Consider the following 57,671-nt stretch of genomic DNA (forward strand, 5'->3'; position numbering starts at 1 on the left):
CGAAGCCAAATCGCCATCTACCAGCTGCGACATAAAGTAGCGTTCGCCTTCCCGCCAGTCGATCAGCAGGTCTTTAACTAAAAAGCTGGCGACAATCATTCTCAGGCGATTATGCATCCAGCCCAGCTTATTCAGCTGGCACATGGCAGCGTCAACAATGGGATAACCGGTTTTCCCCTGTTGCCAGGCGGTAAAATGCGCCGGATTATTTTGCCACCTGACGCCGCGCGTCCAGGCAATAAAGGGCTGGTAGCGGCACAGTGAAGGATAAGCGACCAGCAGATGGCGGTAAAACTCACGCCAGATAAGCTCGTTCAGCCAGACAAATTCCCTGCCGCCATCAAGGGCCTGCGGATGCTCCGTCAGCAGCCGGTGCAAACACTGGCGCGGAGAAAGCACGCCGGTGGCCAGATAGACTGACAGGCGACTGGTGCCATCCACCGCCGGAATATCCCGGTTTTCGGTATAATCGGTAACCGTACGCTGGCAGAAATGCCGCAAGCGCGCAAGCGCGGCGGCCTCACCGCTGGGGAAAAGGTTTTCATCAACGCTCTCAAAAGGATAGTTAAATGGCGTGAGCACGGGCATATCCCGCAGCGGCGCACCTGCCCGTGCGGCCGGAGCGGAAACGCACTCCGGCAGGCCAGCGTGCAGACGCTTTACAAAGGTACGACTGAAGGGGGTGAACACCTTATACATATCGCGATTGCCAGTCAGCACGCTACCGGGAGGCAGCAGCAGGCTGTCATCAAACCCCTGTGAAACCACATCAATATCAGACAGTTCACGCTCCGCAGCTGCATCGCGGTCGCGTTCGTTGACCTCATACTGATAATTGTAAAACATGCGCCTGACCTGATGCTGCTGACAAAAGGATTTCAGAACGTCAATCGAGGCGGTAAAGTCATCGCATTCGACTGAGTGAAGCGGGATGCCCTTTTCTGCCAGCGACCGCTGCACGTCCTGGAGGCTGCTAAAAATAAATGCCGCCTGTCTGGGGGACATTGCGTGCGCTTTCCACTGGGCGGGTGTAGCAATAAACAGCACCAAAACCCTGGCATCAGCATTGCGGCAGGCCGCATTTAGGGCGTAGTTATCGTGAATACGCAGATCGTTACGCATCCAGAACAGATGGGTGACCATGAATCTTCCTGATAAGTTTAGCGGCCGTAACGCAGTCGAAGCGCTTCCGGATAGGGTTCAAAGTAGCGCTGCTGCGCGAGATAAGGGTCGGGGAACTCAGACATGTAATGCTTTAACAGCGTGATAGGTGCCAGCAGCGGCTGAAGCCCCTGCCGGTAATGGTCAATCAGTGAGGCCAGCTCCTGACGCTGTCTTGAACTCAGCTGTGGCCGAAAGTAACCCTGAACATGCATCAGAACGTTAGTGTGGTTGCCGCGGGTGGCCGAATGTTTCAGCAAATCCATCAGCCGCTGGCGATACTCATGGGCATACTCCTCCAGTGAACTCCAGCTTTCAATGGCCGCAACAAAGCGTCCAAGTTCACGATATTCCGCCTGAGAATGAGCCAGCAGCGACAGCTTGTAACGGCTGTGAAAAGCGATAAGTTTGCCGCGGGTCAGGCCACTTTGCCACAGCGCATTAAACTCATGCAGGGTATAGACGCGTTCGACAAAATTCTCACGCAGCGGCGCATCCTGTAGCCGCCCATCCTCTTCAACCGGCAGCCAGGGGATCTGACGCATCAGCTCACGCGTAAAGACGCCAACACCTTCTTTACGATTATTATTGCTGTCCGGCTGATAAACCCGAACGCGTTCCATGCCGCAGGTGGGCGATTTTGCACAGACGATGTAGCCGCATAAATGCTGGAGATTAGCGACTCGCTGTTCCGAATAGTGCTGCATTTTTTCCGTTACCGGCTCGCCACGGCCGTTACTGAATGCCAGCGCCGTTTTACTCTCCGCGGTATCGATCAGCCGCAGCGCCGGGCGGGGAGCAGGCAGACCGATAGCCATTTCCGGGCAGGCCGGTTCGTAGTGAATATAGGGAGCGAGTTCATCCGTAGCGAAGGTGCATCGCTTGTGTCCGCCGTCAAAACGGACTTTATCGCCCAGCAAACAGGCACTGATGCCAACAGGAATTTTCTCGCTCATAGTTGTACAACCTCTAACTTCTTGTAGAAGTTTAAGTGTAGCCCAGTTGTAACAGTAAAGGCGAGAATATTAAGAAATACTGAATGAAAGTAAAAAAACCCGCCGAAGCGGGTGAGATTAATGGAATTCGTAGCCAGCTGCCTCCGACTGGGCCAGCCAGACCGGCTGGCTGCTGGTTTTACACCAGACGCGGTGGAGATAGCTGTAAAACTTTGATCGATCATGACGAAATACCATAAACGGCAGCGCGATAAACCCAATGATAACCACCGCGATACGGCGCAGGATTATTCGATGTAAAGAGTAAGCGTGATAGAGCAGCATAAGCCCTCCCGACAGGCCAGCAAGATAAGAGAAGATTTGCCGAAAATAATACGCGTTATAGTGTAATTTTTCATCTCATCTGACCACTTTCAGCGATAAATCCTCTCTTTTATCCTCTCTGAACCGTAATAAAGTTACATTAAGGTTAATTAACTAGACTTAATTAACCTTAATGTAACTTAAATGCCTTAATCCACTATTTTCGGCAGCATGACGTGCCGCGTCTGCCTTTACGGGCATCTGTGCACCCCCGGGAATAATTTGGTAGATTGAGAGCTATAGCTAAGCCGCAGAATGTTGGCATACGAATGTATTTATTGAGCGAGACAGCGTGACCCCGATCCTGATTATTGAAGATGAAAAAGAGATCCGCCGCTTCTTACGCCTCGCGCTGGAGGGTGAAGACCTGCGCGTTTACGATGCCGATACGCTCCAGCGTGGCCTGATTGAAGCGGCCACCCGCAAACCCGACCTGGTTATTCTCGACCTTGGCTTACCTGACGGTGATGGCGGAGAGTTTATTCGTGAGTTTCGCCAGTGGAGCGCCTCCCCGATCGTGGTGCTCTCTGCCCGCAGTAATGAACAGGACAAAATCGAAGCGCTGGATGCGGGTGCTAATGATTTCCTGACTAAACCCTTTGGAGTGGGCGAGCTGATGGCAAGGGTGCGGGTCGCACTGCGCTATCGCGCAGATCCGAGTCCGTCTGCACTCAGCCCGGAAGTGAGCTTTGGCGATGTCACGGTCAATATCGCCGATCGCCGGGTTACGCGGAACCAGCAGGATTTACACCTGACGCCGACTGAGTTTCGCCTGCTGGTGAGCCTGCTCAATCACGCCGGTAAAGTGATGACGCAGCGTCAGCTGCTGAATCAGGTATGGGGTCCGAATGCCGTGGAGCACAGTCATTATCTGCGCATCTATATGGGGCATTTACGCCAGAAGCTGGAAGCCGACCCGGCCAGGCCGCGCTATCTGATCACCGAAACCGGCATAGGCTACCGTTTTATGCCCTGAACGAAAAAAAGGCGCTTTGATTAGCGCCTTTTTTGCGGTTCCACCCTGAATAATCAGGCGTTTTTTAGTACTTCACTGACAATCTCTACCGCTTCTTTTTCAATCTTCTCGCGATGCCCGGCACCGAGGAAGCTTTCACAGTAGATTTTGTACGCATCTTCCGTACCGGAAGGACGCGCAGCGAACCAGCCGTTCTCCGTCATCACTTTCAGACCACCAATTGACGCACCGTTGCCCGGCGCTGCCGTCAGGCGGGCGGTGATCGGGTCACCGGCCAGCGTATCGGCACTGACCATTTCAGGAGAAAGCTTCGACAGCGCCGCTTTTTGCGCCGACGTGGCGGGTGCCTGCAGGCGGTTGTAGCTGGGTGCGCCAAACCGCTGTGCCAGCTCATCGTAATGCTGCTGCGGGTTTTTACCGGTTACCGCGGTAATTTCTGCCGCCAGCAGGCACATGATGATGCCGTCTTTATCCGTTGACCACGGCGTACCGTCAAAGCGCAGGAAGGAGGCCCCTGCACTCTCTTCGCCGCCGAAGCCAAAGCTGCCGTCAAACAGTCCGTCGACGAACCATTTGAAGCCGACCGGCACTTCTACCAGCCTGCGGCCAATATCATTGACCACGCGGTCGATCATCGCGCTGGAGACCAGCGTTTTGCCGACGGCCACATCGCTACCCCACTGAGGACGATGCTGAAACAGGTAATTAATAGCAACGGCCAGATAGTGGTTCGGATTCATCAGCCCGGCAGGGGTCACAATGCCGTGGCGGTCATAATCAGGATCGTTAGCAAACGCCAGATCGAACTTATCCCGCAGCGCCAGCAGGCCCGCCATCGCGCTTTCAGACGAGCAGTCCATGCGGATCACGCCATCTTTATCGAGATGCATAAAGCGGAAAGTCTGATCCACTGAATCATTCACGATGGTCAGATCCAGCTTGTAGAATTCGGCAATACGCTGCCAGTAGGCGATACCGGAGCCACCCAGCGGGTCGACGCCAATCTTCAGACCCGCTTTCTGAATGGCCGGAATATCAATGATCTGTGCCAGACCCTCGATATAGGGCTGAATAAGGTCTTTTTCCTGCAGGTGGCCACTGGCCCAGGCTTCATCCAGCGCGATACGCTTCACGCCTTTCAGTCCGTCCTGGATCAGCGCATTGGCGCGGTCTTCAACCACTTTGGTGACGTTAGTATCAGCCGGGCCGCCGTTCGGTGGATTGTATTTAATACCGCCATCTTCCGGGGGGTTGTGTGACGGGGTGATCACGATACCGTCAGCCTGCGCGCCACCCGCTTTATTGTGTTCAAGGATGGCGTTAGAGATTGCAGGGGTTGGCGTATAGCCATTATCCAGCTGCACGATAACATCCACACCGTTAGCCGCCAGCACCTCCAGTACGGAAATGATTGCGGGTTCAGACAGCGCGTGGGTATCTTTACCTACGTAGCAGGGACCGGTGATGCCATTCTTTGTACGCTCTTCAGCAATCGCCTGCGCAATCGCCAGAATATGCGTTTCATTGAAGCTCTGACGCCCTGCACTGCCGCGATGGCCTGAGGTACCAAATTTCACCGCATGTTCCGCATTGCCCGGGTTGGGTTGCAGGACATAATACTGTGAAGTCAATTGTGCAACGTTAATCAAATCGCTCTGCTGGGCCGGCTGCCCGGCGCGGGGGTCATTAGCCATGGGCGCTTCTCCCTGATTATCAGGTTGTCAGTTAGAGGGTGCCGCAAACTTTGTCAATCAGCTCCGCCGGGAACTGCATCGACTGCATGATGTGTTCGATCATGCTGCGTTTACGACCTGTGTTAGTGTTGGTGATCACCCAATACGGCGTGCCCGGAATATGCTGTGGCTTGGTATGGGTGCCGTTCTGTACCAGGGTTTGTTGATTACCCGCAAAGTAGACGCGTGTACGACCAAGTAATGACTCGGTGCCGGTAGCAAATGCTTTGGGATCAAGAGTGTACAGTGTCGAAAGAATCAGCATAAAACGGTTCACCGCTTTTTTCTGTTCCGCATACTCATCGGACAACAGCAGCTCACGTACGGCACGGACGCGATCCTGGGGACGCGACTGTACTTCCGCAGGCGCAGCAGTTTTCGCCATCGCTGGCGGTGTTGCAGCGCCCTTTGGCAGCGGCTGACCGGCTGAGAATTTAAGCATACGCCGTAAAATGTCAGAGGCACTTTCACCGATATGCTGGGTGTGGCTGGCGATATAACGGTACAGCTCTTCGTCGACTTCGATAGTTTTCATCATGATCCAGTACGATTATTGCTTATAAGAGCCGCCCGGTGCCGTGTCACAGGATTTGATTACGCAGCACGGTTCACAGACCAGCTCTAACATGTGGATTATAAAGTTAAATCCTGCCAGGGTGTAGCGCCAGACCCCAATACAGGCAAAAGTCAGACTATGCCGCAAAAAGGTCGCCTGGAAGCCGTTTATCGTTTCGGCAGAAAAATGTGGATCCATGATACCCTAACCCCTCGTTTCAACTGTAAGAACTTTGCTATGAAATTGAATGTCCGCTTGCAAACCGAACAATCCGCTGTCGCGAATCTCCCCACTGTGCTGATCCACGGCCTGTTTGGCAGCCTGGATAACCTTGGCGTACTGGCCAGAGAGCTGAAGGAGACGCGCCCGGTGATCCAGCTTGACGTTCGCAATCATGGCCTTTCTCCGCGATCGGATGAGATGAGCTATCCGGCGATGGCGCAGGATGTGCTGGAGACGCTTGATGAGCTGGGGATCGCACGTTTTGACCTGGTAGGCCATTCGATGGGTGGAAAAATTGCCATGGCCCTTACGGCGGCTGCGCCAGAACGCACGGGCAAGCTGGTGGTGATTGATATTGCGCCCGTCGCCTACCCTGAGCGCCATCATGACGCCATTTTTGCCGCGCTGAACGCGGTGACAGCAGCGGGCGTCACCTCCCGTGGCGACGCCGCCGCGCTGATGCGTCGGACAATAGAGGAAGAGGGAGTGATTCAGTTTCTGCTGAAATCCTTTCATGAAGGGCGCTGGCGCTTTAACGTCAGGGCGCTGGAAGCCCACTACTCAGCGATTATCGACTGGCAGTCTCTCCCCGCCTGGCCGCATCCGGCGCTTTTTATCCGCGGCGAACGCTCAGCTTATCTTGACGACAGGTGGCGTGATGCCCTGCTGGCGCAGTTCCCCCAGGCACGTGCACATGTGATTGCCGGTGCCGGACACTGGGTGCATGCAGAGAAACCTGACGCTGTTCTGCGCGCAATTAGCCGTTTTTATGCGCGTTGAAAACAAAAGCCCCCTCAGATTGTTAAATCGTTGTCGTCTCGACTTTCACTGGGGTATGATGGCGCGCTAAAATTTTGTCGCGGGTGAAAATCCCTTTGGCAACATGGCTCAATCCATCAGAACTCCAGCCTTCAGTACCACGATTCTATGGCAAAAGAAAACACGGACCGCACCACGATCGATCTCTTTGCAGACGAACGCCGTCCGGGACGACCTAAAACTAATCCGCTGACGCGTGATGAGCAGCTGCGCATCAACAAACGCAATCAGCTTAAGCGTGATAAAGTGCGCGGGCTTAAGCGCGTCGAGCTGAAAATCAATAGCGATGCGGTTGATGCCCTTAATCACCTCGCTGACCAGCGTAATATGAGCCGCAGCGAGCTGATTGAAGAGATGGTGATGGCGCAGTTAGCCAGCCAGAACTCCTGAAGCGGTGGATATCTCGCGGTCAGGTACAGCTGAGGGCACAGCACAATGCGACAAAAGCAGGAGGATTACTCGTTTATCCCCCTGTGGCTGTCTGCTATCATTGCCGTTATCTTTTTTAAGTTAGCCATCTCATATCATTAAGTTTCAAGAGGTTATTAAACTCATGGCAATCGTAGGCATTTTCTTTGGCAGCGATACGGGCAACACCGAAAATCTTGCAAAAGTGATTCAAAAGCAGCTTGGCACTGACGTTGCTGAAGTTCACGATATCGCGAAAAGCAGCAAAGAAGATCTTGAAGCCTTTGATATTTTGCTGCTGGGTATTCCCACCTGGTACTACGGTGAAGCGCAGTGCGACTGGGACGACTTCTTTCCAACTCTGGAAGAGATCGATTTCAACGGCAAGCTGGTGGCGCTGTTTGGCTGTGGCGATCAGGAAGACTATGCCGAGTATTTCTGCGATGCTATGGGCACCATCCGCGACATCATTGAGCCTAAAGGCGCAGTGATTGTCGGTCACTGGCCAACGGCGGGTTATCACTTTGAGGCCTCAAAAGGGCTGGCGGACGATAACCATTTCCTCGGTCTGGCCATTGATGAAGACCGTCAGCCTGAGTTGACCCAGCAGCGTACCGAACAATGGGTTAAACAGATTTTTGACGAGCTGCAGCTGAAAGAAATTCTTGAAGCCTGAGTAAGTGCAGCGGCCTGATATGGGCGTTGTCTCGTATCAGGCCAGTGGTTTTACCTGTAGAAGTAATAGGAACATCTTTATAAATTTCATCTGCAAATCTGTAAAATATCGCCATCGGTCACCCCACTTATTCAGCGTTCCTCGCCCAACAAGCGATAAGAGTGCTGAGCAAAATGTTAATCCCGTTTTTATTGGGCGTTTGCTTTCCTGGACGTATCGGGTTCTCAACTTTACATCCCACAGCGGTTGCGCATCCCACTCGTGGTTTCCATTTTGAAGTATCAGTTCTATAATGAGACGCACCTAGCTTTCTGCGTCGACCGATGTTTAAGGCTTTTCAGCCACTTAGTGACTAGCAAAGTAACAGGACAATATCCGCATGACTGACAACAATACCGCATTAAAGAAGGCCGGCCTGAAAGTCACGCTTCCCCGACTGAAAATTCTGGAAGTGCTTCAGGTACCAGAGAGCCATCACGTCAGTGCGGAAGATTTATATAAACGCCTGATTGATATGGGCGAAGAGATTGGGCTGGCAACGGTCTACCGGGTACTCAACCAGTTTGATGATGCCGGGATTGTAACGCGACATAACTTCGAGGGCGGCAAGTCCGTATTCGAACTGACTCAGCAGCAGCATCATGACCACCTGATCTGTCTGGACTGCGGAAAAGTGATTGAATTCAGCGATGAGTCAATTGAGACTCGTCAGCGCGACATCGCTACCCGCCATGGTATAAAACTCAGTAACCACAGTCTTTATCTTTATGGCCACTGCACCACCGGTGACTGCCGTGAAGATGAGTCTTTGCACGACGACTAATTAATAAAAAAAACCGGTGAAATCACCGGTTTTTTTGGTTTGCATCTGCAATTCAGTTTTTTATATTACTTCCACATCTTGCACCCCAGGTATTCAGCCGTAGGTACGTTTTGCACCTTGATAGCTGCGCCATCCTTGTCAGCTGGCTCAGCGGTAGTCATTTTGTTCGAAAGCGGCCTGCCATCAACTGTGCATCTCTGATGTCCTGGCCGGCCGCATGGCTACCTGCCGTGATGTCAATAAGCGTGTTACCGACTATGTCACTGCCTGTTAAAAACCGCCGAGTCCTTTAGCAGATATGGACCTAAAATCACACCGTCGTACCTTAAAATCTCAGCGTCGTGCCTCTCAGATACGCTTTCCACCTTGATAACTGCGCCATTCCTGTCAGCTGAAACAACGGTAATCATTTTGTTCGAAAGCGCGTCATAGAGCGACTTGCCTACCGTCAACTGTGCATCTCTGGTGTCCTGGGCGGCCGCACGGCTGCCTGGCGTGGTGTCAATAATCGTGTTCTGGACTGTGCCACTACCTAATTTATAGGTTCTTACTGTAACGCCATTCACAACAGGGTCGTTTTGTGCCCAATCTTCAAAGCCGGTTTGCGGCTGCCGATACTCCAGAATCATAAAACTGCCGTCGTTACGAGGAATGCGAAGCCCTTTGATACCCTGAGTTTTATCGTTCTGCCAGACTGGCGATAGATTATATAAATCTGAGAATTTACTTATTAAAGGAACCTGAGCTTCATCGAGCCAGCCGAGCAAATACTGATAATTAACCGGGTAAAGGTGACCGCCGCCGCCGCCCATCGTATCGGTAATATCAGTGGAGTTTTTGGTCATTTCATCGCATTTATTGTCAACCTGCACAACCTTATTACTGACAGTACATTTTTGCAGTGATTTGATATGATTAAATCCAAGGTTATGACCAAACTCATGTGACCACATCCAGTACTTATGTCCCGAAGCATTAGATAAAATCCAGTTTCCAGGCATGGCGGCCAGTCCGGAATAATTACACTTCTTATTTGCAGTCAGCTCGGTGAAAACGTAATCGTACTGGTCGAGATTGATTCCTTTCTCTTTAGCTTTATTATTGATCAGTGCACGGATAGGTTGTAAATTACAATGATTTGGCTTTGGGCCCAAATTAATATTATCAAAGACCTCACCGGTCAGATTGAGTTTGTTTTCCGAAGCCAGATTAACAAACTGCCTCAGCGAGGTGAAATTTTCTTTCTGACCGAATACTGCCTGAGCGATGGTATCAGTATTGGCGGGTTTATCGCCATCGTAGTGAGTTACCAGCAGCGCAATTTTTTTCTCACCAGTGACTTTTCTAAGCTTCTCCAGCGGCAATGGTGTAACAGATAACCATGATTTTTCACTTTGCGAAGCGACTCCTTGCACGAAGACTTTGTTTTTGACACTCTGCAGTAAATGATTTTTCCGCCCTAAGTCATTGATAAATTTATTACTTATTTCATAACTACCGTCGCTATGAATTTTATTATACCATGTTCTTGATGAGCTATAACCTGATCCGGAGCAACTGTCCATGTTAACGGAGCCAGAAGGATAGGATCTTAAACAATAACGTTCTCCCCTGGCTTCATTTTTAATCATTACTCCACCATTAAAATCGACGTAATACCATTTCTGACTGGCATTACCGTTACATCCCTTTAATTCAATATCGACACTGTTACTGGCAAGATCCATACAGATATCTTGTCGGGCAGCGACCTTCAATTGTCCAGAAGGGTCATCCGCGTGAGCAGGCATTGCGCTACCAACGCCAATCAGCAGAGCGGATAACGCCAAAGGTACAGATAAGCAGTGAAACGAATTAGTTTTTTTCATTTTATATATTCAATTAGAGTTCAGATAAGTTTAAAGGATTACGTGCTTCATTCAATAAAGCTTGTGGAGGCTAACATTCGCTGAAACCCTTTACAATACTTCAGAAAAGAAAATAACCTTAAGTATCTTGCTTAAGAGTTTTCAATAAGTTCACAATAATTATACTCGTAATAAAATTCAAATAGCGAGATAAGAAATCAGCATGCGAAATCACTGTTTCTAAAATAATTTTTTCAGCCCCCTTAAGCCAGACAGCTGATAGAAAATAAAGCAATCACCACTATTTATTTTACTAAAAAGTTAAGATTTCCATCATATCCCCCCTGGTTTAGCAATAGAATCCAATTAGTACTCAATAAAAAACATTTTTTATGATGAATATAGTGAGATACTCTGTATATGGTTCAATGTTTATTAAATATAGCCTGCAAATTGCAGGCTATCACTCCTACAGTTTTTCTGTTCGGCTAAAACGTTTGCCATCCGGACTCACAGATCTGACCAATATATTTCGGTCAACGCTGGGTTTTAGCGCGTTGTTATAGCGCTGCCAGGTTTCGCCGTTATTATCACTGTACTCGATATGGATGCCTGGTAAAGCGCTATTAGCATGGAGTTTTCCATCAATAATTCGCGCGCCCGGCACGGGAAGTCGATATTTAATACCGTTCATATCTAACTTATGCAGTTCGCGCTGCCCCAGTATATTGGCAAATCGTTGCCAGTCATAACGTAGAGCCGCTTTATCGACATAGTCAGTTTCATCTCCGGCATAGGATTTGTCAGCAATGTAGTCCTGCTCCCATGATGCGCGATGCCAGGCACGTTCCGCCACAGCCAGCACTCTGGGAAAGACCATATATTCTACTTGATCGTCAGTTCGTGAAGTCTCACTCCATAGCTGGGCCGAAATTCCTGTAGCGCCTGGCCAGGTTTTTTTGCTTTGAGCTTTAAACGGTTTGCCATCGCGATCCACTGAGGTTTCCGCATTTTGCGGAAGGTTGTCTGGTGCGAAACTGAACATTTTTCGCTCGTCACTGAAGCGCGTTCCCCAATAATACCCTCTTTCAAGCGGGTTTACTTCATAGGGGAAATCCATATAAACGTAATCGGGACTGGAAATAATAATTTCGTAGCCCCTGGCAGCCCAGTCATTCGCTGAATCATAACCGCCCCAGTAGAGCGTATCCCAAAAATTGATGGCAACGTCAGAAGTTTTAAATGCACGCGCATTTTCAGCATCCTTCAATCCATCCTGCCATGCCTGCATTTTGTTAATTCCATGCGCGCTGACTAATTTACTAACCTCCATTGCAAAATAAGTTGGCAGGTGATCCAAATCCTTAACCTTATTCTCTTTAATCATTTTCTGACATTGCTGTGATTTAGCCCAGGGACGATCCTGTTTACTCATATCAAGAATCCCTTTAGATGGTTCGGGTTGTTTTTTATCGGTATAACCCGCCCCCAATCGGATATTTTTCGCTTCATCACCACCAAAATGCCACGTTTTGAGCGGCTGACCGGCTTCTTTATGCATTGCCTGAATTTCACTAATGACTTTATCGGCAAATTTCAGTGACGATAGCAGGCAGGGATTGAGATAGCTGGTACGGTCATAGAGTTGTACAGAAGTAGTGTTTGATGTATCTGTGGGATCTATAAGCCTGAACTCTTCAGCCTGCGCTTTTTGACCTGCCTTGCTCAACCGTTGATAACGTGCCTCCATCGAAATGACCGCCGCGCGTGCATGAGCTGGCATATCAATTTCAGGAATAACTTGTATGCTCCGCGCCGCGGCATATTTTACGATTTCAATATAATCCTGACGCGTAAAGTAACCACTACCATGATTATCAGATTTGGGCCCGGACCCTAATTGCGGCAGTAAACAGCGCTGCTCCCTCAGATCGTGGCACCTTTTCCCACCCACTTCGGTGAGTTCAGGCAGACCAGGGATTTCGATTCGCCACCCTTCATCATCGCTTAAATGAAAATGAAAAACGTTAATTTTCCAGGCAGAAAGTTGATCAAGCATGCGTAATATAACCGCTTTACTGTGAAAATTTCTGGCCACATCAAGAAACACGCCACGATAAGGAAAGCGAGGCGCATCTGTTACGTTAAGCGTGGCGATCTTTTTACTTTCACCAGCAGGCAGTAGCGACATGATAGATTGTAATCCATAGAAAACGCCGCTTGCATCATAGCCCACCACTTCCGCTTTATCGATGCCGATACTTAATCGATAGCCACCTGCAAGTGCCAGCTTATTTTCAAAAACCTCTTTATCAATCTTTGTACTGATTTGATAACCTGTCGGTGTTTCATTAACGCCCAGCAGGGTAAAACGGCGTTTTATTACCTCAACACTTTCTGATTCGAGTCCATTAATTAACAGATTGACGCCACGGGAGAGATCGGCATCTGCGTTAAAAACCTCAACATTTAAAGGAGTCGGTAGGATCTGCCCGCGTATTTCCCTGGAAGGTAATAAAGAAATATCATTATTTTTATCAAAACGAGTTGTCGCCGTCATTAACACATTTTTTTCGTCTGGTATTCTCTTCCACTGTTCTTCAAAGGGGGCGACAAATGAGGTAAGTTTTTCTGTGTCAGTACTGGCTATCACTTTTGGTGTAGCATTTGATGAAGTGACATACCAGCGTGGCATAACATCGGTGATATAAAGCTGCCAGTACTCGTTAACAATCGGGATAGTAACAGATTCGCCCGCAGGAAAGCCTTTAAATTTTTCAGTGGGTTCAAGCCGTGTCAGATCTCCAACAACATGCACCATACGGAACTGGTCACTTTCAACCTTAAGCGTTTGATGGACATTCGACATATAGATCGCCCAGTCCCTGCTTAATAAAGCTTTGCCAGGGTTAGTCAATGTAATCGTTGCACGATTACAAGAGGCCCAGTCTGCACCGAGCCGGGCGCAGTCTACGCCATGCCGTGCGGCCTGATTATCCGTAACTTTATACTTCACCTCAAATGCGCTTATCTGATCGACTATGCGCTGGTCGGCCTGTACGGATGTATGAGAAAATATTGTTGCCAGTAGTGCCGATAAAAGCGTTAATCTTCGCAATTCCATACACTCTCCTTGTTGATTAATTCCGATTAATTTCATCCTGAAGCTGGCCGCAACCTGTACTAATTTCATCGCCGCCGCCTCTCTGTTCTGCATCCAGACAGCGCTGATAATCAGCGGAAGGAATCGTTTCTTTTTCGTACACTGTCTGACAGCCCGTCATCATTGTTATAAACGCGAAGAGATAAAGAGAACTTTTCATTAATGCGTCTCTGCGTGGTTTAAGAGGCGTTATCGCAGCGTGAAAGGTACTATCGCCATAAATTTTACGTCGCGTTCGTCTTGAAATATGTTGCCATAGCCTCCGCTCCAGGAAGGAATATCACTATGATTATCGTAACGGGTAAAATGCAGCTTAAAGAGCGCGCCTTTTGCACGCCCTGCCTGGACGGTATAAAGTAAATCAAGGTTCCATGCCGATTCCTTCAGCCGCCGATCTGTTGTATAGCGGGTAGGTTTGGCTCCCCATCCCCAGGCATAAGAGGTACCTGCTGACCATCCGGGTAGGCGCCATTTGCTAAGATCAACCATTACGCCAGCGAATAATGCTTTCTCACCGTCAGCATTAAAATCCGATCGTGAATCCCACCACAGGTCGAGTCTGCCATTTGAAGAGGCGTAACCGGGCGTCATGCGTTGAAGAAAGTAGCCCTGGTTACCTTCGGCTTTGACTAACGATCCTTCCAGACGCAAATCAACAGCCCCCAGCTTATAACTCAGCGTTAAGGCCTGAAGCCAGGCAAGCCCATCATAAACATCGTTGCGATTTTTTGTTCCACCGGCTTCTTTGTCTTCGGCGCCATAAAACTGCCAGGTGGTGTTCAAATTGCTGCCTGCAAATGGGAAAGGATATGAAACTTTACTGAAATACTGGTTAATATAATGTGCGGATTGTCCAAAAGCAGCTTCAATAATCAGGTTATTATTAAAATTATATTTAGCGCCAATTGAATGAAGCCAGGCTATCTCCGTTTTACCGTCGGCCTTGCGAAACTCATACAGAGTTTGATACCAGGGTGCCTTATATCTATCACTCCACATCCATGAAATCGCCAGCGCGCCCGCCTCGCCAAAATTATAATCACCGCCGATCTCTATTCCGCGATAGGTTCCCGGCATAAAACTCCAGTGCGAAGCCAGCAGAGTTTGACCTTCAGGCTGAATATATCCGCCGCGCAACCAGTAATTATCATGTTTTATCTTTAATGCTGCTTTATAAATTCCGATACCATTTCTGTCACCTGACCAGTTTTCCTGCCATCGGGAATCCGCATTACTGAAAGCAATTTCGTTTGGTGCAGCCGGACTTTTATCAGAAAGTTCCTGCGCACCATATATTCCCATATCGATACCTACAATATTGGCGGCATAGCCTGATGAAAAGTCGAGATTAGCATTAAATGTTGAATGATGGAGATTCCGTTCGAACTCTCTTTTTTTATCACTGCCATCCTCTAAATTTCTTCTTTCACGATGACGTTGCCAGTAGTAGACCGCGCCACTTAACGCTGAGTCATCAATAAAACCCGCTGCAATGATTTTTGGACTACTGATTGAAACAATGAAAATCAGACACAACAATATATTGCGAGATAAATTTATTTTTCCCACGAGAACTCCTTCTCAAAAATAGCTTCCTGTTAAAGTATTTTAATACTCTTTTTATTAGTGGCTATGTTATTTTTCGCACCGCGAATTATCAATGATTATTTTACTGACATGATGCAAAACATGACCGGACACACATTTATTTTTAAAAAAACATACACTACAAAAAAACGCAGCACGAAGGCTGCGTTTTTTATTATTACCAGACTATTTATTCGGCTGCTTTATTCCAGGTATCTCGTAAACCAACTGTTCGGTTAAATACCAGATTTCCCGGCGTAGAATAGCGACTGTCCGCACAGAAATACCCTTCTCGCTCGAACTGATAAGGCGAGCCAGCTTCGGCCTTGCTTAAGCCCGGTTCAATAAAACCGCGACGAATAATCAATGATTCAGCGTTGATGGTGGAAAGAAAATCTTCAGCGCCGCCTGGATTAGGCACGCTGAATAAGCGGTCGTAAAGGCGAAATTCAGTTGGAAGCGCATGCTCTGCTGATACCCAATGAATCACGCCCTTGACCTTGCGGCCATCGGCAGGATCCTTGCTCAGCGTGTCAGTGTCGCACGTGCAGAACAGGCAGGTGATATTCCCCTCTTCATCTTTTGCTACCCGCTCCGCCTTAATGACGTAAGCATTGCGCAGCCGAACCTCTTTGCCCAGCACCAGTCGCTTATACTGCTTGTTAGCCTCTTCACGGAAGTCAGCGCGGTCAATGTAAATTTCGCGGCTAAACGGCACCTCACGCGTGCCCATCTCCGGTTTATTCGGATGATTAGGCATGGTGAGGATCTCTTCATGATTTGCCGGGAGGTTTTCAATCACCACTTTCAGTGGATCAAGAACAGCCATCGCACGTGGCGCGTTTTCATTAAGATCGTCACGAATGCAGGACTCAAGCGACGCCATTTCAACAATGTTGTCCTGTTTGGTCACGCCAATGCGGCGGCAGAACTCGCGTATAGCACCTGCGGTATAGCCACGACGCCGCAGGCCGGACACGGTCAGCATCCGCGGATCGTCCCACCCTTCAACAATCTTTTCGCTAACCAGCTGGGTCAGTTTACGCTTGGACATAATGGCGTATTCAAGATTCAGACGGGAAAATTCGTACTGCCGCGGATGGGCTGGAATGGTGATGTTATCCAGCACCCAGTCATAAAGGCGACGGTTGTCCTGGAATTCCAGCGTACAGAGCGAATGGGTTATCCCCTCCAGTGCATCGGAAATGCAGTGGGTAAAGTCATACATCGGATAGATACACCACTTATTACCGGTCTGGTGATGCTCGGCAAATTTAATGCGATACAGCACCGGGTCGCGCATAACGATAAAGCTGGAGGCCATATCTATTTTGGCGCGCAGACAGGCGGTGCCTTCGGCAAAGCCGCCGTTACGCATTTTTTCAAACAGCATGAGGTTGTCGCTCACGCTGCGATCGCGATACGGGCTGTTTTTCCCCGGCGACGTTAGCGTCCCACGATATTCGCGGATCTGCTCCGGCGACAGCTCATCAACGTAGGCCAGGCCTTTAGTAATAAGCTCGACGGCGTAGTGGTGCAGTTGATCAAAATAATCAGATGAGTAACGGACCTCGCCGCTCCACTCAAAACCAAGCCACTGCACATCCTTCTTAATCGACTCCACAAACTCCAGATCTTCTTTCACCGGGTTAGTGTCATCAAAGCGCAGGTTACATTGACCCTGATAGTCCTGAGCAATGCCAAAATTCAGGCAGATTGATTTAGCATGGCCAATATGCAGATAGCCGTTAGGCTCGGGCGGAAAGCGGGTATGAACACGATCGTGCTTACCGTTCGCCAGGTCTTCGTCAATAATCTGACGAATAAAGTTAGTTGGGCGGGCTTCTGCCTCACTCATCTCAATGTCCTCAGGGATGCTTAGCGTAAATTAGTACGAGAAATAACGGAGTATGATCCACAAAGCAGGGAAGGGAAACAACCGTTTGTTAGCGGGGATGCGAAAAAAAGGGCGGGGATCGCTTCCCGCCCTGTCCTGCTATCTCTTCAGAGGCTAGCCGTGGACGTCAAACAGGCGCGTCTCACCTGCAATTACCGTACTACCCGCCGCCAGCTGGAGGCTGCTGTAGTCGTCAATATTACTTACCACAACCGGGCTGATCATCGAACGGGCGTTGGCATTCAGCCAGTCCAGATCCATCTCCAGCACCGGCTGCCCGACAGTGACGACCGCGCCCTCTTCAACCAGCCGGGTAAAGCCCTTCCCTGCCAGCGCCACGGTATCCAGCCCCATATGCACCACCACTTCGACGCCCTTCTCCGTTTCCAGACAGAACGCATGGTTAGTATTAAAGATTTTAACCACCGTACCCGCTGCCGGTGATACTACGATGCTGCTGGTCGGTCTGATAGCCAGCCCGTCTCCGACCGCTTTGCTGGCGAAGGCTTCGTCCGGTATCTGTTCAATCGCAACCACCTCACCGCTAACCGGTGCGACCAGCGTCGCTACGATGCCTTTCGCCACGTTTGGCACCGCCTGCGGCGCAGCAGAAGCACTGGCTTTTTCAGCCCCATCCAGGGAAGCAAGAGGAGCAACGCTCGCTTTTGCGATGACCTTTTTCATCTCTTCAGCAATAGATTCCGCTTTGGCGCCCACAATCACCTGAACCGTTTGTTTGTTCAGCTTGATGACGCCGGACGCGCCGAGACGCTTACAGGCTGCATCGTTTACCATGCCTGCATCGTTCACGGACAGGCGCAGACGAGTGATACAGGCATCAATAATGTTGAGATTATCGCTGCCGCCAACCGCGCCAATATACTGACGGGCAAGCGTTTCTATTCCTTCTTCACTATTACTGTTGGCACTCTCTCCGGCAGGCTGGTCATCCTTGCCGTCATCGCGTCCCGGCGTTTTCAGATTGAACATTTTGATAATCGCGGTGAAGAGCACGAAATAAACGACAAAGGCGATTGCCCCCATTACCAGCAGCATCCAGACGTTGTTGCTGGCCGCGGGCAGCTTGTACATCAGTACATAGTCAATAGCCCCGGCCGAGAAGGAGAAGCCCGCGTGAATGTTTAGTGCCGTGGCAACAAACAGACTGATACCGGTCAGGATGGCGTGGACCAGATACAGTAGCGGCGCAAGGAACATAAACAGGAATTCCAGCGGCTCGGTCACACCGGTCAGGAATGCGGTAACCGCAACCGACAGCAGCATCCCGCCGACGAGGGGACGACGAGCCCTGGGTGCCGCCAGGTACATTGCCAGCGCGGCACCGGGAAGACCAAACATCATAATGGGGAAGAAACCCGACATAAACATGCCCGCGGTGCCGTCACCAGCATAGAAGCGGTTGATGTCGCCGTGGAAAACCGCGCCCGCCGCGTTGGTGTAGTCACCTATCTGGAACCAGGCAATGGTATTCAGCACCTGATGGAGACCCGTTGGGATCAGCAGGCGGTTAACGAAGCCAAATATGCCCGCGCCCAGCGCGCCCTCAGAGACTATCCACTGGCCCCCGCTTTGAATGCCGGCCTGTACGGGTGGCCAGATATAGCCAAATACCGACGCCAGAATCAGGCAAAAGAACCCGGTCGCAATCGGCACAAAGCGTTTGCCACCAAAGAAGCTCAGGAATTCCGGCAGTTTAATATCCGACCAGCGGTTATAGGTCATTCCGGCCACCAGCCCGGTAATGATCCCCGCCAGTACGCCCATATTAATGGCCGGATTAATGGTTACCATCGCCTTCGTCATAATGAAATAACCTACCGCTCCGGCCAGCGCAGCGGGGCCCGCATTGTCTTTTGACCAGGTAGAGGCAACGCCGATAGCAAAAATCAGCGCGAGGTTGTCAAAGATTGCCCCACCGCCCTGAGCGATAAACGGCATATTCAGTAAATCGGGTTGCCCAAAGCGCAGCATAAGCGCTGCAACAGGCAGCACCGCGATGGGCAGTTGCAACGATCGCCCCAGCCTTTGAAAAAATCCTAAAATATTCATCCTTCCCCCTAAAGACCCGTTAAGGCTCCGATTACCGTTTTGCGTTTTTATAACGGCCAGTTTGATTTCGCATCATAGTAAAATCACCTGACGGAGTGTAAAAAAAATTTAATTCGCTTCGCAAATTAAAAGCGCTGCAATGTGACTTTTATCACTTCAAAATGCAGAGGAGGTCACAATATTCTGGCCATATACGCCCACTTATTTTATGATCCAAAATATCAGCGCGGATTTATCCCTCGCGGATAATGGCGGAAACACGTTACGCTTGCATACTGCTACGCGCCCTGCACCGCTGACCCCTTTACTATATAAATTGATATGAGGTGACACATGAGACTAATTCCTCTCGCAACTCCCACTCAGGTGGGTAAATGGGCCGCGCGCCATATCGTCGATCGCATTAATGCTTTCAACCCTACGGCAGACCGCCCTTTCGTACTTGGCCTGCCGACAGGCGGTACGCCCCTTGAAGCCTATCGTCATCTGATTGATATGCATAAAGCGGGCCAGGTAAGCTTCAGGCATGTAATTACCTTCAATATGGACGAGTATGTCGGCCTGCCAAAGGAACACCCGGAAAGCTATCACAGCTTTATGTACCGCAACTTTTTCGATCATGTTGATATTCCAGCGGAAAACATTAATCTTCTTAACGGAAATGCAGAAGATATTGACCTGGAGTGTCGTCAGTATGAAGAGAAGATCCGCGCACTGGGTAAAATACACCTGTTTATGGGCGGCGTAGGCAACGACGGCCATATCGCTTTTAATGAACCGGCCTCTTCGCTCGCTTCACGTACCCGTATCAAAACTCTGACGCATGAAACCCGCGTGGCTAACTCGCGCTTCTTTGGCGGGGATGTGGAAAAAGTACCTAAATACGCCCTCACCGTGGGCGTGGGCACCCTGCTTGATGCGGAAGAAGTCATGATTCTGGTCATCGGTCACGCCAAGGCCCAGGCGCTACAGGCCGCCGTTGAGGGTAACGTTAATCATATGTGGACCATCAGCTGCCTCCAGCTCCATGCCCGCTCGATAGTGGTCTGCGATGAGCCAGCCACTATGGAACTGAAGGTTAAAACCGTTAAATACTTCCGCGAAATGGAAGCGGAAAGCGTGAAAAGTCTGTAAATCATTAGCTCAACACAGAACGGCACAGTGGCTAATGCCTGTAGCACAGCGTACGCTGCCGACGCTGGGGCAATGTTCCCAGCCGGACACATGCGTTAGCCATTAAGCCGGATATGCCGGGAGAAAATATGTACGCTTTAACCAATGGCCGCGTTTTTACCGGCCATGAGATACTCGAAAATCATGCAGTTGTCATCAAAGATGGCCTGATTGAACGCGTTTGCGTCGCCGATGAACTTCCGGCAGGCATTGAAAGACGCGATACGGGCGGTGCGATTATTGCTCCCGGCTTTATCGATCTCCAGCTTAACGGCTGCGGCGGCGTGCAGTTTAATGATGATATGGCTGCGTTAAATGTCGACACCCTGAACACCATGCAGAAAGCCAATGAGAAAGCGGGCTGTACCAGCTTTCTGCCGACCCTTATCACCAGTAGCGATGAAATGATGCATCGCGCCGTTGAGGTGATGCGGGCTTATCTGGCGCAGAATGCTAACCAGGCCCTTGGCCTGCATCTGGAAGGTCCGTGGCTCAGCCCACGCAAGCCCGGCACCCATAATCCCGCACTGATCCGTCGCCCTTCCCCGGCGCTGGTCGATTTCCTCTGCGAGAATGGCGATGTCATCAGTAAGATCACCCTCGCGCCGGAAGAGGTCTCCCCCGAGGTTATCCGCCAGCTGGTCAGCGCAGGCATTGTGGTTTCCAGCGGCCATTCGCATGCTACCTATCATGAAGCGCGCTCTGGCATTACTGCCGGGATCAGTTTCTCCACCCATCTTTATAACGCCATGCCTACCCTCACCGGACGTGAACCGGGCCTGATCGGTGCCCTGTTTGACGCCCCAGAGGTCTACAGCGGGATTATCGCAGACGGCCTGCACGTGCATTACGCAAATATTCGTAATGCTAAACGTATCAAGGGTGACAGGCTAATACTGGTGACGGATGCCACCGCGCCAGCCGGGGCTAATATTGACCAATTTATTTTCGCAGGAAAAACAATATACTATCGGAATGGGCTGTGCGTTGACGAACAGGGCACGCTGAGTGGTTCTGCACTGACGATGATCGAAGCGGTCGCGAACTGCGTCGAACATGTCGGTATTTCTCTCGATGAGGCGATCCGCATGGCAACGCTTTACCCAGCCCGGGCAATGGGAATTGAGAAAACATTAGGTTCAGTTGAAGCCGGAAAAGTGGCGAACCTGAACGTTTTCACCCGTGATTATAAAATAATCCAGACTATCGTTAACGGTGACGAGGTCTTAAGCGAGTAGATGCGGAATGACCAGCGGCGGACAGGCTCAGATAGGAAACGTTGATTTAGTTAAGCAGCTTAATAGCGCAGCCGTATACCGGCTTATCGATCGGCAAGGACCGATTTCACGTATTCAGATTGCCGAGCACAGTCAGCTTGCTCCCGCCAGCGTCACCAAAATTACCCGCCAGCTTATTGAACGCGGGCTGATCAAAGAAGTGGATCAGCAGGCCTCTACTGGAGGCCGCCGCGCTATCTCAATCATTACCGAAACGCGGGGATTCAACACCATCGGCATTCGTCTGGGACGCAGCGACGCCACACTTACCCTTTTCGACCTCAGTGGAAAACCCCTGGCTCAGGAAGATTATGCCCTGCCAGAACGCACCCAGGAAACCCTGGAACACGCCCTGTTTAACGCCATCGCCAGCTTTATGGAACAGTACGAGCGCAAGCTGCGTGAGCTGATTGCCATTTCCGTTATTTTACCCGGACTGGTCGATCCGGTTAACGGGATTATCCGCTATATGCCGCATATCAACGTCAACTGCTGGCCGCTGGTGGCAAACCTGCAGGCACGTTTTAACGTCACCAGCTTTGTCGGCCACGATATTCGTAGTCTGGCCCTGGCCGAGCACTACTTTGGTGCCACGCGCGACTGCGCTGACTCCATCTTAGTGCGCGTGCATCGCGGTACCGGCGCCGGTATTATCGCCAATGGCCATATTTTTCTCGGCAGCAATGGCAACGTTGGCGAGCTGGGCCATATTCAGGTAGATCCGCTGGGTGAGCGCTGCTCCTGCGGTAATTTCGGCTGCCTGGAAACCATTGCGGCGAACAGCGCGATTGAAAAACGCGTACGTCATCTGTTGTCCCAGGGCTATAACAGCGTCCTGCGCGAGGAGTGTGGTATTCACCAGATCTGTCAGGCTGCTAACCGCGGAGATGCGCTGGCGACCGAAGTGATTGAGCACGTTGGCCGCTATCTCGGCAAGGCCGTTGCCATTGCAATAAACCTTTTTAACCCACAAAAGGTGGTGATTGCCGGTGAGATTACTGAGGCGGAAAAGTTGTTATTGCCGGCCATTGAGGGCTGCATTAATACGCAGGTGCTGAAAGCCTTTCGCAAAAATCTGCCGGTCGTTCGTTCCGAACTGGACCATCATTCAGGCATAGGCGCTTTCGCGCTGGCGAAACGTGCCATGCTTAACGGCATCTTATTACAACACTTACTGGAAGGTTGATGAGCGCTTTAACCCTGATGAACAGCGAAAGCAGTACGATTAAAAATGTCATCTGCGATATTGATGGCGTGTTAATGCACGATAATACGGCGGTGCCGGGTGCCAACGATTTTCTGCAACGCATTCTAGCCCGGGGATTACCTCTGGTGGTGCTGACGAATTACCCATCGCAGACCGCGCTTGACCTCTCCAATCGTTTTGCCTCGGCAGGAATCGATCTGCCGGACAGCGTCTTTTATACCTCCGCCATGGCGACGGCTGATTTTCTGCGGCGTCAGGAGGGGAAAAAAGCTTATGTAGTGGGCGAAGGCGCGCTGATCCACGAACTGTATAAAGCGGGCTTTACCATCACCGATATCAACCCGGACTTTGTGATTGTCGGAGAGACCCGCTCATACAACTGGGACATGATGCATAAAGCGGCCTGGTTCGTTGCTAACGGCGCCCGCTTTATTGCCACTAATCCGGACACCCACGCCAGGGGTTTTGTGCCAGCCTGCGGCGCGCTCTGCGCCGGAATCGAAGTCATTTCCGGGCGTAAGCCTTTTTACGTCGGCAAGCCAAGCCCATGGATCATCCGCGCCGCGCTCAATAAAATGCAGGCGCATTCGGAAGAGACGGTTATCGTTGGCGATAATCTGCGTACCGATATCCTGGCCGGTTTCCAGGCCGGGCTGGAGACAGTATTGGTGCTATCAGGCGTTTCGACGATGAGCGATGTTGACGCTATGCCTTTCCGTCCCAGCTGGATTTATCCGTCAGTGGCCGATATCGATATTATCTGATTCGGACTTACCCCACCCGCCCTGCTTATCTTTTAAACACCATCACCCGTAAATTGACGATTATTCAAATTTAATCGCATTTTACTGGTGATCCATCAATATTCTTCGCAGTGCAACAGACTATTTTTCAGAGAATGGCTAAAACGCTTGCATCATCCGGGGCAGATAGCGCATTTTTATAGTCACAGGGCGAAAACTGTCGCCGTTGACGATTCACATTACCATCATCACCGTTCAGGGATGTCGAGAGGGAGTTAGCTATGTGTTCAATTTTTGGCGTGCTGGATCTGAAAACTGATTCTGCCGAACTGCGTAAGAAAGCCCTGGAGCTTTCTCGTCTGATGCGTCACCGTGGCCCGGACTGGTCCGGCGTTTATGCCAACGATCACGCGATTCTTTCACACGAACGCCTGTCAATTGTTGACGTGAACAACGGCGCACAGCCTCTGTATAACGCTGCCCATACGCATGTATTGGCCGTGAACGGTGAAATCTATAACCATCAGGCACTGCGGGCAGAACTGAGTGACCGCTATGAGTTTCAGACCGAATCCGACTGCGAAGTGATCCTCGCGCTCTATCAGGAAAAGGGCGTCGACTTCCTCGACGAGCTGCAGGGCATGTTCGCCTTTATTCTGTATGACAGCGTTAAAAACACCTGGCTGATTGGTCGCGATCATATCGGTATTATCCCGCTTTATATGGGTAACGATGAGCACGGTAACCTGTTTGTTGCCTCGGAAATGAAAGCGCTGGTGCCGGTTTGCCGCACCATGAAAGAGTTTCCGCCAGGCAGCTACCTCTCCAGCACCGACGGTGAGATCCACCGCTACTGGCAGCGCGACTGGTTCAGTTATGAGGCTGTTGAACACAACAAAACCGATGCACCGGCGCTGAAAGAGGCGCTGGAAGAAGCGGTGAAAAGCCACCTGATGTCTGACGTGCCTTATGGCGTTCTGCTGTCGGGTGGGCTGGACTCCTCTATTATCTCTGCCGTGACCAAAAAGTATGCGGCGAAGCGCATTGAGGATCAGGATAAGAGCGAGGCCTGGTGGCCACAGCTGCACTCCTTCGCCGTCGGTCTGGAAGGTTCACCCGACCTGAAAGCCGCCAAAACCGTGGCGGACCATCTTGGTACCGTCCACCACGAGATTCATTTCACCGTGCAGGAGGGCCTGGATGCCATCCGTGACGTGATTTACCATATTGAAACTTATGACGTCACCACCATTCGCGCCTCGACGCCGATGTATCTGATGTCACGCAAAATCAAAGCGATGGGCATCAAAATGGTGCTGTCGGGCGAAGGCGCCGATGAGGTGTTTGGCGGCTATCTCTACTTCCATAAGGCCCCGAACGCCAAAGAGTTCCACGAGGAAAACGTGCGCAAACTGCTGGCCCTGCATATGTTCGACTGCGCCCGTGCCAACAAAGCCATGTCAGCCTGGGGCGTAGAGGCGCGCGTGCCCTTCCTGGACAAAAAATTCCTCGACGTGGCGATGCGCATTAACCCGGCAGATAAAATGTGCGGCGCTAACGGCAAAATGGAAAAACACATTCTGCGCGAGAGCTTCTCCTCATACCTGCCGGAAAGCGTGGCCTGGCGTCAGAAAGAGCAGTTTTCTGACGGCGTCGGCTACAGCTGGATCGACAGCCTGAAAGAGGTGGCCGCGCAGCAGATCTCCGATCAGCAGCTGCAAACGGCGCACTTCCGTTTTCCGTACAACACGCCGACCTCTAAAGAGGGCTACCTGTACCGTGAAATCTTTGAAGAGCTGTTTCCTTTACCCAGCGCGGCGGAGTGCGTTCCCGGCGGACCTTCCGTTGCCTGTTCATCGGCGAAAGCCATTGAGTGGGATGAAGCGTTCAAAACCATGGACGATCCCTCCGGTCGTGCCGTGGGCGTGCATCAGTCAGCCTACAAATAAGCGAACACTTTATCTGTGAAAACGGGGCCTTACCGGCCCCGTACCCTTTTTTTGCGCACGTTACCTTCAGAATTTGTTGATTTAATCATCAGGCTGGTTATAACCCAGACAAACGAAGCATTTCAGGGCAAAAACGGGAAAAAACTTGTTGACGCTTTCAGGTCAACTCCGCATAATGCGCCCCGCAACGCCGATGAAGGTAGCGCGAAATAAAGATGGCTACGTAGCTCAGCTGGTTAGAGCACAGCACTCATAATGCTGGGGTCACAGGTTCGATTCCCGTCGTAGCCACCATCTTTTTGCGGGAGTGGCGAAATTGGTAGACGCACCAGATTTAGGTTCTGGCGCCGCAAGGTGTGCGAGTTCAAGTCTCGCCTCCCGCACCATTATCATCGCGGTTTTGCACGGATGGGGTATCGCCAAGCGGTAAGGCACCGGTTTTTGATACCGGCATTCCCTGGTTCGAATCCAGGTACCCCAGCCAGTTTTCTTGATGGTCGCTGTACTGAGTGAAACGGACATTGGGATATCGCCAAGCGGTAAGGCACCGGTTTTTGATACCGGCATTCCCTGGTTCGAATCCAGGTATCCCAGCCATTAAGAAATATGTTAGTGTAGTAACGCAGTAAAATTAGGCTACTTAGCTCAGCTGGTTAGAGCACAGCACTCATAATGCTGGGGTCACAGGTTCGATTCCCGTAGTAGCCACCAATTTTATTGGGGTGTCGCCAAGCGGTAAGGCACTGGTTTCTGATACCAGCATTCCGGGGTTCGAATCCCTGCACCCCAGCCATAAAAAAGACGATTCGCATTGCGAATCGCACCCAGGAAATTGGGGTGTCGCCAAGCGGTAAGGCACTGGTTTCTGATACCAGCATTCCGGGGTTCGAATCCCTGCACCCCAGCCATTAAGTAAAGAAGCCCGCTTTTGCGGGCTTTTTTACGTCTGCGGTTTGCCAGAGCGGCTTCCTCCTCCCGACCATACAGCGCTAGTCTCATCATCCTGACTACCCGCAACATACCCATAGCTGAGCAGAATACGGCACATGTAGTTGCCTGGTCAGATTGCACCATACATAACGCAGATAGGGTGCGGATCGCTATATTGCGCCTCGTCAGGCGCCTGCCTGCGCCCGGCTGTCTGCCTGTGACTTTGCTGTTAGCTCACTTTGGAACCGCCATTGAGCTGGAGAGTGATTTAAAGGCCCAGCGCGTAGCGTAACGCCTGGCGCTTCAATACACCCGAGCGTTCGGCCACCATCAGCCCAAGATTACGCATAACGCGCAGCGGCGCAGACGGGTTACTAAAGGCAAAGTAGAAGAGATCCATCCCGCTCTGCATCAGCATATTGTCGGTTTGACGCTGACGCTGATAGCGGCGCAGTACGCCCGCCGATGCCCAGTCTTCGGCTTTATCACGCGCTGCCGTTAGCGTGTTTATTAAGGCGTCTACGTCGCGATAGCCCAGGTTAACACCCTGACCTGCCAGCGGATTGATGGTGTGTGCGGCATCGCCCACCAGCGCCAGGCCAGGCAACACATAGCGAATCGCATGGCGGCGCACCAGAGGAAAGGATCCGGCAGTGACCGGCTTAACGTGCCCCAGCCTTGCCGGAAAGTGTTTAATAATCTCCTGCTCCAGCTGCTGCATGCTCATCGCCTGCAGCTGTCGAATGCGTGCCGGGCTGTCGTACCACACCAGCGAAGCCCACCCGTCGGACAGCGGTAAAAATGCGCGCGGACCGTCGGGTGTGAATTGCTGCCAGGTACAGTCACCGGCATCCCGATCGCAGCGTACGCTGATGAGCATACAGGCTTGTGCATAATTCCAGCCGTGAATGCCCATCCCTGCCAGTTGCCTCACCTGAGAGTTAGCACCATCGGCACCCACCACCATGCGGGCGATCATCTCCTCGCCGCTTTCCAGGCGCAGACGCCAGCCGCCGTTGCAGGGTTGCAGATCCTGAAGGCGGGCTGGCGCAATCAGACTCACGTCCTGCTGCGCGAGCCTTTGCCAGAGTGAGCTTTGCAGTACGCTGTTTTCCACCATAAAACCTAATTCCGGCAGCCCCAGCGACTGCGCGTCAAATCCCACCTGTGCGGTCTGCCACTCCCAGGTTTCCAGCCGGCGATAGGGGGTGGCGCGCATCTGCTGCACCCGTGGCCAGACCTCAAGTTGCTTAAGCAGGTCTACCGAGGCGGCACTGACGGCAGAAATCCTGACGTCGGGATTGCTCTGCGGATCAAACTCCGCGGGTGCCTGCTGTTCAAGCACCACCACCTTAAATCCCTGCGTCGTCAGTCCGCTGGCCAGCGCGGCTCCTACCATTCCGCCGCCAACAATGACGATATCCTCGTTCCGCGTATGTCCTGTCATTATTTTATCCTTTACCGGTGGACTACGGTGCCCTTACCTCTACACCTGTAAGGGACAATTTGTTACCCTTAGTGTATCGGATTTTGCGGGGCCAGTTGAAATCGTAAACGTAAAAGCCTGTATGCTGGTCACCATCGTGGCAAAGCATTACAATACGCGCCCTGCATTCCTTCCTGCATGATAAATGGCAACCAGATGACCCAAAAACTGCATATCAAAACCTGGGGCTGTCAGATGAATGAGTATGACTCATCCAAGATGGCTGACCTGTTAAACAGCACGCATGGCTTCACGCTGACCGACGTCGCGGAAGAGGCCGACATTCTGCTGCTTAACACCTGCTCGATTCGTGAAAAGGCCCAGGAAAAAGTGTTCCATCAGCTTGGCCGCTGGAGAACGCTGAAGGAGAGCAACCCTGACCTGATCATTGGCGTCGGCGGCTGCGTGGCCTCGCAGGAAGGCGATCACATTCGTCAACGTGCCAGCTATGTGGATATCGTTTTTGGACCCCAAACGCTGCACCGCCTGCCGGAGATGATCAATACCGTGCGCGGTTCGAAAAGCCCGGTTGTGGATATCAGCTTCCCGGAGATCGAAAAATTCGATCGTCTGCCCGAACCCCGTGCAGAAGGGCCATCGGCTTTCGTCTCCATTATGGAAGGTTGCAACAAATACTGTACTTTCTGCGTGGTGCCTTACACCCGTGGTGAAGAAGTCAGCCGCCCCTGCGATGATATTCTGTTCGAAATAGCCCAGCTTGCTGCCCAGGGCGTGCGTGAAGTTAACCTGCTCGGTCAGAACGTTAACGCTTACCGGGGTGAGAGCTTTGATGGTGAAATCTGTAGCTTTGCCGACCTTCTGCGTCTGGTGGCCGCCATTGACGGCATCGATCGTATTCGCTTTACCACCAGCCATCCTATTGAGTTCACCGATGACATTATTGATGTCTACCGTGACACGCCCGAGCTGGTAAGTTTCCTGCATCTGCCGGTGCAGAGCGGTGCGGACCGTATTCTGACTTTGATGAAGCGTGCTCATACCGCGCTGGAATATAAGGCCATTATACGCAAGCTGATTGCGGCGCGGCCTGACATTCAAATCAGCTCCGACTTCATTATCGGCTTCCCTGGCGAGACCGAGCAGGACTTTGAGCAGACAATGAAGCTGATTGCCGATGTAAATTTCGATATGAGCTTTAGCTTTATCTACTCCGCGCGCCCCGGCACCCCGGCGGCCGATCTGCCGGACGACGTACCGGAAGAGGAGAAAAAGCAGCGCCTGTGGCGGCTTCAGGAGCGCATTACCCAGCAGGCGATGGTGTGGAGCCGCCGGATGATGGGCACCGTACAGCGTATTCTGGTGGAAGGCACCTCACGTAAAAACGTGATGGAGATGTCCGGCCGTACGGAAAATAACCGCGTGGTGAACTTTGAAGGAACGCCTGCGATGATCGGTAAATTTGTCGATGTTGAAATTGTTGACGTTTACACCAACTCCCTGCGCGGCGTGGTGGTGCGAACAGAAGATCAAATGGACCTGCGCAGCATTGAATCCCCGGCTTCCGTCATTGCGCGTACGCGTAAAGAAAACGAGCTTGGCGTAGGCTCCTTCCAGCCCTGACCCCACCCTTTTGCGGCAGGCCTTCGGGTTTGCCGCATGAATTCCCGCGCTGCGCACTTGGTTTCCGGAACCGTCGCCCAAATATCTTTTTATACGCTTGCGCATTTATGTGCAGCCATAAATAATTCTCTTATGCTATTGCCGCTAAACAGTGCGGCGCTGCCATAATACACCGTCCTCAACTGGCCCTGAGCGACCCAAAGGATTAGTTTGAATATCGAAACACGCGAAATTACCTTAGATCCCGCTGATAACCACCGTCTGCTGAGCCTCTGTGGCCCGTTTGACGACAATATTAAGCAGCTCGAGCGTCGGTTAGGCATTGAAATCAGCCGCCGTGACAACGCGTTTAAGCTGGTCGGCAAAGCCCTGTGCGTCAATGCTGCCGCGACTATTCTCCGCGACCTTTATGTGGATACGGCACCGGTGCGGGGCCATATTCCAGATATCGATCCTGAACAGATCCATCTGGCGATTAAAGAGAGCCGGGTGCTTGAGCAGGCTGATGACCATGTGCCCGAGTTTGGCAAGGCGGTAAACATTAAAACCAAACGCGGCGTAATCAAACCGCGTACGCCCAACCAGGCGCAGTACGTTGCTAACGTGCTCGATCATGACATTACCTTTGGCATCGGCCCGGCGGGTACGGGTAAAACCTATCTGGCCGTGGCTGCTGCCGTAGATGCCCTGGAGCGCCAGGAGGTTCGCCGCATCATGCTGACGCGTCCTGCGGTCGAGGCCGGTGAAAAGCTCGGCTTTCTGCCGGGCGATCTCAGTCAGAAGGTTGACCCCTACCTGCGTCCCCTGTATGACGCGCTGTTTGAAATGCTGGGCTTTGAGCGCGTGGAAAAGCTGATTGAGCGTAACGTGATTGAAGTTGCACCGCTGGCATACATGCGTGGTCGCACGCTCAATGATGCCTTTATCATTCTTGATGAAAGCCAGAACACCACCATCGAACAGATGAAAATGTTTCTGACCCGCATCGGATTTAATTCTAAAGCAGTTATCACCGGCGACGTGACGCAGATTGACCTGCCGCGTAATCTCAAGTCCGGCCTGCGCCACGCCATTGAGGTGCTTTCCGGGGTGGACGAAATTAGCTTTAACTTCTTCCACAGCGAGGACGTGGTCCGTCATCCGGTGGTTGCCCGCGTGGTAATCGCTTATGAAGCCTGGGAAGCGGCCGACCAAAAGCGTCGGGACGCGCAGGCCGAAGAGCGCAAGCGCGAAGCTCTGGCGATTCAGCTCGCCGCGCAGGAGCAAAAATGAGTACCGTAATTCTTGATTTGCAGCTTGCCTGCGAAAAGGTGGAAGGCCTGCCGACGGGATCTGATTTTCAGGGCTGGCTTGAGGCGGTTCTGCCTCAGTTCCAGGAAGAGAGTGAAGTGACCATTCGTGTGGTTGATGAAGCGGAAAGTCGCATGCTGAATCATACCTACAGAAGTAAAGATAAGCCGACTAACGTCCTCTCTTTCCCGTTCGAAGCCCCACCGGGTATTGAGCTGCCGCTGCTTGGCGATCTGATCATTTGTCGCCAGGTTGTTGAGCAGGAAGCCGCTGAGCAGGAAAAACCGCTGCTGGCCCACTGGGCGCACATGGTTATTCACGGTAGCCTGCATTTACTGGGTTATGACCACATTGAAGACGACGAAGCCGAAGAGATGGAGTCGATCGAGACCGAGATAATGCTTGCTCTTGGCTATGACGACCCGTACATTTCGGAGAAAGCGTTACCCTAAACAGGCCAGCTGGCCTGATACCATCCCTGCCACGCCTCTCGCGGCAGGGATATCTTCTTCTCACGACAAGAGTGACAGAAACAAAAACGCCATGAGCGATGACCATTCACAGAATAATGACAGTCCCAGTAGTAAAAAGGGATTCTTCACCCTTCTCCTCAACCAGCTGTTTCACGGTGAACCAAAAAACCGTGACGACCTGTTAGAGCTTATCCGCGACTCCGAACAGAATGAGCTGATCGATCCCGATACCCGGGACATGCTTGAAGGCGTGATGGATATCGCCGGGCAGCGCGTGAGGGACATTATGATCCCACGCTCACAGATGGTCACGCTGAAGCATAATCAGACGCTGGAAACCTGCCTGGATACCATTATAGAGTCGGCCCACTCCCGTTTCCCGGTCATCAGCGAAGATAAAGATCACGTTGAAGGTATCCTGATGGCAAAGGATCTGCTGCCGTTTATGACCAGCGGATCGGCGCCGTTCAGCATGGAGATGGTTCTGCGTCCGGCCGTTGTGGTGCCCGAGAGTAAGCGCGTTGACCGTATGCTTAAGGAGTTCCGCTCACAGCGCTATCACATGGCGATTGTCATTGATGAATTTGGTGGCGTCTCCGGGCTGGTTACCATCGAGGACATCCTGGAGCTGATCGTGGGGGAAATCGAAGATGAATATGACGATGAAGAAGATCGGGATATCCGCCAGCTAAGTCGCCATACCTATACCCTGCGCGCCCTGACGCCGATTGAAGATTTCAATGACATTTTCGACACCAGCTTCAGCGATGAAGAGGTCGATACCATCGGCGGTCTGGTGATGCAGGCGTTTGGTCACCTGCCTGCGCGCGGAGAGAGCGTAGAAATTGACGGCTATCAGTTTAAAGTCGCCATGGCGGACAGCCGTCGTATCATTCAGGTTCACGTCAGAATTCCGGAAAATTCGCCGCAACCGATTTTGGAAGAATAATTCGCAATGGCTATTGCTTCACTCTATCAGCGCCAGCGGGTTCGCCTGCTTTTAGCGCTGCTGACGGGTGCCTGTGGCACCCTTTCATTCTCGCCGTATGATTTCTGGCCGGCGGCCATTCTGTCGCTGGCGGGCCTGCTGGCTCTGACCCTTAATCGCTCAGTCCGTCAGGCCACTGCAATAGGCTTTTTATGGGGGATGGGCCTGTTCGGCAGCGGCATTAACTGGGTCTATGTCAGCATCGCCACCTTTGGGGGAATGCCGGGGCCGGTTAACGTTTTCCTGGTTATCCTGCTGGCCGCCTGGCTTTCGCTGTTCACGCTGCTGTTTGCCGCCGTGCTTAGCCGCCTGTTTCCCCGAGCCACTTTCGTTCGCCTGGTTATTGCTGCACCTGCGCTATGGCAGGTCACCGAGTTTCTGCGGGGCTGGATCCTGACGGGTTTTCCATGGCTACAGTTCGGCTATAGCCAGATTGACGGCCCTCTCAAAGGTCTGGGTCCATTATTGGGCGTTGAGGGCATTACCTTTGTGCTGATGATGGTCGCAGGGCTGGCTGTTTACGCCGTGATCAAGCGTCACTGGATAGCCGCCGTCGTGGCGCTGGCTTTGCTTCTGCTACCCTGGCCGCTGCGTCAGCTTAGCTGGTATCAGGCAATGCCCGAGCGCGCAATTAATGTCGCGCTGGTGCAGGGGAATATCCCCCAGTCGCTGAAATGGGATCCTAACCAGCTAATTAACACGCTGAAAACCTATACCGCGCTCACCCGCCCGTTTGTGGGCAAAGCGTCGCTGATCATCTGGCCTGAATCGGCCATTCCCGACCTTGAAAGTAATCAGCAGCCTTTCCTGAAATCAGTCGATGAAGAGTTACGTTCTCAGGGCAGTAGTCTGGTGACCGGCATCGTCGATTCGCGTCTGGAGAATAACCGCTATCACGACTATAACTCGATAATCGTATTAGGCGGTGAGCAGCCCTATAGCTATTACAGTAAGAACCGCTATCAGAAAAACCATCTGGTGCCCTTTGGAGAGTTTGTCCCGCTGGAGACTTTGTTGAGGCCGCTCGCACCCTTTTTCGATTTACCGATGTCTTCTTTCAGCCGGGGTGCCTATATTCAGCCGCAGCTGAAGGTAGCCGGGGTGAATCTGACCGCGGCCATCTGTTATGAGATCGTGCTGGGGCAGCAGGTTCGGGATAATTTCCGTCCGGATACGGATTTCCTGCTGACAATTTCTAATGATGCCTGGTTTGGTCATTCAATCGGTCCCTGGCAGCATTTCCAGATGGCCAGAATGCGGGCGCTGGAGCTGGGTCGTCCTTTGCTTCGCGATACCAATAATGGCGTAACGGCGGTGATTAATGCTGACGGCGATGCAGAAGAGATGATCCCACAGTTTACCGCGCGCGTATTAGCGATGCAGGTGGTGCCCACCCAGGGTCTGACGCCTTATGCCCGCTTCGGTAACGCATCTGTATGGGTTATCACGCTGTTGTTTGGTTTCATCGCCGTAGTTCTCGGTATCAGAAATCGCCATCGCGCCTGATGTCGGTATTATTTGCCAGGCCCCTTTGGTTTCGACTAACTGTTGGGCTGCGTTGCTGGTCTCTTATACAGCGGCGATATCTGAGGAGCCGGTGGATAATCTCGGCGGTAGCCGGTGAATTGTGTTGGCTGCAATGTCGGCTTTGCCGGTGGATAATCTCGGCGGTTGCCGGGCGTCACAGCTACACGCTTCGCATGGTGCCTTTGGCTCCGACTCCAGGCCGGAATGCCCGTCACCCGCAGGGATTATCCACCTCTCAGTCTTCTGATTTTCTTGATATCCCAACTATTTTGGTCAGTGCATATTTCCTGTACGCCTTCATATCTGGCGAAGAGTTTCCGGGGATCTCCGACACCGCCCTTACCCGCAGCCAGCACAATGCAGTAAGCCGACGGGTGGTGCCCGGTAACAGGCAATCCGCAGCGCTGAGCGCAGGGAGGAAGACCCGGATGGGCCAGCAGGGAGGCTGGCACCGGGCACCACACGTTGGCAACTACCCCAGCCTTACTGCGCCAGGCACCGGACCCCACCCGTTGGCGACCACCCCAGCCTTTGCACCACACATTGGCGACATCCCAGCCCTTACAGCACCAGGTACCAGCCACAGACGACACTCCCGGTCTTATCTCGCCCATCATCGTGCCATCTAAAAACAGAACAACATCCCACGCAGATCTATTTTGGAACCCCCGCCCCAATTGCCCCACTTAACCTCCTGTGTCCACAACGGTTTCAGCAAATAGTTGTTGGCACGATGCTTGCAAAATAATACGCAGAAATTGTACCCGGCCTGCAACATTCCTCTTAAAACAGAGTGTCCGCACTGCAACGGTTCATTTCCCGCCCCACGGCGGCGCAGCGCAAAAAAGATGCCCCTCTTTGGTGCGGCACAGTTCGCAAAAAAGAAACTTTTTTGTTTCATTAAGTTAACATTCAGCTATGTTAGGGCTGCCCAACGTGCGGCTATGCCCTGGGATATAAAGAAAAGCAGCAAGCAGTCAAAAACCATAACATCATAATCGGCGTGCTCTATTCAGCACTCTAAATGAAGGAGTTGGAGATGAAATTTCGGAAGCTTGGGCTATGCCTTGCACTTTCTGGCCTTGCAGTTGGGATGACCCACGCAGCAGATGCACCTCAAACCAGCACTCTGGAAAAAATTGCCAAAAATGGCGTAGTGGTTGTCGGCCACCGCGAATCGTCGGTACCTTTCTCTTACTATGATAACCAGCAGAAAGTCATCGGTTATTCACAGGACTACTCGGATGCAATCGTTGCGGCGATCAAAGCCAAACTGAATAAACCGGATTTACAGGTGAAAATGCTACCTATCACCTCGCAGAACCGTATCCCCCTGCTGCAAAACGGCACCTACGATTTTGAGTGTGGATCAACCACCAACAACGCAGAGCGCCAGCAGCAGGCCGCTTTCTCCGATACCATCTTTGTTATCGGCACCCGACTGCTGGTGAAAAAAGGCAGCCCGATTAAAGACTTCTCCGATCTTAAAGGGAAGACCGTGGTGGTCACCTCCGGGACCACCTCTGAAATTCTGCTGAATAAGCTTAATGACGACAAAAAAATGGGTATGCGCATTATCAGCGCCAAAGATCACGGTGACTCCTTCCGTACGCTTGAAAGCGGCCGTGCGGTGGCCTTTATGATGGATGACGCCCTGCTGGCCGGTGAGCGAGCCAAGGCAAAAAAACCGGATAACTGGGAAATCGTGGGTACACCTCAGTCTAAAGAGGCCTATGGCTGCATGCTGCGTAAGGGTGATAGCGATTTCAAAAAGCTGATGGATGACACTATCGCGAAAGCCCAGACGTCCGGCGAGGCAGAAAAGTGGTTTGGTAAGTGGTTCAGCCAGCCTATTCCGCCTAAAAACCTCAATATGAACTTTAGCCTGTCGGATGATATGAAAGCGACATTCAAAACGCCAAACGACAAGGTTCTGAACTAATAATGAAAATAAGGGCGTTCATCTTCGCCCTCTGATTGTTGAATTCAGGCCCGGACAGACAACAGCCTGACCGGTCGTGACCCTAACGGCCGTACCAGGCGAAGAGTGTAACGTGGTCGTTCCCCACGGCGCACTGAAAGAGCCTCTCATCAATCTTCAGGGTAGCCTCGCTACCCTTTTTTTAACGGAGCCATTTATGTCAATCGACTGGAACTGGGGAATTTTTCTGCAACAGGCCCCATTCGGTAATACCACCTATCTGGGATGGCTGTGGTCCGGCTTTCAGGTCACCATTGCCGTCTCAATCTGCGCATGGATAATTGCTTTCCTGGTCGGCTCGCTGTTTGGCATTTTGCGAACCGTGCCCAATCGCCTGCTTTCTTCCCTCGGCACCTGCTACGTGGAGCTGTTTCGTAACGTTCCGCTGATCGTACAGTTCTTCATCTGGTATCTGGTGGTGCCGGAACTGCTGCCTGAAAGTATCGGCATGTGGTTTAAATCGGAGCTCAATCCCAATATTCAGTTTTTCAGTTGCTCAGTCATCTGCCTGGGCCTGTTTACCGCCGCCCGCGTTTGCGAACAGGTGCGGGCCGCTATCCTGTCACTCCCGAGCGGACAGAAAAATGCCGGGCTGGCAATGGGGTTAACGCTTCCACAAACCTATCGCTACGTTCTGCTGCCTAATGCCTATCGGGTTATTGTGCCGCCGATGACTTCAGAAATGCTTAATCTGGTCAAGAACTCCGCTATCGCCTCTACCATCGGGCTGGTCGATATGGCCGCGCAGGCGGGCAAGCTGCTGGATTACTCCGCACATGCCTATGAATCTTTTACCGCTATCACTGTGGCCTATATCGCTATCAACCTGGTGGTGATGCTGCTTATGAGCCTGGTTGAGCGCAAAGTGCGGCTCCCCGGCGGCATGGGAGGCAAATAATGTACGAATTTGACTGGAGCACCATCGTTCCTAACCTGCCTTATCTGGCAAAAGGTCTGGTCATCACGCTGAAAATCACCGTGACGGCCATTGTTTTTGGCATTATCTGGGGGACGCTGCTGGCGATTATGCGTCTGTCCAGCATCAAAGCCGTCAGCTGGTTTGCGAAACTTTATGTCAATCTGTTCCGTTCGGTGCCGCTGGTTATGGTGCTGCTATGGTTCTATTTGGTGGTCCCCAGCTTTCTGCAACAGGTACTGGGCATCTCGCCAAAAACCGATATCCGTCTTATCTCCGCGATGGTGGCCTTTTCACTATTTGAGGCAGCCTACTATTCGGAAATTATTCGCGCCGGGATTATCAGTATCGCGGGCGGACAGGGGAAAGCCGCGCTGGCGCTGGGGATGACGCCGTGGCAGTCAATGAAACTGATAATACTGCCGCAGGCCTTTCGCGCCATGATCCCACTGCTGCTTACCCAGGGGATTGTGCTGTTCCAGGATACCTCCCTGGTCTACGTGCTTAGTCTGGCGGACTTCTTCAGAACCGCAGATACCATTGGCATTAACAACGGTACGGAGATTGAAATGGTGCTGTTTGCCGGTGCGGTCTATTTCGTTATCAGCCTTAGCGCCTCATTACTGGTCAGCTACTTAAAGAAAAAAAGGACAGTTTAGATGATTACCCTGAAAAACGTTTCTAAGTGGTATGGTCACTTTCAGGTGCTGACCGACTGCTCTACCGAAGTAAAAAAAGGCGAAGTTGTGGTCGTGTGCGGCCCGTCAGGATCGGGTAAGTCCACGCTGATCAAAACGGTCAACGGGCTGGAGCCCGTGCAAAAAGGCAATATTGAAGTCAACGGCACCGCTGTTAACGACAGGCGTACCAACCTGGCACAGCTGCGTTCTCACGTCGGCATGGTATTCCAGCATTTCGAGCTATTTCCTCATCTGACGATTATCGAAAATCTGACAATTGCTCAGGTAAAAGTGCTGAAACGTAACAAAGACGAAGCGCGGGAGAAAGGGCTTAAGCTGCTGGCCCGCGTTGGCCTTTCGGCCCATGCCAACAAGCATCCAGGCCAGCTATCAGGCGGTCAGCAGCAGCGCGTAGCCATTGCCCGCGCGCTCTGTATGGATCCCATCGCCATGCTTTTTGATGAGCCAACGTCGGCGCTGGACCCCGAGATGATCAACGAAGTGCTGGACGTAATGGTAGAGCTGGCTAATGAGGGGATGACCATGATGGTGGTCACGCACGAAATGGGCTTTGCGCGGAAGGTGGCTAACCGGGTTATCTTTATGGATGAGGGGAAAATCGTGGAGGATTCTCTAAAGGACGATTTCTTTAATAACCCTCAGTCCGAACGCGCCAGAGACTTCCTGGCGAAAATCCTGCACTAATGTGGCTTTGGCTTAAGCCTGCACCACTTAAGCTTTTGCCTAAACCTGCAAGACTGTAGCTTCGGCCTGAGCCGGAGCTACAGTCGCTTTCGCTAAAACCTGAACCTGCGTAGCTTCGGTTAAACCTTAGCTCGCAGCCTGACGAAGATCGAAAGGGCAACACCCGTCGCTTCCAGGCAATCAGGGCTCAAAGGGTTCGCGATTAAACCGGTCATGGCCGCATTCCGGGCAGCGGGTAAGCGCTTCTGGCGTGTAGATCGCCCGGGTAAAGTGGCACTGCTCACAGACCAGATTCCCCAGTCCGACAACTTCACCGCTTTGATAAACGCCGTGATGGTTAAGGTCCTGAAAAACCTCGCGCCATTCGAGCTGGCTTTTATCGGTAATGTCTGCCAGCTCCTTCCAGACGCTTTCACGGATCACCCGCATAAAAACGCTGTCGCCGCTGTCGCGCTTATTTTCGGTATAGCTACGGGCAAACTCCTGCAGATCGCGGCGCACCGCCCGGGTCACGTCGTCAATCTGTGCGGGAGTCAGCTCCCCTCTGCTGACCATCCGCTGCCTGCCGCTTTCAACCAGCGCATCAATATTATGCTCACCCTGATTAATTCTTTCGGTCAGCGAAGCGACCAGTTCATGGTAATACTGAGCAACCTTGTTCATTTTCTCTCCTGAACGTTCCAACGCGTTTCGCTTTAAAGTCTAGCCTGAAACCAGAAATTGCGCGTAGAAGTCCTCTACCGACAGCAAAATTTGCCTGCCGTCTTCCAGCTTACAGAGAAATGCCGCCCGGGCGGGTAGTTACTATTGTTGCGCTGGTTGCTTATCAGCTATGCTATGCCGATCTAAACGAAATCATAAAGTTTACAAAGGACCACTGGCTGCCATGCAAGAGCAATACCGCCCGGAAGAGATAGAATCCCATGTTCAACAGCACTGGGATGAGAAGCAAACGTTCAGCGTTACCGAAGATACAGGTAAAGAGAAGTACTACTGCCTCTCCATGCTGCCCTATCCTTCTGGTCGCCTGCATATGGGCCACGTGCGCAACTACACCATCGGTGACGTGATCTCGCGTTACCAGCGCATGTTGGGTAAAAACGTGTTACAGCCTATCGGTTGGGACGCTTTCGGCCTGCCCGCTGAAGGCGCGGCGGTCAAAAACAAGACGGCTCCCGCCCCCTGGACCTACGAAAATATCGATTATATGAAGAAGCAGCTTAAGCTGCTGGGCTTTGGCTATGACTGGAATCGCGAACTGGCGACCTGTCAGCCGGAGTACTATCGCTGGGAGCAGTGGTTCTTCACCAAACTCTACGAGAAGGGTCTGGTTTATAAAAAAACCTCAGCGGTTAACTGGTGTCCGAACGACCAGACCGTGCTGGCTAACGAGCAGGTTATTGATGGCTGCTGCTGGCGCTGCGACAGCAAGGTTGAGCGTAAAGAGATCCCGCAGTGGTTCGTGAAAATTACGGCTTATGCCGATGAACTGCTGAACGATCTGGATACGCTGGAGAGCTGGCCTGAGCAGGTCAAAACCATGCAGCGTAACTGGATTGGTCGCTCTGAAGGCGTCGAAATCGCTTTCCGGGTCGAAAACAGCAGCGAGACGCTGCGGGTTTACACCACCCGCCCGGACACCTTTATGGGCGTCACCTATCTGGCCGTTGCTGCGGGTCATCCGCTGGCAGCTCAGGCGGCAGCCTCCAACCCTGCCCTGGCAGACTTCATCGCTGAATGCCGCAACACTAAAGTTGCCGAGGCCGATATGGCCACGATGGAGAAAAAAGGCATGCCGACCGGCCTGTACGCCCAGCACCCGCTGACCGGTGAAACAGTACCGGTATGGGCGGCTAACTTCGTGCTGATGGAATACGGTACTGGTGCGGTGATGGCCGTTCCTGCCCACGACCAGCGTGACTGGGAGTTTGCCACCAAATATGCCCTGTCGATCAAACCGGTTATCCTGAACGCCGATGGTAATGAACCGGACGTGAGCTCTGCGGCCATGACCGAGAAAGGCACCCTGTTCAATTCTGGTGAATTCAACGGGTTATCTTCTGAGGAAGGCTTTAATGCCATTGCTAACAATCTGGTCGCGAAGGGCGTTGGCGAGCGCAAAGTAAACTATCGCCTGCGCGACTGGGGCGTATCACGCCAGCGCTACTGGGGGGCGCCAATCCCGATGGTGACGCTGGAAGACGGCACCGTAATGCCGACGCCTGAAGATCAGCTGCCGGTTATTCTGCCGGAAGACGTGCTGATGGACGGCATCACCAGCCCGATTAAAGCGGACCCGGAATGGGCGAAAACCACCGTTAACGGGCAGCCCGCGCTGCGTGAAACCGATACCTTCGACACCTTTATGGAGTCGTCGTGGTACTACGCCCGCTACACCTGTCCGGATTACGATAAAGGCATGCTGGACCCGGCGGCAGCAAACTACTGGCTTCCGGTGGACCAGTACGTTGGCGGCATCGAGCATGCGATTATGCACCTGCTCTACTTCCGCTTTTTCCACAAGCTGCTGCGCGACGCGGGTCTGGTTACGTCCGATGAGCCAGCCAAACGCCTGCTGTGTCAGGGCATGGTGCTGGCCGATGCCTTCTATTACACCGGCGAAAATGGCGAGCGCAACTGGGTGTCACCGGTTGAGGTTACCCTCCAGCGCGATGAGAAAGGCCGCATTACCGAGGCAACCGACAGTACTGGCCGCGAGCTGACCTACTCGGGCATGAGTAAAATGTCCAAGTCGAAGAACAACGGTATCGATCCGCAGGTGATGGTTGAGCGCTACGGCGCAGATACCGTCCGTCTGTTTATGATGTTTGCTTCTCCGGCCGACATGACGCTGGAATGGCAGGAGTCCGGCGTTGAAGGCGCCAACCGCTTTATGAAGCGCGTGTGGAAGCTGGTCTTTGAGCATAAGGAAAAAGGCGCATGCGCGGATCTTGATATCGCCAGCCTCAATGATGAACAGAAAGCGCTGCGTCGCGATCTTCACAAAACTATTGCTAAGGTATCCGACGATATTGGCCGCCGTCAGACCTTTAACACCGCGATTGCGGCGGTAATGGAGCTGATGAACAAGCTGCTGCGCGCCCCACAGGAGAGCGAGCAGGACCGTGCCCTGATGCAGGAAGCGTTGATGGCCGTTGTTCGTATGCTTTATCCTTTCACCCCGCACGCCAGCTTCGTCCTGTGGCAGGCGCTGGGTGGCGCTGGCGAGATAGATAACGCCCCGTGGCCGCAGGCGGATGAGGCGGCGATGGTCGAAGATTCTCTGCTGGTGGTCGTTCAGGTTAATGGTAAAGTACGTGGCAAAATCACCGTTCCGGCTGATGCTACGCAGGAACAGGTTCAGGCGCGAGCCGCGCAGGAGCATCTGGTCGCCAAATATCTTGATGGCGTCTCCATTCGTAAAGTGATTTACGTACCGGGCAAGCTGCTTAACCTGGTCGTGGGTTGATGTCAGGAGGAATTGTGCGAAATCCAGTAATGTCATTGTTAGTTGGCCTGGCGGTGTTGATCACCGCAGGCTGCGGCTATCATCTGCGCGGGACCACCTCGGTCCCACCGGAGATGAAAACCATGATCGTCGACACCGGAGACCCCTACGGTCCGCTGGCACGCGCCGTGCGCGAGCAGCTCCGTCTGAACAACGTGACCATCCTTGAAAAACCCGGCCTGCGTAAAGACGTTCCGTCACTGCGCCTGCAGGGGGAAACTCAGGGACGTGATACCGCCTCGATCTTCCAGGATGGTAAAACTGCCGAATATTCACTGATGATGACGGTCAATGCTCAGGTTCTGATCCCAAATAAAGGGATCTATCCAATCAGCGCAACGGTCTATCGTTCTTTCTTCGATAACCCGCTGGCGGCACTGGCTAAAGACTCAGAGCAGAACATTATCATCACCGAAATGCGGACTCAGGCGGCCCAGCAGCTGGTGCGTAAGCTGTTAACCGTTCATGCGGCGGAAAACGACAGCGCGATTGATACGCTGAACGCCTCCCCTTCCGCAATCGATCAGATGTCCCCACGTTCTGTCCTGCCTGACAGCTCTCTGGCGAAATGATCAGGATTTATCCTGAACAGCTTAGCGCGCAGCTTCACGAAGGGCTGCGCGCCTGCTACATTCTCACCGGCAGTGAACCCCTGCTGCTCCAGGAGTCCCAGGACGCGATACGCGCTGCGGCTCAGCAGCAGGATTTCACCGAACATTTTAGCGTAACTCTTGATGCCCAAACCGACTGGGACACTATCTTCTCTACCTGTCAGGCCCTGAGCCTCTTTGCCAGCCGCCAGACACTGCTTCTCACCCTGCCAGAAAACGGACCCAATGCGGCTATTGGCGAACAGCTGGTCACGCTGTCTACGCTTCTTCATGCCGACATTCTGCTGATCCTGCGTGCGGCAAAGCTGACCAAGGCCCAGGAGAATAGCGCCTGGTATAAAGCCCTGAGCGCCCAAGCCGTTGTGGTGCCCTGCCAGACCCCGGAGCAGGCGCAGCTCCCCCGCTGGGTGGCAGCCCGGGCAAAAAGCCTTAAGCTGACGCTGGATGATGCGGCAACGCAGCTGCTTTGCTACTGCTACGAAGGTAATCTGCTGGCGCTGGTTCAGGCGCTGGAGCGGCTGTCGCTGCTGTGGCCGGATGGTAAGCTGACCCTGCCCAGGGTTGAGGAAGCGGTTAATGACTCCGCACACTTTACGCCTTTCCACTGGGTGGATGCGCTCCTGGCGGGCAAGAACAAACGCGCCCGGCACATTCTCAGGCAGATGCAGGCGGAAGAAAGCGAGCCGGTCATTCTGCTGCGTACCGTCCAGCGGGAGCTGATGACGCTGCTGAACCTGCAGCGTCAGATGGCGGGCACGCCCCTGCGCACGCTATTCGATCAGCTTCGCGTCTGGCAAAACCGACGGGCGCTGTATAGCGAAGCGCTACAGAGACTTTCCACCCGCCAGCTCGCTCAGGCTTTCAGCCTGCTGACGCGTATTGAGCTGACGCTTAAACAGGATTATGGGCAGGATATCTGGCCCGATCTGGAAACACTGTCGCTGCTGCTGTGCAGTCGCACTTTCCCCGAGCATTTTTGCGATGTCTGATAATCAGGAGCTACATGCTCTCTTTGGCGGGACATTCGATCCCATCCATTTCGGCCATCTGAAACCGGTTGAGGCACTGGCGGCCATGACCGGCCTGAGTAAAATTACGCTACTGCCCAATAACGTGCCGCCGCACCGGCCTCAGCCCGAAGCCACCCCGGCTCAGCGGGTCGCGATGGTCAGGCTGGCGATTGCCGGTAATCCGCTTTTTGATCTGGACCTGCGCGAAATGGAGCGTGAAACGCCCTCCTGGACGTTTGAAACGCTTACCGCACTGCGCCAGACGCGTGGAGAAAAGCAGCCGCTTGCGTTTATTATTGGGCAGGATTCACTGCTAAGCTTACACAAGTGGCATCGCTGGCAGGATTTGCTCTCCCTGACCCATCTGCTGGTGCTTAAACGCCCGGGTTATAATAACCAGCTTGAAACACCTGAGCTGCAACAGTGGCTCTCCAAACACCTGACCGCCGATCCCCGGCAGCTGCACGCGTCTCCGGCGGGGAAGATTTATCTGGCCTCCACGCCGCTGCTGGCGATTTCTGCGACGGAAATCCGCACCCGGCGTCATCATAACCAGCCGTGCGACGGTCTTCTTCCCGCAGCCGTACTGGCATTTATCAATGACGCGGGTTTATATCGCAACCCCTAAGCTCATGGTATACTTCGCCGCTAAATTTTCCGGATCCACCGGAAAAAACACTGTCAGGCTTAAAACCCAAGGGGGAACCTTTTGCAAGGTCAAGCACTCCAAGACTTCGTCATTGATAAGATCGACGATTTGAAAGGCCAGGATATTGTTTCTGTTAATGTTCAGGGCAAATCCAGCATCACCGACTGCATGATTATCTGCACCGGCACCTCAACGCGCCACGTCGCCTCCATTGCCGATCATGTGGTACAGGAAAGCCGTGCCGCTGGCCTGAAGCCGCTCGGCGTCGATGGTAAAGCGACCGCCGACTGGGTCGTTGTCGATCTTGGTGACGTTATTGTGCACGTTATGCAGGAAGAGAGCCGACTCCTTTACGAACTCGAAAAGCTCTGGAGCTAAGACGTGAAGCTGCAGCTTGTCGCCGTCGGCACGAAAATGCCCGACTGGGTGCAAAGCGGATTTATGGAATATCTCCGTCGCTTCCCGAAAGATATGCCGCTGGAGCTTGTTGAAGTTCCGGCAGGCAAGCGCGGCAAAAATGCTGATATCAGACGCATCCTCGATAAAGAGGGTGAGCTGATGCTGGCAGCGATGGGGAAAGGAAATCGAGTCGTCACGCTGGATATTCCTGGTCAGCCGTGGGAAACCCCCCACCTGGCCACGCAGCTGGAGCGCTGGAAGCAGGATGGCCGGGATGTCAGCCTGTTGATCGGCGGGCCGGAAGGGCTGTCTCCCGCCTGCAAAGCGGCGGCGGAACAGAGTTGGTCACTCTCCGCGCTTACCCTGCCCCATCCACTGGTTCGCGTGCTGGTGGCTGAGAGCCTGTATCGTGCATGGAGCATTACTGCGAATCATCCTTATCACCGCGAATAGGCGATAGGATCAACCGGATACACTAAAACAGCGGATGAAACTACAACGCAACTCTTTTCGTGACTACACCGCCGAACAGACGCTGTTTGTCCGCCGGGCGGTGACCGCTTTTTTAGGCATTTTACTGCTTTCCGGCGTACTGGTGGTCAACCTGTATCACCTGCAAATTATCCGCTACGGTGACTACAGTACCCGTTCAAACAATAACCGCATCAAGCTGGTGCCGGTCGCGCCCAGCCGTGGGATTATTTTCGATCGCAATGGCATTCCTCTGGCACTGAACCGAACCATTTATCAGATTGAGCTGGTGCCGGAAAAGGTGGAAGATCTTGAAAAAACCCTTCAGGCCCTCCGGCCCATTGTCGATCTGAGCGATGAAGATCTGATTGCCTTTCAAGCGGAGCGCAAACGCTCACGCCGTTTTACCTCTATTCCGGTTAAAACCGCCCTGAACGATGTTCAGGTTGCCCGTTTTGCCGTCAATCAGTACGCGTTTCCCGGCGTGGAAGTCAAAGGCTATCAGCGCCGCTACTACCCCTATAATTCCGCGCTGACCCACGTGTTGGGATACGTATCCAAAATCAACGATCGCGACGTTGAGCGCCTGGATAAGGCGGGAAAATGGCCTAACTATGCCGCGACCCACGACATCGGCAAGCTGGGGATCGAGCGCTATTATGAAGAGATGCTGCACGGTAAAACCGGTTATGAAGAGGTTGAAGTTAACAACCGTGGCCGGGTTATCCGCCAGCTCCATGAACAGCCTCCTCAGGCGGGCCAGGACATTTACCTGACCATCGACCTTAAGCTGCAGCAGTATATCGAAACCCTGCTGGCGGGCAGTCGTGCAGCGGTGGTCGTCACCGATCCCCGCAGCGGAGACATTCTCGCGCTGGTGTCGATGCCCAGCTACGACCCTAATCTGTTTGTGGATGGCATCAGCAGTAAGGATTACAACATGCTGCTCAACGATCCCAACCGTCCGCTGATTAACCGTACCACGCAGGGAGCCTATCCTCCCGCCTCAACGGTAAAACCTTACATAGCCGTGTCCGCACTGACCAGCGGAGTGATTAACAGAAATACCAGCCTGTTCGATCCGGGTTGGTGGCAGCTCCCCGGCTCTGAGAAGCGCTTTCGCGACTGGAAGCACTGGGGGCATGGGCGACTGAATGTCACCAAGTCCCTTGAGGAGTCGGCAGATACCTTTTTCTATCAGGTCGCCTACGATATGGGCATCGATCGCCTGTCGGAATGGATGAACAAATTTGGCTACGGACAGCTGACCGGTATCGATCTGGTGGAAGAGACGCCGGGCAATATGCCTACCCGCGAATGGAAAATGAAGCGGTTTAAAAAACCCTGGTATCAGGGCGACACCATTCCGGTGGGCATTGGTCAGGGCTACTGGACCGCGACGCCGGTTCAGATGAATAAAGCTATGATGACGCTGATTAACGACGGTGTGGTGAAAACGCCTCATCTGATGATGGCGAACGTCGTCGACAACGTCAAAGTCCCCTATCGACAGCCTGAGGCAGCACCTATTGCGGATATTCATTCCGGCTATTGGGAGATTGCGAAAGATGGAATGTACGGCGTGGCTAACCGCCCTAACGGCACCGCGCGTAAAAGCTTTCAGGATGCGCCCTATAAAATCGCCGCGAAGTCTGGTACCGCCCAGGTCTATGGCCTGAAGGCGAATGAAACCTATAATGCGCATCGGATCGCCGAGCATCTGCGCGATCATAAGCTGATGACCGCCTTTGCCCCTTACGATAATCCTCGCGTGGCGGTGACAATGATTCTGGAAAACGGCGGGGCTGGCCCTGCGGTTGGCACCATCATGCGCCAGATTCTGGACCACATCATGCTTGGCGACAACAATACCAATCTGCCCGATGCGGCGCCCGTCCCGTCGGGCTATGAAGGTGAGTGACATGAACGATCGTCATCAGAAACGTACTTTCTGGACCAGAATACACGTCGATCCGACATTCTTTATTCTGATTTCAGCCCTGCTGGTTTACAGCGCTCTGGTTATCTGGAGCGCCAGCGGCCAGGATCCCGGTATGATGGAGCGCAAAATTGGCCAAATCGCCATGGGCTTTGTCATGATGATGGTTATGGCGCAGATCCCGCCCCGGGTGTATGAAGGGTGGGCACCCTATCTCTATATTCTCTGCGTGGTGCTGCTGATTGCCGTTGATGCGTTTGGTCATATCAGTAAAGGTGCTCAACGCTGGCTTGACCTGGGAATTGTGCGTTTCCAACCTTCGGAGATAGCAAAAATTGCCGTGCCGCTGATGGTGGCGCGCTTTATTAATCGCGACGTTTGCCCCCCTACGCTTAAAAACACCGCCATTGCACTTGTGCTGATCTTTATGCCCACGCTGCTGGTAGCCGCACAGCCGGACCTGGGAACCGCGATTCTGATCGCCGCCTCAGGCCTGTTTGTGCTGTTTCTGTCAGGCATGAGCTGGAAACTGATCCTTGTGGCGATCCTGTTAGTGGCGGCCTTTGTCCCTATTCTGTGGTTCTTTCTGATGCATGACTATCAGCGGGATCGCGTAATGATGCTGCTGGACCCGGAAAGCGATCCGCTGGGCGCGGGCTATCATATTATTCAGTCGAAGATTGCCATTGGCTCCGGCGGCCTGCGCGGTAAAGGGTGGCTGCACGGCACCCAGTCCCAGCTGGAGTTTCTGCCCGAACGGCATACCGATTTTATTTTTGCCGTACTGGCTGAAGAGCTAGGATTAGTCGGCGTGCTGGTATTGCTGGTACTCTACGTGCTGCTAATTATGCGCGGCCTGGTCATGGCGGCCCGCGCCCAGACGACTTTCGGACGGGTAATGGCGGGCGGGCTGATGCTGATCTTCTTTGTCTATGTTTTTGTTAATATTGGTATGGTGAGCGGCATTTTGCCGGTGGTAGGCGTTCCGCTTCCGCTGGTAAGCTACGGCGGCTCGGCACTGATTGTCCTGATGGCCGGGTTTGGGATTATTATGTCAATCCACACCCATCGAAAACTGTTGTCGAAAAGCGTTTAAAGAGGCTTGGAAAATGCGTAAGGATTGGCTTTGGATTGGCCTGGCGTCAGCCCTGCTGGCAGCCTGTACCACCACCGACCAGCAGGCACCGGTGCAGCAACATGCACCTGCTTACAGCGGCCCGGTGGTCGAAATTAGCGGCGCAGATCCGCATTACGAACCGATTAATCCTGCAACCAGTCAGGATTATACGGTCAACGGAAAAACCTGGCGCATTATTAAGGACCCGTCGAATTTCAGTGAAACCGGGCTTGCCAGCGCCTATGGCAGTGAGGCCAGCGGTAACCGTACCGCAACGGGTGAGGAGTTTGATGCTAACGCGCTGACCGCCGCTCACCCCACTCTGCCGCTCCCCAGCTATGTTCGCGTCACTAACCTGGCGAATGGCCGGATGATTGTGGTGCGCGTTAACGATCGTGGTCCCTACATTCCAGGGCGCATCATTGATCTGTCGCAGGCGGCGGGCGATCGTCTGAATATTTCTAACAATACCCGCGTCAGGGTGGACTACATTGCCGTGGCACCGGACGGCTCGCTTTCCGGCCCTGGCACCATCGGTACAACGGTGGCAAAACAGAGTTACGCGCTGCCACCGCGTCCGGATATTGGCGGCGGTATGACGGTAATGGGCGCTGGCACAGCGGCCAGCACGGCGTCAGCGCAGCCTGCAATTCAGCAGCAGGATGTCCAACAATCTGGGTCTCAGCAGACCCCGGCGGCGGCTGCTGATACCCAGCAATCTGGATATCAGCAGCCCGCGGTACAGCAGACTGAATCTCATCCGGTCGATAACAGCAGCCTGAACAGTGATGAGAGCCTGGGTGCGCCGGTGCGCAGCAATGGCTTCCTTGGCGCACCTCAGCCCCTGCGGAACGGCGTACTCGAAGGCAGTGAAACCGCCGCAGTTGCGCAAGGCCCGGCCACCACAGCCCCCGCGTCTTCGCATAGCGCCGTGTCGTCGGCGTCCTCTCCGGCTGCCCCACAGGCAGCTGCTCCGGCCATCGCGTCCGTGGCTAACGGCGGCAACTGGGTGGTTCAGGTCGGTGCACTCAGCGATAGCGCGCGCGCGCAACAGTTGAAAAACACCCTCAGCAGGAAGTTCGGCGTCCCGGGTACCGTCAGCAATCAGGGTAAGGTTTACCGGGTCCAGCTGGGGCATTTCAGTTCACGCCAGCAGGCCAGCGACCTGCAACGCAGGTTGTTAAGCGAAGCGCAGCAGCAATCATTTATTACCGTCGCCCACTAACAAAACCTGAAGCTGTTTGGCAGGCGTATGGCGGCTAACGGACCGATTAAATCCGTTAGCCGTCAGCAGGTAAAGACGGATGCCGGGCAGGACTGATTTTGCTATAGTGAGTCACTTTTTATAACTTAGCCCATGGATGTTGTAGTCCTTAATATGAACAATCTAACCTCCTACCACCTGATCAAGCGCCTGACGGCGGGTTCGCTGATTGCACTCAGCCTGACCTCCTTTGCTCACGCAGACGACGTGAATATTAAGACCATGATCCCCGGCGTACCTGATATCGACGCTGAAGCTTATGTGCTTATCGACTACAACTCGGGCAAGGTACTGGCAGAAAAAAATGCCGATGCACGTCGCGACCCAGCCAGCCTGACAAAAATGATGACCAGCTATGTTATTGGTCAGGCAGTTAAAGCCGGCAAAATCCATCAGGACGACATCGTTACCGTCGGTAAAGATGCCTGGGCAACCGGTAACCCGGTGTTTAAAGGCTCCTCACTGATGTTCCTTAAGCCAGGCGACCGCGTACCGGTTTCCCAGCTTACCCGCGGTATTGTGCTCCAGTCAGGCAACGATGCCTGTGTGGCAATGGCGGACTACGTTGCCGGCAGCCAGGATGCCTTTGTTGGCCTGATGAATAACTATGTGAAAGCCATCGGTCTGCAAAATACCCACTTCCAGACCGTACACGGACTGGATGCCGACGGACAATACAGCTCGGCTCGCGACATGGCGCTTATTGGCCAGGCGCTGATCCGGGACGTCCCGGATGAATACGCGGTTTATAAAGAGAAAGAGTTCACCTTTAACAATATTCGTCAGACTAACCGCAACGGTCTGCTGTGGGATACCAGCCTGCAGGTCGATGGGATTAAAACCGGACATACCGAGGCGGCGGGCTACAACCTTGTTGCTTCCGCTACCGAAGGCCAGATGCGTCTGATCTCTGCGGTAATGGGCGGTCACACCTACAAAGGTCGTGAAACCGAAAGTAAAAAGCTGCTGACGTGGGGTTTCCGCTTCTTTGAAACCGTTGCGCCGCTGAAGGCGGGTAAAGAGTTTGCTTCTGAGCCTGTGTGGTTTGGTAACAGCGACCGTGTCCAGCTGGGCGTGGAAAAAGATGTTTATCTGACCATCCCGCGTGGGCGTATGAAGGACCTTAAGGCGAGCTACACGTTAAGTAACACCGAGCTGCATGCGCCGCTGACTAAAAACCAGGTCGTTGGCACCATCAACTTTCAGTTGGATGGCAAAACCGTTGAGCAGCATCCCCTGGTGGTGCTGAATGATATGCCGGAAGGTGGCTTCCTCGGTCGTATCGTCGATTATATTAAACTGATGTTCCATCACTGGTTTGGCTAATCGCCCCGGGCAGGCCACTCCGGCCTGCCTTATGCACTGACATATTCCCCCTTGATTTCGACCCGAAAGCCCCCCATATTTGATCAATGTTCAGGTTCCCGCTCAGGCGGGAACCTTTGATTTTGCGTTACCGGAGCCCCCAATGAAAACCAACCTTAAAGAACTGCTCGAATTCCCTACGCCTTTTACCTATAAAGTCATGGGCCTGGCGCAGCCAGAGCTGGTTGATCAGGTCGTGGAAGTGGTTCAGCGTCATGCGCCAGGCGACTACTCCCCCGACGTTAAGCCCAGCAGCAAAGGCAATTATCACTCCGTTTCTATCACCATTAATGCGACCCACATTGAGCAGGTAGAAACGCTTTATGATGAACTGGGCCAGATTGAAATTGTTCGCATGGTGCTGTAATCCCGCCAGACTGTGGTGGGTAACTGGTTGTTACTCACCGCAAACGCTATACTCCCCTGCTAAATATTGAACGGACCACACGTTTTGTCACCAGATACGCTGCTTATTCGCCAGCTGGGTCTCCAGCCGTGGGAGCCTGTTTCACAGGCCATGCATACCTTTACCGATCGGCGCGACGACGCGACGCCCGATGAAATCTGGCTGGTTGAGCATCCTCCGGTGTTCACGCAGGGGCAGGCGGGCAAGGCAGAGCATCTGCTCATGACCGGGGATATTCCTGTCGTCCAGAGCGATCGCGGCGGTCAGGTAACCTATCACGGTCCCGGACAGCAGGTGATGTACGTGATGGTGGATCTTAAACGCAGAAAAATCGGCGTGCGGCAGCTGGTAACGGCCATTGAGCAAACGGTAATTGACACCCTTGCCCACTTTGCCCTCACCGCTTGTGCAAGGCCCGATGCACCAGGCGTTTACGTGGATGACAAAAAGATCTGCTCGCTGGGACTACGCATCCGTAAAGGGTGCTCGTTCCACGGTCTTGCGCTAAATGTCGCCATGGATCTCTCGCCTTTTCTGCGCATCAATCCCTGCGGCTATGCCGGTCTGGAAATGACGCAGCTTAGCGCGCTTAAGGCAGGCGTCGGGACCGCCGCGGTTAGCCGACTGCTGACTGAACATTTCGCCAGGCAGCTGGCGTGCTCAGAGGTTATCTGGCTGGAAGGCGACAGCCTGCCGGTGACCTAAGCGCGGGTTAATTTACAATTCCGTCACATTTAATGCGTCAGGCTGGCTGAAAAACGGCGGGCGGAATGATATAATTTTTGCGCTTTTATCAAAAAAAGTTGAGCCTCACCCCTGGCCTTCAGGAAACAGCCCCGCTGAGGGTCTGAAGGATAATGGTTAAACAACTCATTAAGTGTTATGCGCACCCGGCGCATGCCAACCTGGAACCTGCTAGATTATGAGTAAACCCATTCAGATGGAACGCGGCGTTAAATATCGCGACGCAGACAAAATGGCGCTGATCCCGGTAAAGACCGTCGTCACCGAGCGTACGGAAATTTTACGTAAGCCGGAATGGATGAAGATCAAGCTCCCCGCGGACTCCAGCCGCATCCAGGGTATCAAAGCCGCCATGCGGAAAAATGGCCTGCACTCCGTCTGTGAAGAGGCTTCCTGCCCTAATCTGGCAGAATGCTTTAATCACGGTACCGCCACCTTTATGATCCTCGGCGCTATCTGCACCCGCCGCTGCCCCTTCTGTGATGTCGCCCACGGCCGCCCCGTTGCTCCTGATATGAATGAGCCGGAAAAGCTGGCACAGACTATCGCAGATATGGCGCTGCGCTACGTGGTCATCACCTCGGTGGACCGTGACGATCTGCGTGACGGCGGCGCTCAGCACTTTGCCGACTGCATAAGCGCAATCCGGGCTAAAAATCCCACCATCAAAATTGAAACGCTGGTGCCTGATTTCAGGGGCCGGATGGATCGCGCGCTGGAAATCCTTAACGCCACGCCGCCGGACGTCTTTAATCACAATCTGGAAAACGTGCCGCGCGTCTACCGCCAGGTCCGCCCCGGTGCAAACTACGACTGGTCGCTTAAGCTACTGGAACGTTTTAAAGAGGCTCACCCTGAACTGCCGACCAAGTCAGGTCTGATGGTCGGACTGGGTGAAACCAATGCAGAAATTATTGAGGTGATGCGCGATCTGCGACGTCACGGCGTGACCATGCTGACGCTCGGCCAGTATCTCCAGCCCAGCCGCCATCATCTGCCGGTTCAGCGCTACGTCAGCCCGGCGGAATTTGATGAAATGAAAGAGGCCGCGATGGACATGGGCTTCACCCACGCTGCCTGCGGTCCCTTTGTGCGCTCGTCGTACCATGCCGATATGCAGGCAAAAGGGCTGGAAGTGAAATAGCCTGACGGGCGGTCAGGGCTGCCTGCTTGTCATATTTGTTTACATACATGCAACACAAACAAAAAACGGATGACACAGTCATCCGTTTTTTTATTCACCCAACGGCGATTAATCTTTGTGAATAACCTGCTCTGCGGGTTTTTCTTCGGCAACCGGCGCTTTTTTCGCGGAAGAATCGTCGTCACTCATGGCTTTTTTGAAGCCTTTGATCGCCGACCCCAGATCGCCACCGAGAGAACGCAACTTATTGGTTCCGAACAATAATACGATCAGAGCACCGATGATCAGCAGCTTCGCAATACTGATACCTTCCATACACACCTTCTTTTCTAATCTGACCCGTGTTACGGCCAATAACGAATAACGTGTATTAACGCGCAGAACGCCGGTCAATACAACCGCAATCTGTAACAGAGTAATATCTGCGCAGACTGACCGCTAAATGATATCAGATAAAACGGCTGAGAAAAGTCTGGAAACGGGGATGCTGCGGATTGACCAGTACCTCCCCGGGCGGCCCCTGCTCAACCACCACGCCACCGTCCATAAAGACCACCCTGTCTGCGGCTTCGCGGGCGAAGCCTATCTCATGCGTCACCACGATCATTGTCAGTCCCTGGTCGGCCAGATTACGCATGATTGCCAGCACTTCGCCCACCAGTTCAGGATCCAGTGCCGAAGTAGGTTCATCAAACAGCATCAGCTCAGGACGAATTGCCAGCGCTCTGGCAATAGCAACGCGCTGCTGCTGGCCGCCGGAAAGGTTTCCCGGCCAGGCATCCGCTTTGTCACTCAACCCTACCGTTGCCAGCAGCTCTTTAGCATAGCGCGTAGCCTCTTCCCGCGGCACCTTGTGTACCCCAATCGGGGCTTCAATGATATTTTGCAAAACGGTCATATGCGGGTACAGGTTGAACTGCTGAAACACCATGCCAATTTTCTGCCGCTGTCGGGCGATTTTACGCGGCGGCAGGCGCTGCAGCCGTCCTTTTTTCAGGACATAGCCGGGCTGGCTGTCGCTCACCATAATCGAACCGGCATTTAGCTCTTCCAGATGGTTGATACAGCGTAAAAAGGTCGATTTCCCCGAGCCGGATGGCCCGAGGATCACCACTACCTCACCCGACATCACATCCAAATCCACCCCTTTGAGCACTTCATTGTCGCCATAGCTTTTCTGCACGTTTCGCGCCCGCACCAGCGGCTGAACCTCGTTCACAAATCCTCCTTATGCATAAAGGGACGGTTGACCATCGGGGCGGCTTTGCTGTCCGCTGCGGGTAATCGCCGACGCGTTGCCGACAGCGTACGTCGGACGCCGCGTGAGTAGTAGCGCTCGATCGCCGACTGTCCGACATTCAGTACCGAGGTAATGAGCAGATACCAGATAACGGCCACCATCAGCATCGGGATAACGTCGAAGGTACGGTTATAGATTGACTGAACGGAGTAGAGCAGATCGCCCATCGCAATCACGCTCACCAGCGAGGTCGCCTTGATCATACTGATTAGCTGATTACCCGTAGGGGGAATAATTGACCGCATGGCCTGAGGAATAATGATCCGGCGCAGCGCACGCGCGCGGCTCATGCCAAAAGCCTGCGTGGTTTCCACCTGCCCGCTGTCGACCGATTGCAGGCCCGCGCGAATTATCTCCGCCATATAGGCCGCTTCATTCAGCGCCAGCCCTGCTACCGCCGCCGTCAGGGGAGTGATCAGATCGTTGGTATTCCAGCTGGCCAGCACTGGTCCACCGAAGGGAATACCCAGGGTAACCGTCGGGAAAAGCGTCGACATGTTGTACCAGAAGATCAGCTGTACCAGCAGGGGCGTACCGCGAAAAAACCAGATATATAATCCGGCCAGCCCGCTCAGCAGACGGTTATTCGTCAGCCGCGCCACCGCCAGCAGCAATCCCAGCAGGGTGCCCAGGATCATGGAGACGACCGTCAGCCCCAGCGTCACCTGTAAGCCCTTTAGCACCGAGCCTTCGATAAACCATTTGCTCACCACATTCCATTCAAAATTGGAGTTAGTGGCGACCAGCCACAGAACGTTGGCGGCTATCGCCAGTACCACTACCCAGCTGACCAGCCGACCATAGCGTGGGGCGCTGCGGGCACAGGCTACATCGCGCTGCTGTACGTCAGCCCATTCGACAGCGCCTGGCTCAGTGCCGTCCGGGGTCACGGTACTCTGCCCTGCCCCAGGGCGCGGATTGCTGCTGCCTGGCGTCATTTGGCTGCCCCTTTCGCCAGGTTAATGCCCGGGGCAGTCAGCGCGTTCCCCTCAAGCTTCCACTTTTTCATAATGGCGGCATAGGTGCCGTTAGCGAAAAGTTTCTGATACCCCTCAAGCACCACTTTGCCAAGCGCGGCGTCTTTCGGCACCACGGTGCCCTGGAAAATATCGCCGAAGCCATTTTTCCTGCCCTGGCCGGTCAGCTCAAGCTGTCCGTTCGCCTGGTCAACAAACCATACCAGCGGTGCCTGCGAAGAGAAAAAGGCATCCGAACGCTTAGAGCGCACCGCCAGAATCGACGAGGGCTGATCGGCGAATGATTGAATAATCACCGCCGGTTTACCCGCTGCGGTACAGGCTTCAGACTGCCGGCGGATAACCTGCTCCGCCGAGCCGCCCGCCATCACCGCAATTCGCTTACCGCAGGTACTGTCGAGACCGTTAATTTGCGACGGGTTGCCCTTCTGTACGGCGAACACCACAAACTCCTGCACAAAGTCGATGAAATCGTTTTTCTGCTGGCGCTCCGGATAATCCCCTATTGGTCCAATCGCCAGCTGATAGCGGCCTGATTTGATGCCCGCCAGTACTCCCGACAGCCCGCTGACGGTGGCATGCTCAATTTTGATACCCAGCAGCTGCGCCAGCGCCTCAGTCAGATCGGCTGATGCGCCGCTCATCGAAGCGGGCCCTTCTACAATTTCATAGGGCGGAAACGAGCCATTATTCACCGACATCATTCTGCCTGCCTTTTTGATCTCAGGCGGCAGACGATCGTGCAGCGCCCGGTCTACCTTTTGTACCGGAATGGCATCTGCGGCCTGTGCCAGGCTAACGGATAAGCCCAGAGCCAGAGCCAGCGCAAGTTTTTTCATTATTCGTTTCTCCGGTGTCTTAATGGTGGATAGCCTGCCTCGTTCTTTATCTCAGGGTTGGATCAGTTCTGGACGATCAAAACGGCGATTCTCAAGTACCGGCAATACGCTGCGCGCGTGGGCGATACGCGCCGTATCCAGCACGGCAAAAACCAGTGTCGGCGCTTCTGCGGCTTTCACTATCGACACGCCAAGCGGATCGACCACCAGGCTGTTGCCGATATTGCGGGGGCCACACTCACCCACGGCTACCAGATAGCAGGTATTTTCCAGTGCACGGGCAGTCACCAGCACCTCCCAGTGCATTTCCTTCAGCGGACCTTTAACCCAGGCGGCAGGTAGCACCAGTACATCGGCCCCATCGAGCACCAGGCGGCGAGCCAGCTCGGGAAAGCGCACGTCGTAACAGGTCATCAGACCAACTTTCATTCCCGCCACGTCCACCAGCGGAGGCACGGTCAGGCCAGCAGAAACATTGCGTGATTCCTGCATGGCGAAGGCATCGTAAAGATGCAGCTTGTCATAGCGGGCGATAATTTCCCCATTGCGAATAGCGATCAAAACATTCAGTGCCTTACCTTCGCCCGCGGGCACATGTACGGTCATCATGGTGGTGAGCGTATTTCCACGACTGGCGGCATATATTTCGCTAAGGAAAGGGCCATCCAGCGGCTGGGCGGCCTTTAGCACCAGATCCGGGTCAGCAATATCCCGTGCCAGTACGCCCTCGGGCAGCACCAGTAAATCGGCTCCCCCTGCTTCAGCCTTCGTCATCAGATCGGTGCAAATCGCGGCGTTTTCCTGCCATTCGCGGCTAACCGCAAACTGTCCTAATGCAACTTTCATTTCAGTGCTCCTCTGGTTACTGCCGGAAATAGCATGGCGGGCGTCAGGCAGGGGGGGGTAATGCCCTGTTCGAAAAGTTCTTTGCAAAACGCAGCAATCATCTCTTTGTTAGCGTCAAAACCGTTGTCATTCCAGCTGGCCGGCAGATCCTGCGCGGTACGTCGCAAATCATCGAGCAGCCAGGGGGTGGTATCCGCATATTTCTCACGTTTTGCCTGCCACATTCTGGCCGATTGATCGATCAGCTCACTCAGCTCCGTCACGATATCAGGGTGAGCACTGGCGATCTCGTGTTTGAAGGCCAGCAGGTGATGGCCTGGGATATAACTCACCCGATCAAAATATTCGCGTTCGGCCTGGCGAAAATCAGTCTGCAACTGCCGCAGGCCCGACCCTTTCAGGAAGAATCCCTGCGGCATAAAGGGGGTAAATATCGCATCCAGTTCCCCTGCTCTCAGCAGTTCAATCAGCGGGCGCTCCCCCGGCGCGGTTTCAATGCGTCCCGGACGACCAAACCCCGCGAGCCGATCCTCTACAGGATGGTCTGCCGTTAAGCGACCGGCAAACCAGTAAGCGCTATCGATATCAACGCCGGCCTCACGCAGCAGCGCCCGGGTCCAGGTATTGCCTGAATCCTGCCAGCCGGTGACGCCTATCTTTTTCCCTTTTAGCTGATCCAGGGAGACCAGCGGGCTGTGTTCGGTCGTAATGATGCAGCGCTGACGAAAGCCGCGCATCAGAAAATGGGGCAGCGCCAGCACCGGGTCTTCTCCCCTGGCCCTGCTCTGAGCATAGCGGCTGAAGGATATCTCAGCCGCCTCATAGTCGCGGCTGTTCGCCAGATCGCCCACCAGCGTAGCCACGCGGTGAACCTCAAGCGTAAAGCCCTGCGGCTTAATATCGCCCAGGGCCAGCGGCG

At 53.2% G+C, this 57,671-nt stretch carries 51 protein-coding genes and 7 tRNA genes (2 of these 58 cut by a window edge); 39 read left to right on the forward strand and 19 right to left on the reverse strand.

What is annotated here, in order from left to right:
* From phrB to ACLRGG_RS05085, 3 genes are all read right to left on the reverse strand, one after another.
* Positions 1-1,143, reverse strand: the 5' portion of a protein-coding gene (gene phrB, locus ACLRGG_RS05075) for a deoxyribodipyrimidine photo-lyase (protein WP_416248716.1). Its footprint begins 279 nt before the window's first position; 1,143 of the gene's 1,422 nt are visible here — the first part of the coding sequence; the start codon lies at positions 1,141-1,143; the stop codon falls past the left edge of the window.
* 17 nt (positions 1,144-1,160) lie between these two features.
* Complete coding sequence (locus ACLRGG_RS05080; RefSeq protein ID WP_416248717.1) at positions 1,161-2,117, reverse strand: YbgA family protein; 957 nt, start codon at positions 2,115-2,117, stop codon at positions 1,161-1,163.
* Between the two features lie 117 nt (positions 2,118-2,234).
* Positions 2,235-2,441 carry a YbfA family protein gene (locus ACLRGG_RS05085; protein WP_416248718.1) on the reverse strand — a complete coding sequence of 69 codons (207 nt, stop codon included), beginning with the start codon at positions 2,439-2,441 and terminating at the stop codon, positions 2,235-2,237.
* A 331-nt stretch (positions 2,442-2,772) separates the two neighbouring features.
* Between ACLRGG_RS05085 and kdpE the strand changes: the two genes are divergently transcribed.
* A complete protein-coding gene (gene kdpE, locus ACLRGG_RS05090; protein WP_416248719.1) occupies positions 2,773-3,456 on the forward strand; it encodes a two-component system response regulator KdpE in 684 nt (227 codons plus the stop codon).
* Positions 3,457-3,509: 53 nt separating this feature from the next.
* On the opposite strand, the gene pgm is transcribed toward kdpE, so the two are convergent.
* Positions 3,510-5,150, reverse strand: coding sequence for a phosphoglucomutase (alpha-D-glucose-1,6-bisphosphate-dependent) (gene pgm / locus ACLRGG_RS05095; protein ID WP_416248720.1), 1,641 nt, complete (start codon positions 5,148-5,150; stop codon positions 3,510-3,512).
* Positions 5,151-5,181: 31 nt separating this feature from the next.
* The gene (gene seqA / locus ACLRGG_RS05100; protein WP_416248721.1) at positions 5,182-5,724 is read right to left on the reverse strand and encodes a replication initiation negative regulator SeqA; all 543 of its coding nucleotides are present in this window, start codon (positions 5,722-5,724) and stop codon (positions 5,182-5,184) included.
* A 258-nt stretch (positions 5,725-5,982) separates the two neighbouring features.
* On the opposite strand from seqA, the gene ybfF reads away from it, so the two are divergent.
* From ybfF to fur, 4 genes are all read left to right on the forward strand, one after another.
* Complete coding sequence (gene ybfF, locus ACLRGG_RS05105) at positions 5,983-6,747, forward strand: esterase (RefSeq protein WP_416248722.1); 765 nt, start codon at positions 5,983-5,985, stop codon at positions 6,745-6,747.
* A gap of 147 nt (positions 6,748-6,894) precedes the next feature.
* Positions 6,895-7,176, forward strand: coding sequence for a LexA regulated protein (gene ybfE / locus ACLRGG_RS05110; protein WP_416248723.1), 282 nt, complete (start codon positions 6,895-6,897; stop codon positions 7,174-7,176).
* 163 nt (positions 7,177-7,339) lie between these two features.
* Positions 7,340-7,870: a flavodoxin FldA gene (gene fldA, locus ACLRGG_RS05115; protein WP_416248724.1), complete on the forward strand. Its 531-nt coding sequence runs from the start codon at positions 7,340-7,342 to the stop codon at positions 7,868-7,870.
* 379 nt (positions 7,871-8,249) lie between these two features.
* The gene (gene fur, locus ACLRGG_RS05120) at positions 8,250-8,693 is read left to right on the forward strand and encodes a ferric iron uptake transcriptional regulator (RefSeq protein WP_416248725.1); all 444 of its coding nucleotides are present in this window, start codon (positions 8,250-8,252) and stop codon (positions 8,691-8,693) included.
* 260 nt (positions 8,694-8,953) lie between these two features.
* On the opposite strand, the gene ACLRGG_RS05125 is transcribed toward fur, so the two are convergent.
* From ACLRGG_RS05125 to nagE, 6 genes are all read right to left on the reverse strand, one after another.
* Entirely contained in the window at positions 8,954-10,561 is a 1,608-nt protein-coding gene (locus ACLRGG_RS05125) for a ricin-type beta-trefoil lectin domain protein (protein WP_416248726.1), read from the reverse strand.
* A 448-nt stretch (positions 10,562-11,009) separates the two neighbouring features.
* Positions 11,010-13,664, reverse strand: coding sequence for a beta-N-acetylhexosaminidase (locus tag ACLRGG_RS05130; RefSeq protein WP_416248727.1), 2,655 nt, complete (start codon positions 13,662-13,664; stop codon positions 11,010-11,012).
* Positions 13,665-13,680: 16 nt separating this feature from the next.
* On the reverse strand, positions 13,681-13,863 hold the full coding sequence (gene chiQ / locus ACLRGG_RS05135; protein WP_416248728.1) for a ChiQ/YbfN family lipoprotein: 183 nt from the start codon (positions 13,861-13,863) through the stop codon (positions 13,681-13,683).
* 29 nt (positions 13,864-13,892) lie between these two features.
* Positions 13,893-15,272 (reverse strand): chitoporin ChiP, encoded by a 1,380-nt coding sequence (gene chiP, locus ACLRGG_RS05140; RefSeq protein WP_416248729.1) that lies wholly within the window; start codon positions 15,270-15,272, stop codon positions 13,893-13,895.
* 208 nt (positions 15,273-15,480) lie between these two features.
* Positions 15,481-17,148 carry a glutamine--tRNA ligase gene (gene glnS, locus ACLRGG_RS05145; RefSeq protein ID WP_416248730.1) on the reverse strand — a complete coding sequence of 556 codons (1,668 nt, stop codon included), beginning with the start codon at positions 17,146-17,148 and terminating at the stop codon, positions 15,481-15,483.
* Between the two features lie 153 nt (positions 17,149-17,301).
* On the reverse strand, positions 17,302-19,257 hold the full coding sequence (gene nagE, locus ACLRGG_RS05150) for a PTS N-acetyl glucosamine transporter subunit IIABC (RefSeq protein WP_416248731.1): 1,956 nt from the start codon (positions 19,255-19,257) through the stop codon (positions 17,302-17,304).
* A 333-nt stretch (positions 19,258-19,590) separates the two neighbouring features.
* On the opposite strand from nagE, the gene nagB reads away from it, so the two are divergent.
* From nagB to ACLRGG_RS05210, 12 genes are all read left to right on the forward strand, one after another.
* The gene (gene nagB, locus ACLRGG_RS05155; protein WP_416248732.1) at positions 19,591-20,391 is read left to right on the forward strand and encodes a glucosamine-6-phosphate deaminase; all 801 of its coding nucleotides are present in this window, start codon (positions 19,591-19,593) and stop codon (positions 20,389-20,391) included.
* Positions 20,392-20,519: 128 nt separating this feature from the next.
* Positions 20,520-21,668 carry an N-acetylglucosamine-6-phosphate deacetylase gene (gene nagA, locus ACLRGG_RS05160; RefSeq protein ID WP_416248733.1) on the forward strand — a complete coding sequence of 383 codons (1,149 nt, stop codon included), beginning with the start codon at positions 20,520-20,522 and terminating at the stop codon, positions 21,666-21,668.
* Positions 21,669-21,675: 7 nt separating this feature from the next.
* Positions 21,676-22,893, forward strand: a complete 1,218-nt coding sequence (gene nagC / locus ACLRGG_RS05165; protein WP_416248734.1) for a DNA-binding transcriptional regulator NagC — start codon at positions 21,676-21,678, stop codon at positions 22,891-22,893.
* A 17-nt stretch (positions 22,894-22,910) separates the two neighbouring features.
* Positions 22,911-23,678 (forward strand): HAD-IIA family hydrolase, encoded by a 768-nt coding sequence (locus tag ACLRGG_RS05170; protein WP_416248810.1) that lies wholly within the window; start codon positions 22,911-22,913, stop codon positions 23,676-23,678.
* Between the two features lie 260 nt (positions 23,679-23,938).
* Entirely contained in the window at positions 23,939-25,606 is a 1,668-nt protein-coding gene (asnB, locus tag ACLRGG_RS05175) for an asparagine synthase B (protein ID WP_416248735.1), read from the forward strand.
* Between the two features lie 217 nt (positions 25,607-25,823).
* Positions 25,824-25,900, forward strand: a tRNA-Met gene (locus ACLRGG_RS05180).
* 7 nt (positions 25,901-25,907) lie between these two features.
* Positions 25,908-25,992, forward strand: a tRNA-Leu gene (locus ACLRGG_RS05185).
* 23 nt (positions 25,993-26,015) lie between these two features.
* A tRNA-Gln gene (locus ACLRGG_RS05190) sits at positions 26,016-26,090 on the forward strand.
* Between the two features lie 38 nt (positions 26,091-26,128).
* A tRNA-Gln gene (locus ACLRGG_RS05195) sits at positions 26,129-26,203 on the forward strand.
* 37 nt (positions 26,204-26,240) lie between these two features.
* A tRNA-Met gene (locus ACLRGG_RS05200) sits at positions 26,241-26,317 on the forward strand.
* A 7-nt stretch (positions 26,318-26,324) separates the two neighbouring features.
* A tRNA-Gln gene (locus tag ACLRGG_RS05205) sits at positions 26,325-26,399 on the forward strand.
* A 40-nt stretch (positions 26,400-26,439) separates the two neighbouring features.
* A tRNA-Gln gene (locus ACLRGG_RS05210) sits at positions 26,440-26,514 on the forward strand.
* A gap of 290 nt (positions 26,515-26,804) precedes the next feature.
* Here ACLRGG_RS05210 and ubiF read toward each other — a convergent pair.
* Complete coding sequence (ubiF, locus tag ACLRGG_RS05215; protein ID WP_416248736.1) at positions 26,805-27,983, reverse strand: 3-demethoxyubiquinol 3-hydroxylase; 1,179 nt, start codon at positions 27,981-27,983, stop codon at positions 26,805-26,807.
* Between the two features lie 195 nt (positions 27,984-28,178).
* Here ubiF and miaB point away from each other — a divergent pair, with 195 nt between their 5' ends.
* The 9 genes from miaB to ACLRGG_RS05260 all read left to right on the forward strand — a co-directional run bounded on the left by miaB (position 28,179) and on the right by ACLRGG_RS05260 (position 38,163).
* The gene (miaB, locus tag ACLRGG_RS05220) at positions 28,179-29,603 is read left to right on the forward strand and encodes a tRNA (N6-isopentenyl adenosine(37)-C2)-methylthiotransferase MiaB (RefSeq protein WP_416248737.1); all 1,425 of its coding nucleotides are present in this window, start codon (positions 28,179-28,181) and stop codon (positions 29,601-29,603) included.
* A 210-nt stretch (positions 29,604-29,813) separates the two neighbouring features.
* A complete protein-coding gene (locus ACLRGG_RS05225; RefSeq protein WP_416248738.1) occupies positions 29,814-30,875 on the forward strand; it encodes a PhoH family protein in 1,062 nt (353 codons plus the stop codon).
* A complete protein-coding gene (gene ybeY / locus ACLRGG_RS05230; protein WP_416248739.1) occupies positions 30,872-31,345 on the forward strand; it encodes an rRNA maturation RNase YbeY in 474 nt (157 codons plus the stop codon). The genes ACLRGG_RS05225 and ybeY overlap by 4 nt, the downstream gene beginning before the upstream one ends.
* A 91-nt stretch (positions 31,346-31,436) precedes the next feature.
* Entirely contained in the window at positions 31,437-32,315 is an 879-nt protein-coding gene (gene corC / locus ACLRGG_RS05235; protein ID WP_416248740.1) for a CNNM family magnesium/cobalt transport protein CorC, read from the forward strand.
* 6 nt (positions 32,316-32,321) lie between these two features.
* On the forward strand, positions 32,322-33,860 hold the full coding sequence (gene lnt, locus ACLRGG_RS05240; protein WP_416248741.1) for an apolipoprotein N-acyltransferase: 1,539 nt from the start codon (positions 32,322-32,324) through the stop codon (positions 33,858-33,860).
* 1,060 nt (positions 33,861-34,920) lie between these two features.
* Complete coding sequence (locus ACLRGG_RS05245) at positions 34,921-35,823, forward strand: amino acid ABC transporter substrate-binding protein (protein WP_416248742.1); 903 nt, start codon at positions 34,921-34,923, stop codon at positions 35,821-35,823.
* Positions 35,824-36,019: 196 nt separating this feature from the next.
* Positions 36,020-36,760: an amino acid ABC transporter permease gene (locus tag ACLRGG_RS05250; RefSeq protein WP_416248743.1), complete on the forward strand. Its 741-nt coding sequence runs from the start codon at positions 36,020-36,022 to the stop codon at positions 36,758-36,760.
* Positions 36,760-37,437: a glutamate/aspartate ABC transporter permease GltK gene (gene gltK / locus ACLRGG_RS05255; protein WP_067705535.1), complete on the forward strand. Its 678-nt coding sequence runs from the start codon at positions 36,760-36,762 to the stop codon at positions 37,435-37,437. The genes ACLRGG_RS05250 and gltK overlap by 1 nt, the downstream gene beginning before the upstream one ends.
* Complete coding sequence (locus ACLRGG_RS05260) at positions 37,438-38,163, forward strand: amino acid ABC transporter ATP-binding protein (protein ID WP_416248744.1); 726 nt, start codon at positions 37,438-37,440, stop codon at positions 38,161-38,163. It abuts the gene before it with no gap.
* 180 nt (positions 38,164-38,343) lie between these two features.
* Here the strand turns inward: ACLRGG_RS05260 and ACLRGG_RS05265 are convergent, their stop codons facing one another.
* On the reverse strand, positions 38,344-38,826 hold the full coding sequence (locus tag ACLRGG_RS05265) for a zinc ribbon-containing protein (protein ID WP_416248745.1): 483 nt from the start codon (positions 38,824-38,826) through the stop codon (positions 38,344-38,346).
* 223 nt (positions 38,827-39,049) lie between these two features.
* On the opposite strand from ACLRGG_RS05265, the gene leuS reads away from it, so the two are divergent.
* The 13 genes from leuS (at position 39,050) to lipA (ending at position 52,790) form a co-directional block, all read left to right on the forward strand.
* On the forward strand, positions 39,050-41,632 hold the full coding sequence (gene leuS / locus ACLRGG_RS05270; protein WP_416248746.1) for a leucine--tRNA ligase: 2,583 nt from the start codon (positions 39,050-39,052) through the stop codon (positions 41,630-41,632).
* Positions 41,633-41,646: 14 nt separating this feature from the next.
* Entirely contained in the window at positions 41,647-42,243 is a 597-nt protein-coding gene (gene lptE, locus ACLRGG_RS05275) for an LPS assembly lipoprotein LptE (protein ID WP_345831144.1), read from the forward strand.
* The gene (gene holA / locus ACLRGG_RS05280) at positions 42,240-43,271 is read left to right on the forward strand and encodes a DNA polymerase III subunit delta (RefSeq protein ID WP_416248747.1); all 1,032 of its coding nucleotides are present in this window, start codon (positions 42,240-42,242) and stop codon (positions 43,269-43,271) included. Before lptE ends, holA begins: the two co-directional genes overlap by 4 nt.
* Positions 43,264-43,920: a nicotinate-nucleotide adenylyltransferase gene (gene nadD, locus ACLRGG_RS05285; protein ID WP_416248748.1), complete on the forward strand. Its 657-nt coding sequence runs from the start codon at positions 43,264-43,266 to the stop codon at positions 43,918-43,920. The genes holA and nadD overlap by 8 nt, the downstream gene beginning before the upstream one ends.
* A gap of 81 nt (positions 43,921-44,001) precedes the next feature.
* Entirely contained in the window at positions 44,002-44,319 is a 318-nt protein-coding gene (gene rsfS, locus ACLRGG_RS05290) for a ribosome silencing factor (protein WP_067705523.1), read from the forward strand.
* 3 nt (positions 44,320-44,322) lie between these two features.
* Positions 44,323-44,793 carry a 23S rRNA (pseudouridine(1915)-N(3))-methyltransferase RlmH gene (gene rlmH, locus ACLRGG_RS05295; RefSeq protein WP_416248749.1) on the forward strand — a complete coding sequence of 157 codons (471 nt, stop codon included), beginning with the start codon at positions 44,323-44,325 and terminating at the stop codon, positions 44,791-44,793.
* Between the two features lie 34 nt (positions 44,794-44,827).
* Positions 44,828-46,732: a peptidoglycan DD-transpeptidase MrdA gene (gene mrdA / locus ACLRGG_RS05300; protein WP_416248750.1), complete on the forward strand. Its 1,905-nt coding sequence runs from the start codon at positions 44,828-44,830 to the stop codon at positions 46,730-46,732.
* Position 46,733: 1 nt separating this feature from the next.
* On the forward strand, positions 46,734-47,846 hold the full coding sequence (gene mrdB, locus ACLRGG_RS05305; RefSeq protein ID WP_416248751.1) for a peptidoglycan glycosyltransferase MrdB: 1,113 nt from the start codon (positions 46,734-46,736) through the stop codon (positions 47,844-47,846).
* Between the two features lie 13 nt (positions 47,847-47,859).
* On the forward strand, positions 47,860-49,092 hold the full coding sequence (rlpA, locus tag ACLRGG_RS05310) for an endolytic peptidoglycan transglycosylase RlpA (protein ID WP_416248752.1): 1,233 nt from the start codon (positions 47,860-47,862) through the stop codon (positions 49,090-49,092).
* Positions 49,093-49,245: 153 nt separating this feature from the next.
* Positions 49,246-50,457: a D-alanyl-D-alanine carboxypeptidase DacA gene (dacA, locus tag ACLRGG_RS05315; RefSeq protein WP_067705512.1), complete on the forward strand. Its 1,212-nt coding sequence runs from the start codon at positions 49,246-49,248 to the stop codon at positions 50,455-50,457.
* Between the two features lie 142 nt (positions 50,458-50,599).
* Positions 50,600-50,863, forward strand: coding sequence for a DUF493 family protein YbeD (gene ybeD, locus ACLRGG_RS05320; RefSeq protein ID WP_067705510.1), 264 nt, complete (start codon positions 50,600-50,602; stop codon positions 50,861-50,863).
* An 84-nt stretch (positions 50,864-50,947) separates the two neighbouring features.
* Entirely contained in the window at positions 50,948-51,607 is a 660-nt protein-coding gene (gene lipB / locus ACLRGG_RS05325) for a lipoyl(octanoyl) transferase LipB (RefSeq protein ID WP_416248753.1), read from the forward strand.
* 217 nt (positions 51,608-51,824) lie between these two features.
* The gene (lipA, locus tag ACLRGG_RS05330; RefSeq protein ID WP_416248754.1) at positions 51,825-52,790 is read left to right on the forward strand and encodes a lipoyl synthase; all 966 of its coding nucleotides are present in this window, start codon (positions 51,825-51,827) and stop codon (positions 52,788-52,790) included.
* A 108-nt stretch (positions 52,791-52,898) separates the two neighbouring features.
* Here the strand turns inward: lipA and tatE are convergent, their stop codons facing one another.
* The 6 genes from tatE to ACLRGG_RS05360 all read right to left on the reverse strand — a co-directional run.
* Complete coding sequence (gene tatE, locus ACLRGG_RS05335) at positions 52,899-53,105, reverse strand: twin-arginine translocase subunit TatE (protein ID WP_067705504.1); 207 nt, start codon at positions 53,103-53,105, stop codon at positions 52,899-52,901.
* 133 nt (positions 53,106-53,238) lie between these two features.
* Positions 53,239-54,009: an amino acid ABC transporter ATP-binding protein gene (locus ACLRGG_RS05340; RefSeq protein WP_416248755.1), complete on the reverse strand. Its 771-nt coding sequence runs from the start codon at positions 54,007-54,009 to the stop codon at positions 53,239-53,241.
* Positions 54,006-55,028 carry an amino acid ABC transporter permease gene (locus ACLRGG_RS05345; RefSeq protein WP_416248756.1) on the reverse strand — a complete coding sequence of 341 codons (1,023 nt, stop codon included), beginning with the start codon at positions 55,026-55,028 and terminating at the stop codon, positions 54,006-54,008. Before ACLRGG_RS05345 ends, ACLRGG_RS05340 begins: the two co-directional genes overlap by 4 nt.
* Complete coding sequence (locus tag ACLRGG_RS05350) at positions 55,025-55,906, reverse strand: ABC transporter substrate-binding protein (RefSeq protein WP_416248757.1); 882 nt, start codon at positions 55,904-55,906, stop codon at positions 55,025-55,027. The genes ACLRGG_RS05345 and ACLRGG_RS05350 overlap by 4 nt, the downstream gene beginning before the upstream one ends.
* Positions 55,907-55,957: 51 nt before the next feature.
* On the reverse strand, positions 55,958-56,752 hold the full coding sequence (locus tag ACLRGG_RS05355; protein WP_416248758.1) for a deaminated glutathione amidase: 795 nt from the start codon (positions 56,750-56,752) through the stop codon (positions 55,958-55,960).
* Positions 56,749-57,671, reverse strand: the 3' portion of a protein-coding gene (locus tag ACLRGG_RS05360) for a substrate-binding domain-containing protein (protein WP_416248759.1). The gene runs 43 nt beyond the window's last position; 923 of the gene's 966 nt are visible here — the last part of the coding sequence; its start codon lies off the right edge, out of view; the stop codon is at positions 56,749-56,751. Before ACLRGG_RS05360 ends, ACLRGG_RS05355 begins: the two co-directional genes overlap by 4 nt.

The sequence above is a fragment of the Erwinia sp. PPS120 genome, from assembly GCF_047918655.1.
Taxonomy (GTDB): Bacteria; Pseudomonadota; Gammaproteobacteria; order Enterobacterales; family Enterobacteriaceae; genus Erwinia; species Erwinia tasmaniensis_A.

What these genes read in the sequence shown, in the direction of transcription:
- seqA (WP_416248721.1), bottom strand. Translation starts at nt 5,724, where the DNA reads ATGAAAACTATCGAAGTCGACGAAGAGCTGTACCGTTATATCGCCAGC.
- lipA (WP_416248754.1), top strand. Translation starts at nt 51,825, where the DNA reads ATGAGTAAACCCATTCAGATGGAACGCGGCGTTAAATATCGCGACGCA.
- fur (WP_416248725.1), top strand. Translation starts at nt 8,250, where the DNA reads ATGACTGACAACAATACCGCATTAAAGAAGGCCGGCCTGAAAGTCACG.
- ACLRGG_RS05130 (WP_416248727.1), bottom strand. Translation starts at nt 13,664, where the DNA reads ATGGAATTGCGAAGATTAACGCTTTTATCGGCACTACTGGCAACAATA.
- lnt (WP_416248741.1), top strand. Translation starts at nt 32,322, where the DNA reads ATGGCTATTGCTTCACTCTATCAGCGCCAGCGGGTTCGCCTGCTTTTA.
- mrdA (WP_416248750.1), top strand. Translation starts at nt 44,828, where the DNA reads ATGAAACTACAACGCAACTCTTTTCGTGACTACACCGCCGAACAGACG.
- nagB (WP_416248732.1), top strand. Translation starts at nt 19,591, where the DNA reads ATGAGACTAATTCCTCTCGCAACTCCCACTCAGGTGGGTAAATGGGCC.
- ybeY (WP_416248739.1), top strand. Translation starts at nt 30,872, where the DNA reads ATGAGTACCGTAATTCTTGATTTGCAGCTTGCCTGCGAAAAGGTGGAA.
- tatE (WP_067705504.1), bottom strand. Translation starts at nt 53,105, where the DNA reads ATGGAAGGTATCAGTATTGCGAAGCTGCTGATCATCGGTGCTCTGATC.
- ACLRGG_RS05125 (WP_416248726.1), bottom strand. Translation starts at nt 10,561, where the DNA reads ATGAAAAAAACTAATTCGTTTCACTGCTTATCTGTACCTTTGGCGTTA.
- ACLRGG_RS05265 (WP_416248745.1), bottom strand. Translation starts at nt 38,826, where the DNA reads ATGAACAAGGTTGCTCAGTATTACCATGAACTGGTCGCTTCGCTGACC.
- ubiF (WP_416248736.1), bottom strand. Translation starts at nt 27,983, where the DNA reads ATGACAGGACATACGCGGAACGAGGATATCGTCATTGTTGGCGGCGGA.
- ACLRGG_RS05345 (WP_416248756.1), bottom strand. Translation starts at nt 55,028, where the DNA reads ATGACGCCAGGCAGCAGCAATCCGCGCCCTGGGGCAGGGCAGAGTACC.
- ACLRGG_RS05355 (WP_416248758.1), bottom strand. Translation starts at nt 56,752, where the DNA reads ATGAAAGTTGCATTAGGACAGTTTGCGGTTAGCCGCGAATGGCAGGAA.
- rlpA (WP_416248752.1), top strand. Translation starts at nt 47,860, where the DNA reads ATGCGTAAGGATTGGCTTTGGATTGGCCTGGCGTCAGCCCTGCTGGCA.
- ybfE (WP_416248723.1), top strand. Translation starts at nt 6,895, where the DNA reads ATGGCAAAAGAAAACACGGACCGCACCACGATCGATCTCTTTGCAGAC.
- ACLRGG_RS05260 (WP_416248744.1), top strand. Translation starts at nt 37,438, where the DNA reads ATGATTACCCTGAAAAACGTTTCTAAGTGGTATGGTCACTTTCAGGTG.
- ACLRGG_RS05080 (WP_416248717.1), bottom strand. Translation starts at nt 2,117, where the DNA reads ATGAGCGAGAAAATTCCTGTTGGCATCAGTGCCTGTTTGCTGGGCGAT.
- ACLRGG_RS05085 (WP_416248718.1), bottom strand. Translation starts at nt 2,441, where the DNA reads ATGCTGCTCTATCACGCTTACTCTTTACATCGAATAATCCTGCGCCGT.
- glnS (WP_416248730.1), bottom strand. Translation starts at nt 17,148, where the DNA reads ATGAGTGAGGCAGAAGCCCGCCCAACTAACTTTATTCGTCAGATTATT.
- corC (WP_416248740.1), top strand. Translation starts at nt 31,437, where the DNA reads ATGAGCGATGACCATTCACAGAATAATGACAGTCCCAGTAGTAAAAAG.
- nagA (WP_416248733.1), top strand. Translation starts at nt 20,520, where the DNA reads ATGTACGCTTTAACCAATGGCCGCGTTTTTACCGGCCATGAGATACTC.
- dacA (WP_067705512.1), top strand. Translation starts at nt 49,246, where the DNA reads ATGAACAATCTAACCTCCTACCACCTGATCAAGCGCCTGACGGCGGGT.
- pgm (WP_416248720.1), bottom strand. Translation starts at nt 5,150, where the DNA reads ATGGCTAATGACCCCCGCGCCGGGCAGCCGGCCCAGCAGAGCGATTTG.
- fldA (WP_416248724.1), top strand. Translation starts at nt 7,340, where the DNA reads ATGGCAATCGTAGGCATTTTCTTTGGCAGCGATACGGGCAACACCGAA.
- holA (WP_416248747.1), top strand. Translation starts at nt 42,240, where the DNA reads ATGATCAGGATTTATCCTGAACAGCTTAGCGCGCAGCTTCACGAAGGG.
- ACLRGG_RS05245 (WP_416248742.1), top strand. Translation starts at nt 34,921, where the DNA reads ATGAAATTTCGGAAGCTTGGGCTATGCCTTGCACTTTCTGGCCTTGCA.
- gltK (WP_067705535.1), top strand. Translation starts at nt 36,760, where the DNA reads ATGTACGAATTTGACTGGAGCACCATCGTTCCTAACCTGCCTTATCTG.
- ACLRGG_RS05170 (WP_416248810.1), top strand. Translation starts at nt 22,911, where the DNA reads ATGAACAGCGAAAGCAGTACGATTAAAAATGTCATCTGCGATATTGAT.
- nagC (WP_416248734.1), top strand. Translation starts at nt 21,676, where the DNA reads ATGACCAGCGGCGGACAGGCTCAGATAGGAAACGTTGATTTAGTTAAG.
- nagE (WP_416248731.1), bottom strand. Translation starts at nt 19,257, where the DNA reads ATGAATATTTTAGGATTTTTTCAAAGGCTGGGGCGATCGTTGCAACTG.
- asnB (WP_416248735.1), top strand. Translation starts at nt 23,939, where the DNA reads ATGTGTTCAATTTTTGGCGTGCTGGATCTGAAAACTGATTCTGCCGAA.
- miaB (WP_416248737.1), top strand. Translation starts at nt 28,179, where the DNA reads ATGACCCAAAAACTGCATATCAAAACCTGGGGCTGTCAGATGAATGAG.
- ybeD (WP_067705510.1), top strand. Translation starts at nt 50,600, where the DNA reads ATGAAAACCAACCTTAAAGAACTGCTCGAATTCCCTACGCCTTTTACC.
- ybfF (WP_416248722.1), top strand. Translation starts at nt 5,983, where the DNA reads ATGAAATTGAATGTCCGCTTGCAAACCGAACAATCCGCTGTCGCGAAT.
- ACLRGG_RS05250 (WP_416248743.1), top strand. Translation starts at nt 36,020, where the DNA reads ATGTCAATCGACTGGAACTGGGGAATTTTTCTGCAACAGGCCCCATTC.
- chiQ (WP_416248728.1), bottom strand. Translation starts at nt 13,863, where the DNA reads ATGAAAAGTTCTCTTTATCTCTTCGCGTTTATAACAATGATGACGGGC.
- ACLRGG_RS05350 (WP_416248757.1), bottom strand. Translation starts at nt 55,906, where the DNA reads ATGAAAAAACTTGCGCTGGCTCTGGCTCTGGGCTTATCCGTTAGCCTG.
- leuS (WP_416248746.1), top strand. Translation starts at nt 39,050, where the DNA reads ATGCAAGAGCAATACCGCCCGGAAGAGATAGAATCCCATGTTCAACAG.
- mrdB (WP_416248751.1), top strand. Translation starts at nt 46,734, where the DNA reads ATGAACGATCGTCATCAGAAACGTACTTTCTGGACCAGAATACACGTC.
- nadD (WP_416248748.1), top strand. Translation starts at nt 43,264, where the DNA reads ATGTCTGATAATCAGGAGCTACATGCTCTCTTTGGCGGGACATTCGAT.